This window comes from Paraglaciecola arctica BSs20135 (genome assembly GCF_000314995.1).
In the GTDB taxonomy this organism is placed as follows: Bacteria; Pseudomonadota; Gammaproteobacteria; order Enterobacterales; family Alteromonadaceae; genus Paraglaciecola; species Paraglaciecola arctica.
In genome coordinates, this window is record NZ_BAEO01000018.1 from 1 (window position 1) to 57,671 (window position 57,671).

50 protein-coding genes and 1 tRNA gene (1 of these 51 running past the window's edge) are annotated in these 57,671 nt (G+C 41.6%); 31 read left to right on the top strand and 20 right to left on the bottom strand.

Annotated features, from left to right (window positions below; all coding sequences use genetic code 11):
* Positions 1–193: 193 nt before the first annotated feature.
* A complete protein-coding gene (locus tag GARC_RS07205; protein ID WP_007618358.1) occupies positions 194–1,174 on the bottom strand; it encodes a hypothetical protein in 981 nt (326 codons plus the stop codon).
* Positions 1,175–1,359: 185 nt separating this feature from the next.
* Here GARC_RS07205 and GARC_RS07210 point away from each other — a divergent pair, with 185 nt between their 5' ends.
* Positions 1,360–1,593 carry a ribbon-helix-helix domain-containing protein gene (locus GARC_RS07210; RefSeq protein WP_007618359.1) on the top strand — a complete coding sequence of 78 codons (234 nt, stop codon included), beginning with the start codon at positions 1,360–1,362 and terminating at the stop codon, positions 1,591–1,593.
* On the top strand, positions 1,580–1,843 hold the full coding sequence (locus tag GARC_RS07215) for a type II toxin-antitoxin system RelE family toxin (RefSeq protein ID WP_039989040.1): 264 nt from the start codon (positions 1,580–1,582) through the stop codon (positions 1,841–1,843). Before GARC_RS07210 ends, GARC_RS07215 begins: the two co-directional genes overlap by 14 nt.
* Positions 1,844–2,222: 379 nt before the next feature.
* On the opposite strand, the gene GARC_RS07220 is transcribed toward GARC_RS07215, so the two are convergent.
* From GARC_RS07220 to GARC_RS07255, 8 genes are all read right to left on the bottom strand, one after another.
* The gene (locus GARC_RS07220) at positions 2,223–4,034 is read right to left on the bottom strand and encodes a tetratricopeptide repeat protein (RefSeq protein ID WP_226989076.1); all 1,812 of its coding nucleotides are present in this window, start codon (positions 4,032–4,034) and stop codon (positions 2,223–2,225) included.
* A gap of 154 nt (positions 4,035–4,188) precedes the next feature.
* Positions 4,189–5,094, bottom strand: a complete 906-nt coding sequence (locus GARC_RS07225; protein ID WP_007618361.1) for a hypothetical protein — start codon at positions 5,092–5,094, stop codon at positions 4,189–4,191.
* Between the two features lie 290 nt (positions 5,095–5,384).
* Positions 5,385–7,703, bottom strand: coding sequence for a TonB-dependent receptor (locus GARC_RS07230; protein ID WP_007618362.1), 2,319 nt, complete (start codon positions 7,701–7,703; stop codon positions 5,385–5,387).
* Between the two features lie 14 nt (positions 7,704–7,717).
* Positions 7,718–8,452, bottom strand: coding sequence for a sulfite exporter TauE/SafE family protein (locus tag GARC_RS07235; protein ID WP_007618363.1), 735 nt, complete (start codon positions 8,450–8,452; stop codon positions 7,718–7,720).
* Entirely contained in the window at positions 8,449–9,258 is an 810-nt protein-coding gene (locus GARC_RS07240; protein ID WP_007618364.1) for an SDR family NAD(P)-dependent oxidoreductase, read from the bottom strand. Before GARC_RS07240 ends, GARC_RS07235 begins: the two co-directional genes overlap by 4 nt.
* Positions 9,258–10,190 carry an SDR family oxidoreductase gene (locus GARC_RS07245; protein WP_007618365.1) on the bottom strand — a complete coding sequence of 311 codons (933 nt, stop codon included), beginning with the start codon at positions 10,188–10,190 and terminating at the stop codon, positions 9,258–9,260. The genes GARC_RS07240 and GARC_RS07245 overlap by 1 nt, the downstream gene beginning before the upstream one ends.
* Positions 10,180–11,094, bottom strand: a complete 915-nt coding sequence (locus GARC_RS07250; protein WP_007618366.1) for a bile acid:sodium symporter family protein — start codon at positions 11,092–11,094, stop codon at positions 10,180–10,182. The genes GARC_RS07245 and GARC_RS07250 overlap by 11 nt, the downstream gene beginning before the upstream one ends.
* The gene (locus GARC_RS07255) at positions 11,095–12,390 is read right to left on the bottom strand and encodes a flavin-containing monooxygenase (protein WP_007618368.1); all 1,296 of its coding nucleotides are present in this window, start codon (positions 12,388–12,390) and stop codon (positions 11,095–11,097) included.
* Positions 12,391–12,535: 145 nt separating this feature from the next.
* On the opposite strand from GARC_RS07255, the gene GARC_RS07260 reads away from it, so the two are divergent.
* Entirely contained in the window at positions 12,536–13,513 is a 978-nt protein-coding gene (locus GARC_RS07260) for an AraC family transcriptional regulator (RefSeq protein ID WP_007618370.1), read from the top strand.
* Between the two features lie 106 nt (positions 13,514–13,619).
* Here the strand turns inward: GARC_RS07260 and GARC_RS07265 are convergent, their stop codons facing one another.
* The 4 genes from GARC_RS07265 to GARC_RS07280 all read right to left on the bottom strand — a co-directional run bounded on the left by GARC_RS07265 (position 13,620) and on the right by GARC_RS07280 (position 18,726).
* Positions 13,620–14,819 carry an SMP-30/gluconolactonase/LRE family protein gene (locus tag GARC_RS07265; RefSeq protein ID WP_226989077.1) on the bottom strand — a complete coding sequence of 400 codons (1,200 nt, stop codon included), beginning with the start codon at positions 14,817–14,819 and terminating at the stop codon, positions 13,620–13,622.
* Between the two features lie 332 nt (positions 14,820–15,151).
* A complete protein-coding gene (locus GARC_RS07270; protein ID WP_007618374.1) occupies positions 15,152–16,348 on the bottom strand; it encodes an APC family permease in 1,197 nt (398 codons plus the stop codon).
* A gap of 292 nt (positions 16,349–16,640) precedes the next feature.
* The gene (locus GARC_RS25875) at positions 16,641–17,981 is read right to left on the bottom strand and encodes a sensor histidine kinase (protein WP_007618376.1); all 1,341 of its coding nucleotides are present in this window, start codon (positions 17,979–17,981) and stop codon (positions 16,641–16,643) included.
* Between the two features lie 13 nt (positions 17,982–17,994).
* A complete protein-coding gene (locus tag GARC_RS07280) occupies positions 17,995–18,726 on the bottom strand; it encodes a response regulator transcription factor (protein ID WP_007618378.1) in 732 nt (243 codons plus the stop codon).
* 187 nt (positions 18,727–18,913) lie between these two features.
* Here GARC_RS07280 and GARC_RS07285 point away from each other — a divergent pair, with 187 nt between their 5' ends.
* The 11 genes from GARC_RS07285 (at position 18,914) to GARC_RS07335 (ending at position 29,235) form a co-directional block, all read left to right on the top strand.
* Positions 18,914–19,357, top strand: coding sequence for a Rap1a/Tai family immunity protein (locus tag GARC_RS07285; protein ID WP_007618379.1), 444 nt, complete (start codon positions 18,914–18,916; stop codon positions 19,355–19,357).
* Between the two features lie 91 nt (positions 19,358–19,448).
* On the top strand, positions 19,449–19,922 hold the full coding sequence (locus tag GARC_RS07290) for a Na+/H+ antiporter subunit E (RefSeq protein ID WP_007618380.1): 474 nt from the start codon (positions 19,449–19,451) through the stop codon (positions 19,920–19,922).
* The gene (locus GARC_RS07295) at positions 19,923–20,195 is read left to right on the top strand and encodes a monovalent cation/H+ antiporter complex subunit F (RefSeq protein ID WP_007618381.1); all 273 of its coding nucleotides are present in this window, start codon (positions 19,923–19,925) and stop codon (positions 20,193–20,195) included.
* Complete coding sequence (gene mnhG, locus GARC_RS07300; RefSeq protein WP_226989078.1) at positions 20,192–20,512, top strand: monovalent cation/H(+) antiporter subunit G; 321 nt, start codon at positions 20,192–20,194, stop codon at positions 20,510–20,512. The genes GARC_RS07295 and mnhG overlap by 4 nt, the downstream gene beginning before the upstream one ends.
* A 45-nt stretch (positions 20,513–20,557) precedes the next feature.
* Positions 20,558–21,574, top strand: coding sequence for a Na(+)/H(+) antiporter subunit B (locus GARC_RS07305; protein ID WP_081587518.1), 1,017 nt, complete (start codon positions 20,558–20,560; stop codon positions 21,572–21,574).
* Positions 21,574–21,924: a cation:proton antiporter subunit C gene (locus GARC_RS07310; RefSeq protein WP_039989045.1), complete on the top strand. Its 351-nt coding sequence runs from the start codon at positions 21,574–21,576 to the stop codon at positions 21,922–21,924. Before GARC_RS07305 ends, GARC_RS07310 begins: the two co-directional genes overlap by 1 nt.
* Entirely contained in the window at positions 21,918–23,405 is a 1,488-nt protein-coding gene (locus GARC_RS07315; RefSeq protein ID WP_007618395.1) for a monovalent cation/H+ antiporter subunit D family protein, read from the top strand. The genes GARC_RS07310 and GARC_RS07315 overlap by 7 nt, the downstream gene beginning before the upstream one ends.
* Positions 23,402–24,886: a proton-conducting transporter transmembrane domain-containing protein gene (locus GARC_RS07320; RefSeq protein ID WP_007618397.1), complete on the top strand. Its 1,485-nt coding sequence runs from the start codon at positions 23,402–23,404 to the stop codon at positions 24,884–24,886. Before GARC_RS07315 ends, GARC_RS07320 begins: the two co-directional genes overlap by 4 nt.
* Positions 24,883–25,185, top strand: coding sequence for a hypothetical protein (locus tag GARC_RS07325; protein ID WP_007618398.1), 303 nt, complete (start codon positions 24,883–24,885; stop codon positions 25,183–25,185). Before GARC_RS07320 ends, GARC_RS07325 begins: the two co-directional genes overlap by 4 nt.
* On the top strand, positions 25,172–26,866 hold the full coding sequence (locus GARC_RS07330) for a Na(+)/H(+) antiporter subunit D (protein ID WP_007618400.1): 1,695 nt from the start codon (positions 25,172–25,174) through the stop codon (positions 26,864–26,866). The genes GARC_RS07325 and GARC_RS07330 overlap by 14 nt, the downstream gene beginning before the upstream one ends.
* Before the next feature lie 644 nt (positions 26,867–27,510).
* Positions 27,511–29,235, top strand: a complete 1,725-nt coding sequence (locus tag GARC_RS07335) for a potassium/proton antiporter (protein ID WP_007618407.1) — start codon at positions 27,511–27,513, stop codon at positions 29,233–29,235.
* Between the two features lie 223 nt (positions 29,236–29,458).
* On the opposite strand, the gene GARC_RS07340 is transcribed toward GARC_RS07335, so the two are convergent.
* The 5 genes from GARC_RS07340 to GARC_RS07360 all read right to left on the bottom strand — a co-directional run bounded on the left by GARC_RS07340 (position 29,459) and on the right by GARC_RS07360 (position 36,327).
* The gene (locus GARC_RS07340; protein WP_007618409.1) at positions 29,459–30,184 is read right to left on the bottom strand and encodes a platelet-activating factor acetylhydrolase IB subunit; all 726 of its coding nucleotides are present in this window, start codon (positions 30,182–30,184) and stop codon (positions 29,459–29,461) included.
* 377 nt (positions 30,185–30,561) lie between these two features.
* Positions 30,562–31,380 (bottom strand): hypothetical protein, encoded by an 819-nt coding sequence (locus GARC_RS07345; protein WP_007618411.1) that lies wholly within the window; start codon positions 31,378–31,380, stop codon positions 30,562–30,564.
* A gap of 462 nt (positions 31,381–31,842) precedes the next feature.
* The gene (locus GARC_RS07350; protein WP_039989049.1) at positions 31,843–32,790 is read right to left on the bottom strand and encodes a penicillin-insensitive murein endopeptidase; all 948 of its coding nucleotides are present in this window, start codon (positions 32,788–32,790) and stop codon (positions 31,843–31,845) included.
* 649 nt (positions 32,791–33,439) lie between these two features.
* Positions 33,440–33,516: transfer RNA gene (locus tag GARC_RS07355), tRNA-Ile, on the bottom strand.
* An 81-nt stretch (positions 33,517–33,597) separates the two neighbouring features.
* On the bottom strand, positions 33,598–36,327 hold the full coding sequence (locus GARC_RS07360; protein ID WP_226989079.1) for a choice-of-anchor B family protein: 2,730 nt from the start codon (positions 36,325–36,327) through the stop codon (positions 33,598–33,600).
* Positions 36,328–36,357: 30 nt separating this feature from the next.
* Here GARC_RS07360 and GARC_RS07365 point away from each other — a divergent pair, with 30 nt between their 5' ends.
* The 14 genes from GARC_RS07365 to GARC_RS07430 all read left to right on the top strand — a co-directional run bounded on the left by GARC_RS07365 (position 36,358) and on the right by GARC_RS07430 (position 51,896).
* Positions 36,358–37,239: an MbnP family copper-binding protein gene (locus tag GARC_RS07365; protein ID WP_007618419.1), complete on the top strand. Its 882-nt coding sequence runs from the start codon at positions 36,358–36,360 to the stop codon at positions 37,237–37,239.
* Between the two features lie 2 nt (positions 37,240–37,241).
* Complete coding sequence (locus GARC_RS07370) at positions 37,242–38,357, top strand: methanobactin export MATE transporter MbnM (protein ID WP_007618421.1); 1,116 nt, start codon at positions 37,242–37,244, stop codon at positions 38,355–38,357.
* A gap of 97 nt (positions 38,358–38,454) precedes the next feature.
* Positions 38,455–38,784, top strand: coding sequence for a hypothetical protein (locus GARC_RS07375; protein WP_007618423.1), 330 nt, complete (start codon positions 38,455–38,457; stop codon positions 38,782–38,784).
* A 293-nt stretch (positions 38,785–39,077) separates the two neighbouring features.
* The gene (locus GARC_RS07380) at positions 39,078–39,392 is read left to right on the top strand and encodes a DUF3718 domain-containing protein (protein ID WP_007618425.1); all 315 of its coding nucleotides are present in this window, start codon (positions 39,078–39,080) and stop codon (positions 39,390–39,392) included.
* Between the two features lie 303 nt (positions 39,393–39,695).
* Positions 39,696–42,743, top strand: coding sequence for a TonB-dependent receptor (locus GARC_RS07385; RefSeq protein WP_007618427.1), 3,048 nt, complete (start codon positions 39,696–39,698; stop codon positions 42,741–42,743).
* 434 nt (positions 42,744–43,177) lie between these two features.
* Entirely contained in the window at positions 43,178–43,888 is a 711-nt protein-coding gene (locus GARC_RS07390; protein ID WP_007618429.1) for a LytR/AlgR family response regulator transcription factor, read from the top strand.
* Between the two features lie 27 nt (positions 43,889–43,915).
* On the top strand, positions 43,916–45,061 hold the full coding sequence (locus GARC_RS07395) for a sensor histidine kinase (RefSeq protein ID WP_007618430.1): 1,146 nt from the start codon (positions 43,916–43,918) through the stop codon (positions 45,059–45,061).
* On the top strand, positions 45,058–45,897 hold the full coding sequence (locus GARC_RS07400; RefSeq protein WP_007618431.1) for a LytR/AlgR family response regulator transcription factor: 840 nt from the start codon (positions 45,058–45,060) through the stop codon (positions 45,895–45,897). Before GARC_RS07395 ends, GARC_RS07400 begins: the two co-directional genes overlap by 4 nt.
* A gap of 153 nt (positions 45,898–46,050) precedes the next feature.
* On the top strand, positions 46,051–47,040 hold the full coding sequence (locus GARC_RS07405; RefSeq protein ID WP_007618432.1) for a tetratricopeptide repeat protein: 990 nt from the start codon (positions 46,051–46,053) through the stop codon (positions 47,038–47,040).
* 174 nt (positions 47,041–47,214) lie between these two features.
* Positions 47,215–48,177 (top strand): glutathione synthase, encoded by a 963-nt coding sequence (gene gshB / locus GARC_RS07410; RefSeq protein ID WP_007618433.1) that lies wholly within the window; start codon positions 47,215–47,217, stop codon positions 48,175–48,177.
* Positions 48,178–48,185: 8 nt separating this feature from the next.
* Positions 48,186–48,743, top strand: a complete 558-nt coding sequence (locus GARC_RS07415; protein WP_007618434.1) for a YqgE/AlgH family protein — start codon at positions 48,186–48,188, stop codon at positions 48,741–48,743.
* Positions 48,744–48,753: 10 nt separating this feature from the next.
* Positions 48,754–49,185 carry a Holliday junction resolvase RuvX gene (ruvX, locus tag GARC_RS07420; RefSeq protein WP_007618436.1) on the top strand — a complete coding sequence of 144 codons (432 nt, stop codon included), beginning with the start codon at positions 48,754–48,756 and terminating at the stop codon, positions 49,183–49,185.
* A gap of 270 nt (positions 49,186–49,455) precedes the next feature.
* Positions 49,456–51,120: a hypothetical protein gene (locus tag GARC_RS07425; RefSeq protein ID WP_153810885.1), complete on the top strand. Its 1,665-nt coding sequence runs from the start codon at positions 49,456–49,458 to the stop codon at positions 51,118–51,120.
* Positions 51,120–51,896 carry a hypothetical protein gene (locus GARC_RS07430; protein WP_007618440.1) on the top strand — a complete coding sequence of 259 codons (777 nt, stop codon included), beginning with the start codon at positions 51,120–51,122 and terminating at the stop codon, positions 51,894–51,896. The genes GARC_RS07425 and GARC_RS07430 overlap by 1 nt, the downstream gene beginning before the upstream one ends.
* 45 nt (positions 51,897–51,941) lie before the next feature.
* Here the strand turns inward: GARC_RS07430 and GARC_RS26700 are convergent, their stop codons facing one another.
* Both GARC_RS26700 and GARC_RS07435 read right to left on the bottom strand, forming a co-directional pair.
* Positions 51,942–52,118 (bottom strand): DUF6435 family protein, encoded by a 177-nt coding sequence (locus GARC_RS26700; RefSeq protein WP_007618442.1) that lies wholly within the window; start codon positions 52,116–52,118, stop codon positions 51,942–51,944.
* A 59-nt stretch (positions 52,119–52,177) separates the two neighbouring features.
* The gene (locus tag GARC_RS07435) at positions 52,178–52,819 is read right to left on the bottom strand and encodes a peptidylprolyl isomerase (RefSeq protein ID WP_007618444.1); all 642 of its coding nucleotides are present in this window, start codon (positions 52,817–52,819) and stop codon (positions 52,178–52,180) included.
* 325 nt (positions 52,820–53,144) lie between these two features.
* Here GARC_RS07435 and GARC_RS07440 point away from each other — a divergent pair, with 325 nt between their 5' ends.
* The 3 genes in view from GARC_RS07440 to GARC_RS07450 are tightly spaced (each overlapping or abutting the next) and all read left to right on the top strand, a layout consistent with a single transcriptional unit that may run on beyond the window.
* A complete protein-coding gene (locus GARC_RS07440) occupies positions 53,145–56,834 on the top strand; it encodes an ATP-binding protein (protein WP_007618446.1) in 3,690 nt (1,229 codons plus the stop codon).
* The gene (locus GARC_RS07445; protein ID WP_007618448.1) at positions 56,831–57,454 is read left to right on the top strand and encodes a hypothetical protein; all 624 of its coding nucleotides are present in this window, start codon (positions 56,831–56,833) and stop codon (positions 57,452–57,454) included. Before GARC_RS07440 ends, GARC_RS07445 begins: the two co-directional genes overlap by 4 nt.
* A protein-coding gene (locus tag GARC_RS07450) for a hypothetical protein (protein ID WP_007618450.1) crosses the window boundary here: on the top strand, positions 57,451–57,671 show its beginning. It continues 1,051 nt past the right edge of the window; the window shows 221 of its 1,272 coding nt (coding positions 1–221); it begins with the start codon at positions 57,451–57,453; its stop codon lies beyond the right edge, outside the window. Before GARC_RS07445 ends, GARC_RS07450 begins: the two co-directional genes overlap by 4 nt.

Consider the following 57,671-nt stretch of genomic DNA (forward strand, 5'->3'; position numbering starts at 1 on the left):
AATTTACCAAGCCACCCATAATAAGACTCTGAGCCTAGTCAAAATATTCATTGTCGATTTTCAGCGTGAAAATGACTTGGATTGAGTGGAGGATGAGGATTAGTTTCAGCCTATTTGGTGGGAATAATAGGTATTTAACGGGATTGTGGGCACAACTGTGCCTTATCGGTTCTATGTTGACTGCTTTATTAGGTTATGCGCAGCGTAAAAGTGCTTTTGCTTTACCCATTCCTCGAATGCGTTGATGGCCTGTGTGCGCTTTGAACTGGTTCATCATCATTTCTGCCCCTGCTGCATAGCAAAAGTGTTTTTCAAACTCTGTTGTAAGGGTGAACCATTGGTCGTCTGACAGGCCTAACCTTTTTAATATGGGTTGTTGTTGATGGTCTATATACCCTGCTTTGTCCTCCTTGATTATTCTGCCTGTTATGTCCACCAACTCACAATAGTCTTTGAGTGAGAAAGCGATGCCTTTGGGCATATCCTGTCTAGGGTTGCCGACAAAGGGCATCAACGAAGGTGTTGTGCTAGGTTCTTTTATCGATTCTAAACGTTTTTTAATACTGGTGTGCTTTGAGGTCTCGGGGGTATCCGCTATCTTGGTTCGAATAGGGTTAAGGTCAACATAGGCCATACAGGAAAGTAATGCTGCTTCATCTAATAAGGCTTGTGACTTAAATCGTCCTTCCCAAAATCTTCCGGTACAGTCATCCTCTTTATTGGCTTCTCGGGCAATATGTTCATTCAGGTTACCCATCAACCAGCTAATATCTTGCAAGCGCTTGCGATACTCGATTATGGTGTCATCTAAGGTGAGTTGTTGACTTTGGCTTAACGTGTCACCCCTTACAAATATTTGAGTGAGTAATGTGCCTTTATGTAGACGGTGCCAGCGCTCAACCACCTCATTATCTGTCCAAGCCATCACTTGTTGTACATCCACATGTAACACCACATGCACGTGATTACTCATCACAGCATAAGCACATATATCAATTGAAAACACAGATGATAAAAACAACAGTCGTTGTTCAACCCACCCCCGACGATGTTCATAACTCTGGCCTGAATAACTATCCACACCGCACAAAAAAGAACGCCGTACACAACGGGAAACACAATGATAAAATGGGGTATCCGATAAACAAATTTGACTACTACGTGGCTGAGGCATGACATCAATCCTTTGATTTATTTCCTAATCAAAGCCTAGCTTGTCTTCATATTAAGTCAAATTGTTATGGGTGGCTTGGTAAAAGCTGTTATGGGTGGCTTGGTAAAAGCTTTATGTACTCGACTGTTGTTGATGTTTTGATGCTATAACGTTAAAGTGTTAATGAGTGCAAATTGGAGACATAAATGAGTACACTATCAAAACGTTCAACAGTCTATTTTGAACCCGCAATACACAATGCACTTAAAATTAGAGCTGCATCTAGCGATTCTTCTGTTTCTGAGCTAATAGACGAAGCCGTGCGTTTATTAATGCGAGAGGATCAAGAAGATCTTGCTGCTGTTAGAGCACGAGTCGATGAACCAGAAATAAGTTATGAAACGCTCATTAACAGCCTGGAAGCTGATGGGAAATTATAAGATTACGTTTAAAAAATCGGTTGTAAAAGATTTGAAATCTGTACCTAAATCAGACGTGATTAAAATAATTTCAAAGATTGATAGCCTTGCTGAGGACCCAAGAAGAGTCGGTGCAATCAAGCTCAGCGGCAATGAATTGTACCGAGTACGTCAAGGACTCTATCGCATATTATATAAGATTAAGGACCGAGAATTAGTTGTACTGGTAATAAAAGTAAGTCATAGATCTGATGTTTATAAACGTACATAACAATAACTTGAACCGGATAAAAATACAGAGCAATGTTTACCGCTTAAGTGAGTGTTAATGTCCGCTTTAGGGAGAGTCAATTAAAATCCGAATATCCCCAATGGCGGCTATGGTATAGATTATCAGTTAGCTCTAGCTCATTAACCCAATAACAACTCTTTTTTACCTGCTTTTCCTCTGTGAACTCTGTGTCCTCCGTGGTTCAAATTCTTTTTGCTTTAACTGCTTCCGCTAAAAAAATAGAGAGATTCCGGCTTAAAAAACTACCGGAATGACGGGGGGCGGCACTTCACCGCCTGTCAGATAAAACCTAGACCTTTAAATCTCGCTGAGAGGTCATTTCTTTAATGGAATTGGTATTAAATAGTTGGGATTAAAGTTAGTTGTTTAACATCCGTAAATTGATCTTCGCCATTTGGTTACCTTGGTCTGCTGCTTGTTGATAAAGGCGCTTGGCTTCGGCTAAATCTTGGCTTACGCCTAATCCTCTTTCGTATAACTTGCCTAGGCTATTTTGTGCGTCAGCATCGCCTTGGATGGCAGCTTTTTCAAACCAGTACGCAGCTTGTTGATGATTCTTTACAATACCTTGCCCCAATGAATACAAGTAGGCGAGGTTGTATTGGGCATTCATATGGCCTTGTTCAGCGGCTTTTTGATACCAGTATGCCGCCTGAGAATAGTCCTGATCCACTCCATTGCCTTTTGAATACATAAAACCAAGGGTGGCCTGGGCTTGATTGTGGCCATGTTTAGCCGCTTGCGTATACCAATTGGCCGCTTGGCGCATATTTTGTTCCGTGCCTTGGCCATTTTCATACATTTTACCCAACAGGTATTCAGCTGAAACGTTGCCCAGTTTTGCGGCCTGTTGGTAATAATATAATGCCTCAGGGTAGTTTTGTTGCTGGTAATAATAATCATCAGCTAAGGCTTTGTTTTCTCGTTGTTTTTGTTCGCGCTGTTGTTGCACTCGTAATAAAGCTAATTGCTGTTTGGCTTGTCTTCTATATTTGCCTGCAGGCTTTAGGGTTAGATATTGCTGAAAAGCTTGGCGGGTCTTTTGATTGACTGTTTTTTGCCAGATGTTTTCATCATCTTGAAAGACTTTTATTGCCCCTTCGGCTTGGATGATATGTTGCCCTTGTGGCCACAGTGTCAGGTATTGCTGGTAACTGTTAATGGTATTGATGCTTAGAGCTTGTTGCCACATTTGCTGATCTCTACGGGCTTGTTTTTCTTCATCTGTTTCAGGCTCTTTGGGCGGTGTTACCGCCGCATTTGGTGAAGGTTCTTCAGATGGTTGTAACTGTGGATCCTCCTGCTTTGGACTAGGAAATAGGTCCGCAATAAACTGATTAAGTGTTGTCCATGAGTCAGTTTCTACTTTGGGCATTAAATCAAACTGACGTTTGGTATTATCGTATTCAAACCTTAGTGCCAGCGAGTATTGCTGGTTCATTTTTTCTAACTTTTCCCCCAACTCAGAAGCGCTTAGTTCAGAAATATATTGATATGTACGCTTAGTATTTGGGTTAAATGTTGGGTTTTTATTGGCTGAATCAGCCAGCAATATGTCGGCTACATATCCATCGATGCTTTTTAAATAACGATTGATTTGTTGCAGCTCGGCGCTGTTGAAGTTATTTATGTTTAACTGATAGTGAAAGCGCCTTGGTAAAGCGTCGAGCTTTTCACTCAATACCGCTCCTAGATCCTGAGCCAGTAACGCTAGATTTTGGTTTAACCACAAACCCAAACAATCACCTATGCAGTTTTTGGCTGGGTTGTTGGCCCAATTATCTACTGCAAAAGCATCCTGCTGAGTACCGCTTTGTAAATCTAATAAGCGCCCCGATAAACTGAAATACCACTTTTGTGACGCTGCTTGGCGTTGTTTAAACATATTAAGTTGATACAGCAAGGCCAGATTCACTTCTTTTCCTGAACGTTTGGCTGCTTGTTGAATAGCTTGGTCGGTCAAGGTCGAGCAGTCTTCGAGAATACAATTAGGTAATCCCAAATAATGTAAATTAAGCACATCAAAATCAGCATTACTTAAAGCAATAGTTAGGCCTTGGGAAATAGTGCTGTGCAAGTCTACTAGTGCGGGGAGTTCGACTGGGGTGTTGTAGTTTGTATCTGGCAATACCACAATTTTCCAACGTTCAGTGGCTAAACTTGTTTGCACCCACAGACATAATAGGCCAACTAGGTAGCCTATTCTCAATGTTGTTGTTTTGAGCCTAACAGTGTCTGTCATTATTGTTTTAAGAATGCTCGGGTTGATTTTTATTGTCCGCTAAGTAAGTGGTGGTAAAAAACAATTATTGAATGCAAGAATATTACCAACCTTCGGCAATGTCCCGAGTGGGGTTTTTACCCCTTAGAGTAATCCGTTTTATACTAAAAGTATTACCTTCAAAATTAATGGTGGCACGCATGTTCAACTCTTCTAGCAACTTAAGCATATTTCTACTGAGTTTTGCGGTGCCAATAGTGGAGCGATATAACAATGTGGTACGGGTATGGCGCTGCTGTGTGGGACGATGAGAAATGTAACCAGAGAAAACCAGTAAATATTCCTCAATGCTGGCCACATCTTGTGCACTAAAACCATCAAATTCTAAATAGTAGTCGTTAACCATTGTTGATTTTGCAGTAGTGCTTTGCTCAGCTGGCTCTGCATTTATCAGCCAATTTAATTTTTCAGCCAAAATTAACCCCAGCTCATCTCCCAACACTTTAGCTTCATCACCCATTTCTTCAAGCATACAAGTTTGTCTGCTACAGGCGTAGGGAATGGTCCAACTCCGTGGGCTTTGCACTTCAAAGTTATCTAGAAATTGCCCTGATTTGGCATTTAATAACCGTGCTGCAACTCGAGCGCGGGCCTTTTTTGCATATTCGCTGGTCTGCACAGTCGCATAAGTGCTCAGTACCACAACCACATCGATAGGAGGGCGAGTGATAGAGCGGGCTATATCAAGTAACTCTGCATCAGTGCGACGTACGCGACCTTGTTTAAACGTATCTAAGGTGATGCTAGTTTCGTCATATACATCAACAATGTGATTAAGTTGCTGACTGATACTGGCATGAACACGCTTATTAATTTGACTGTTCCGGGGGACGGAGTCTTTATCTGCGTCTTCTATCATTATTAGCAGGTTAACGCTATCAGCAGCATAGGTGTATGAGAACACTCCAAGGGTGAAAGATAGTACGATAATTTTTGATAGCCAATTCATGCACGGTTCCTTAGTTTTACCCATTAACAAACATTACCTATGGATATGCAAAACTTAGGATAGTTTTTTGGTATGTGAAGTAAAATCCTCAGCCATTTAAACATAATTTATTGAATTGGAGTAATACTGAGTAAAAACCGTCTATTGAATTAGCATGGATCCTGAGTTCTCAATTTTAACAGGTCACTCGCGTCAAATGATCATACTGATGTGTATATTGATTATGAGCTAACTCTAAATTGTATTTATGTTCGCCCCGCCATCCTTGGCAGTTGCGTATAGTCAGTTGATTAGAAGCGATAGGCTGCTTGTAAAGCCACTGTTCGGCCAGGTTCAACCCACATTGCATACATACCAGCAGGCGCGAATGACATGTCTGTACTGTAGCTTGAAGTTACTTGATCTGTCAGGTTTTTACCTACTAAAGCGATTGACCAACCTAGGTTGTAATCACTCAATTCTACCCTTAAGTCAACTTTTCCATATCCTGATTGCTCAGTGAATGGGTTTAAATCGTAATTGGTGTAATAACTTGATTTAAAGTTTGTTTGTAGATTGATATTTAGCTCTAAGTCGCCGCTTAGAACATGCCAATAATCCAATGCTAAATGGCCGCTAAATTCAGGGGCATAGGCACCAGGCTTACCAGAAAAATCACAGGTAACTCCATTGGCTTCAACGTTGTCCGGCAAGAATTGCGCACTCTTAAAGCATTTGGCTCCACTGAATTCATCCCAAGTGAAATCTAAGTAGGCGAGATTCCCCGATAGTGTGAAACCGCCAGGTAAAAGCCAGCGCCCATCCAATTCAATACCTTGGCTACTAGAGCGCCCGCCATTTTCGACATAGAACCCAGCCACGCCATCGAATACCGATGTTTGCATATTTTTAAAGTCCATATTGAACAGAGCAAAGTTTAAATCTAAGGTGCCATCCAACAAGGTTAACTTAGTACCTAGTTCATAACTGGTTACTTCTTCTGCGTCAAACTGCCAGTCTTTTGCTAAGTTGGCTCGCGCATCGTAACCGCCCGATTTAGTGCCCGTTGCCGCAGAAAAATACACCATACCCTGCTTAAAAGTGCGACTGACGGTTAATGATGGGTCAAAAGCGGTTTCGCTAAGCTTACCGTTTACGCTATGTATCTCTAGCCCAAGATTGTTTTTAAGAATATTCAAATAGACATCGGTTGGCAGCATATTCGGCGCACCCATTGCCTGCACTGCACCGGGTACATTAATAATATCAATTTGTTCAACAGGTAAACCACTACTGAGTTCAACCATGCCTAAGTCGCGTTTAGCTTCTTTGTCTTCTTTGGAATAGCGTAGACCTAAGGACGCCAGCCAATGGTCATCTAATTGATAGTCGAGTTTTGTAAAAATGGCTTGGGTGTCGCTGTCTCCGGAATATTGTCTGGGACCCAAGGCATTTAATGGATAGATCCGATATTGTTCATCAAATGCTAAATCGGTAGATTGAACATATACCCCAGCGATAAAGTTAAAGGCACCATCAAATTCTGAACTTAATCGCAATTCTTGACTAATTTGCTCAAAATTCTCATCACTATCTTGTCTGTAGGTCAGTGGCGCAGGACCATGGTCGCCATCATTACTTTGCAGCATACTGTATTCCTGCCAACCCGTGACACTCGATAACGTGAGGTTTTTAAACTGCCAGTCGGCGGTCAGGGTTAGGTAGTCTGCTTGATAGTCACCGTATTCATCTTCGCCCAATGCCGCATTACCTTTATACAAGTCGTCATCAAGCTTATATTGGTTTATGTCTGCAAAATAGGCTGGTAGTGTCAACCCCATTAACACAGGTTCTGCTACGGGCTGGCTTGGTGCTATGCCTACATTTGATTCATCATCGTGCTGATAAGATAAAAATATTTCTAGGGTGTCACTGGGCTGCCAAGCAAAACTGACACGTGCAAAAGTGGCGTCTCTTGCTACTTCGTCACGGTTAGCTAAAGAATTATGAAAATAACCATCGTGATCGAGGACTTTGACAGTCGCCAGTACTTGTAGATTGTCGCTCAGAGGGGCACTAACAGCCGCATCCAAAGTATAGCCATTGTTGAATTCATAATTTGCACTGATATAACCACTTAAGTCTTCGGTTGGGCGACGGGTGGTGACGTTTAAGGCGCCAGCTGTGGTATTTTTACCGAACAAAGTTGATTGTGGACCACGCAACACCTCAAATCTTTCTAGATCAACAAAGGCACTGCGCATTTGGTAAGCCCTACCTCGGTATACACCATCTACATAAGTACCTACGGTTTGTTCAAAACCTTGATTAGGCCCCGAACCCAGCCCGCGCATGGTAATGTTAAATCCCTGACCAGTCTGGCTGATATCGAAGTTGGCGACCTTGTCAGCTAGCTCTTCATTATCACTTATATTTTGTTTGAGTAGTTGCTCACCTGCTATTGCAGTGACTGATATGGGCACATCTTTAATGCTTTGGGTACGTTTTTGAGAGGTCACCATGATGACCTCTAATATTTGTTCTTTATCTTGTACCTGGGCCGCCACTGGAATTGCCAGGGTTGTGATTAATGCTAAAGCAACTGATTGATTTAATGTTGTTTTTTTCATAATGCCTCTGAGTGTTATTGGTCGAATAACTGACTGGCAGTTTTGAGCAATAACAAACCACCAACCAATAAAAGAACTGAAAAGACAACGCGAGTAAACTGCTGTTGACTCACTTTGTGGTGTAGAAAATTTCCAAGTAAAGCGCCGACAAAAACAACAGGTACTAACATTGCAATGTGTGCTGCCTGTTGTTGTAACTTGCCAGATATCGCAAACCATATTGTCAGAGCACCATTGAGGGACAGCCATACGCTGATTAATGTGGCTCGGAATTGAGTTTTATCTAGGCCGCTCTTTGCGCAGGCATATACCAACAAGGGGCCGCCCGATGCAAATAAACCATGGGTAATCCCAGCAAAAAAAATCAACATCCTGCGTAACAGCGAACCATGGTTTGTAGCTTGAATTTGCGCTAACGAACGCACCGCAAACCAACAAATAAGTAACGCCAATATTCCTTTGCTATAAAGTTCAGGCAACTGTCCTGTCAGCAAAACACCAATCAAGGTTCCCAGCGCCATAAATGGCAGTATCTGAGTAAACAAAAAACCACGAGCAATATGACTGCGTAGCTGCCATACCAAAGGAGCGGTCATCAGAATGTTTAATGGAACTAACCATTGCACCAGAGTCGGAATGTCCATGACTAAAGCGCCGATAGACAGTGCCACTACAATACTGCCAAATCCGGTCATTGCTTCGATGGTAAAGGCGATAAATACACCTATCGCAACTACGAAAAATGTCATTGTTTGGTCTGCAGTTCACTGGAAAATTTATTGCGCATTAACCGCAAGTAAAGATCCGGAAACAACCGATACAAAATACTGGATAAATTAGTGAAAACATCCGGGAATAAGCGCGCTTTATTTTGTTTGATCGCACTAATAATTAAATTTGCCATCCACATACTGGTGCGCATTTTTCCCACCATCGAACGCTTGTGCGCAGCTTTATGTCCGCGGCCATCTAGTGCATTTTGTTCTATAGGGGTATCCAAAAAACTTGGATATACCATCAATATCGATACACCTTCTGCATGGACTTCGGCACGTAAAGTCTCAAAATACTGGTGTAATGCTGATTTTGCAGCGCAATAACCGGCGCGTGCTAAAACTGGCATCCAGCCAGCCATCGAACCAATGTTAACGATCTTACCGTTGGCTTTGCATAATAATGGCAACAGTCCTTGGGTTAATTGCACCGGTGCAAGATAGTCGACATGCATGATTTTACGAATAACATGGTGTTCAGTTTGTTTGGCAAGTGAACGGTGAGTGATCCCTGCATTGTTGATAAGTAAGTCGACTTGCGAAAGTTTGCTATTGAGTGTTTGGAGCAGAGTACTAATAGCGTCGCAGTCTGCTAAATCACAACTAAAGTGTAATGCTCCATCTAAGCTAAGAGTCTGCTCATATAGACGCTCCTCGTTAACATCAATCAATACTAGTTGGTGGCTTAGGTGAAGCTGGCGCGCAAGATCCAACCCCAGCCCTGAAGCGGCACCAGTAATAACGGCTATTGGTTTTGAATTGTTAGCTACGGATTGAGTCATTAGAGCTGCTCGTGATTGTGGGTAAGGTAAAAATCAAAGACTTCTCGACTAGATTTGGCTGGGATATAACCAAAGTCTTCTTTAAGTGCTCGATTATCCAATACTGGACGATAGCGTAAAAAATCAAGCTGCTTTGCGCTGTAGTTAGTTAGGCCAAAGGTATGCCCAATTGTGAGTGCCAGCTTAAGTAGCCAGGGGGATAACTGAAGTAATGGTTTATTTAATGCGTCAGCAATATCAGCTAGGGTCATAGCACCATCGCCAGCAAGATTAAATTGGCCAGTTTTACTTTCACAAACGCCTTGGCGGATAATATCGACCACATCTTCATCCCAAATAAACACAAAGGGTGAAGTTGAGCCTTTTACAGCCAAAATTCGCTTTTGATTAAACAAATTAGTGATTTGATTTTGGGTGGTTTCCCCCAACACTGTCCCAGGACGTAACACCAACTGTTGCAATGCCGGATGACTGCTACGGTATTGTGCCAACATTTCTTCAACTAAACGTTTGTGGTAACTGTAGGCAAAACTATCATTGCCTCGTAGGGGGTCTTGTTCGGTTAGCCAAGCAGGATTGTCGGCATGATAACCATAAGCTGCGCCGCTGCTCGTAACCGTAAAATGTGTCACACCGCCAGCTACGGAAGCATCCAGAACATTGCGAGTACCATTAACATCAATGTCATAATCTCTTTGATGATCGTCGCTAGCTTGCATCACACTAGCCAGATGTATTACATGGGTGATTTGATGGGTGTTTATCAACTCACCTATGGCTTTGTCTCGTATATCCATCTGCTGATAATGGTAGTGCGATGGATTGGCCGAGCGAATGTCCACGCCAACAATATGATGCTGCTCAGCGAGACGATTAATCAAGCGCTGGCCAATGTAGCCCTCACTTCCCGTAATTAAAATATTAAGACTCATATAAAACCTGCTTTTTGTTTTTGCATTGACGAGCGTCACGACGGTCAAGATATTGCCAAGTTAAGCTCAGTCCCATGCCAGAAATTAGATGCCAGATCCCCCACGCAGCGGCGATGATTGCCATAGCGGTTTGATCTGCGAAAAAAGTAAAGATGATCCCAAGTCCGAGGCCTGAGTTTTGTAAGCCGACTTCTAGGGTTATTGCTCGTCTGTCTGCTTTTTTTAGGCCTAAGGCTCGCGCTGAGCCCCAACCAACGGCCAGAGCCATTGCGTTGTGGATAATCACGGCAAGAACAAAGATGCTGGCGCCACTAATAAAACGTTGCCAGTTCATGGTCAGGGAAATTGTAACGAAACTGAACAAAGCAATAAGTGAAGCCACTCGGAAAAAGGGCTCACTACGACTCGCAAAACGTGGAAAATAATTAGCACACAAAAGCCCCGCAGCCAGCGGAAGTGCTAATACCAGCAGTATTATTGTCAGCATATCGGTGGTAGAAACCGAGATAGATTGCAGTAGTTCTTGAGTATGTGGATTGAGATCGGCGTAAAACATAAAATTAAAGGGGGTTAGAACACAAGCCAACACACTGGCAACCCCTGTCATGCTTACAGACATAGCAGTATTGCCATTAGATAAGTACGTCATCAGATTAGAAAAGCTACCGCCGGGGCAGCAGCTAACTAAGATTAGTCCAAGGGCAACCTCACTCGGCATGGGGATTAACCAGGTTAATCCGCAAGTCATGGCCGGCAATAAGATAAATTGCGCTGCTAGACCAACCGCCGGACCTTTAGGTTGACTAATGACCCTTTTAAAATCAGCGGTAGTTAGGCTAAGTGCAATGCCAAACATCATCATGGCCAGCACTGCATTAAGCACAAACAGAGTTAAAGCAGACATCTAAACACCGTGGTTCAATTGACGCATTTCGCTGGCAATAGCTTCAAGATATGTTGCTTTGTGCACATAATAGGCCATGCGTTCGAGTTCTAAATAGTGCATGCCACCGTCAACCCGAATGCCAGACTTTGTTTTGACCTTATTAAAAAACAGTTCTGCTGCTTTAGGATTATCCTGTTGTAGTCGAATAACCTTAGCCACTAATTGCGCTTGATTATCCCGTCCTTGCCAACCTAATCCTGAAGCTTCTACCATGCCCATCACGAACAGATTGTTATGCAAAGGATTGAATACGTTTAGGTACAACTGGGGCGCATCTTTATGCCAGTTGAGATGCTGTTTTTCGATAAATGGGTAATGCAACTTATAACCGGTTGCTTGCAAAATTAAGTCATATTCTCCTTGTTCGCCATTTGAAAACATTGCCCCGTCTGGAGTTAATGTCTCAATGTTTGGTCGAACGGTAATATCGCCATGCCCTATATGGTGTAGAAACAAAGAATTGACTACCGGATGTGATTCATACATTCGGTAATCAGGATCTGGCAAACCGTAACAACTAGGCTTACCAGAAATAAGCTTCACCAACAGGCCATCGAGCGCTTGCTTTAAACGGTTTGGTAAACGAATTTTTCCACCAAGGGTATCGGTTGGTCGTCCGGCAATAAACTTAGGTAAAAAATAATAACCTCTTCGCACAACCATATCGACGGACTTGGCACGATGTACTGCGTCAACCGCAATATCACATCCGCTATTGCCACAACCGACAATAAGTACCCGTTTGTCGGCGAAAACATCGGCACTGCGGTATTCACTGCTGTGCATCATTTGCCCCGAAAACTGACCTTTAAAGGTGACTTCATTAGGATGGTGAAGTGTTCCATTTGCAAGCAACAAACCACTAGCGAGTAATTCATGGGTTTGGTCATTTTGACGATAAACTATGCGCCAGTTATTTCCTTCACACTCCACTTTTTCTACCCAGCAGCCAAAGCGGTAATGACTGTTGAGATCAAAATGATTGGCATACTCCTGAAAATATTTTTTTAGCTGATCATGACGAGGATAAGTCGCCACACTTTCAGCCATTGGAAAATCATCAAACTCAGTCATTTTTTTTGAAGATATGAGATGGGCAGAGTCATACATTGTGCTAGTTGGGCTATCGATATCCCATAATCCGCCCACGTCACTATTGGCCTCCAGACCAATTACCTCAATGCCTTGCTCTTTGAGCCGGCGAACCGTACACAACCCCATAGGGCCTGCACCGATGACTACATATGGATTCATTTTTAACTACTCATTAAAGAATATGCGAACGATGTTAACAATTTGATTACAATAGAGCTCAGGTAAGACAGGACAACTTACTGGTTAATTTGGGACAGGGTGATAAAAGTCAGTTAAGCTAATAATAAATATGTGGAGATTGATAATGGACGCCAGCGTTACTCAAAACTTTACCCGCGCGATCATGCGACACTTAGAACAATTGGGTATTCAACTAAATCCGCAGCTTAAACAGCAAATCAACAAGTATGATGACGCGTCACGTTTGCCTATGGTATTGCAAGATGCATTATGGCAGAGCCTAGAAGACCAAAATGACAGTAGCCTTGGTCTTAATATTGGTTTGGCTATTCTGCCACAAAGTCTTGATACTATGGGGTTTTTACTTCTTAGTAGTCCTTCGTTAGGCGAAGCCGTTAACAGCTTGGTTGATTACTCTTCTTTGGTTGGTGAAGGGGGAGCTTTCAGCAAATCTCACAGCAAACAAGGCTGGAAACTTTGCTATGAAGCCAAGTTTACTGTTGCTGCATCACTTCGTATTGAAGCTATTCTGGCCAGTAGTGTCGCCAGCGCACGCTGGATATCGGGAAAAAATATCGCTCCAGTAGCCGTGTATTTGAAACATTCAAGACAAGCTGATTTAGCTTTGTACGATCGCGTATTTATGGGGGCTCAGATATATTTTGGGCATACTAAAAACGCTATTGTGTATACCGATGAAGACTGGAATTTTAAACAGCGGGAAGTCAACCCTGCCGTTCACACCCAAATGCTCGAACTTGCAAAACAACAGTTATCCCAGTTGCAGCCAAAAAACTTTCCTGCCAAGGTAATAGCATTGTTGACCCGACAACCATGGTTATCAAAAGCACAAGTAGCAAGCACCTTGGCCATTAGCGAACGCACGTTATCAAGAAAGTTATTGGCAGAAAATTTGAATTTTCAGTCAATTGTCCATGATATCAAAAAACAATATGCACTTGAGCAAGTTGTCAAAGCCAGCACGACTCAAGCAGGCTTGGCTGAATATCTTGGTTATCATGACGAAAGTGCTTTTGCCAAAGCTTTTAAACGCTGGACCGGCATGGGATTTCGCCAATATCGACTACATTATTGCAGCTAGTTTAACTGCAATGGTGGGGGCATCGCTCTAATTTTCTAAAACAACAGCTCGTCAAATGTTAACCACTACTAGGCTGCAGTTAATTAGCCTTAAGCACATCGATAATTTAGTAAGGGAAACCTTGAACATTAAGTCTAGTGCTATAAATACCTGCGCTTAAACAAGCGGCGTCGCCACATTGGCGTACCTTGCTACCGTCTAATGGATCCGTCAAACCTGTCACATATAAGGTACGGCCATCTTCGCCGCCAAAGGCAATGTTTGTGACTATGTGGATCCCAGGCACGGTTAATACTCCTATTTCATCATAGTTCTTATTTAAGACCACTACTAACTGATCGTCATTTCTAGTAGCTGATTTACGAGTGGTTGTGACATAAATATTGCCACTGCAATCCTTGCCTAAGCCATCAATAGGGGTATTCAGAATTTGTTTCGGTTTGGAGACTCGTCCCGACTTTAATTCAAATGCCCACAGCCCAGCAATGCCGCCAACGATCAATTGTTTTTGATCCAGTGACAAGGTTATACCATTTGGTTTATCCCGAAGAGCCGGAACTAACTCGGTCACTAGTGTTGGGTTAACCTTACCATCGGCACTAACGCGATAAATACGTTGACCAGGAACTTGAGAACCTGGTTCACCGCCTCCTTGAGTTAGAGTCACGTCAATATTAGAGGGAGTATTCCAGTTAGGGTCTGTGAAAAATATGGAGTTGTCATCAGCAATCGTTAGGTCGTTTGGTGAGTTAAAACGTTTATCTTCATAATGACTAACAATTGGCGTGATTTTTTTACTTTGCCAATCGATATAAACAATTGACCCGTCAAGCTGTCGGGTTGCAACTAAATTGTCTTTAGAATCGATCGCCAGTCCATTAGTACCAGCTAAGGTATCATCTAGCCACACTTGAGGCTTAGTGCCAGGAACCCAGCGCCAGATGGTACTCTGGTTAGATAAAATAAAACCCCGTTCGTTGGGTTGATGAGATCCTAAGTTTGAATAATACAATGCACCATCATGCCAAAGTGGACCTTCAACATTGTTTGTTCCTTGGTACACCAATGGGATATTTTGCTCTCGGGTTAAACTCACATCGCTCAGATCAAGTTGAACCTGATCTGAATTTGTTGAGCAATATTTAACATTGGCTGTATCAACTTGCTCGTCGTGAGCTGCCGCGACGAAATTGATCATAAACGAGGTGAATAAAAGTGAGAGCGGGAGTTTTTGACGGCTTAAAGCAATAACCTTAATTTTTGTTATTATTGAGCTTCTAATATTTCCTAACGTGGATGTTCCCATCAATTATTCCTTGTCTATTTTGTAAATTAAGATGTTATTTTGAAAAACTATCCTAAGCATCTGGTCATTATTTTGTTTAGTGAGTCAATCTACATTAAGTCATTTGTCATTTTCACGGCTATTTAATCTACATTGACTTAAAGACAAATACTACAGAGTCACGTTATGAATTTTTGTTATTCCCTTATTTATATTAAGAATTCAAAGCGGCAAAGTTTGCTATGTTTCAACTTCAAATTATTTATCTAGGTATTCAATGTAATCCACCCAAATATTTAGATCTATTTCACAATATTTACAGTGGATAATTTCTAAGTTATTACTATAAATTTCTATTCCACTGAAGTCCCAAAAAGCGCTATTGCTAGACCCAGAAGACCAAGAGCTGCGAACCCTGTTCCTTTATACGTGATGCCACTTTCTGAGTAACTTCCCTTTGCTGCTATAAACGCTTGAAGAGCATAATAAAGCGCAAAGGCACGTGATGCGTAACTTATTATCTCAAATATGCTCATCGCCCAAGTTAAGACTAATCCAATACTAACTAAGATGGCATAACCGGTTCTTGGGGTAATCCATCCTTTAGTCAGTTCCGCGATAAGGCCACCGGACCCGCCTGTGTCCGCAACCGCGGCACTGAACTGAGCACTTATTGCGGCAACAATCAAAAGCAACGGCAAAATTGGCGCAACTACCGCCATAAGGTCGATAATCGCGGTTTCACTTAACACTAAATTTTCAGGAATAAAAACGTAGCTTAGAAAAGCAATGTATATCATATAGATAGCTGTTGAGATCCATTGCGCCCATTGCATCGAGCGGATCCTCGTAAGGGGTTGGTATTCGTCTCCAAGATACCGAGATGTCTCAAATCCTTGTACTGTCACTAGCAAACCAGCGACCAGCGCAATTGCTTGCCAACCCGACACAGTGGCAGATCCTCTCACGAGTTCATGTGCGACAGCTTTGTCGATAAAGAACCATCCAAGTCCAAACAAAAGACCTGCAATGATTGAAAGTTTCACTCCGACTGTTATCTGTTCCATACGCTCCAGCGCTTGAAATCCTTTGGTCCACCCCACTATCAGTACTAAAACAAAGACGCCACTTGTCACTAGTTGCGCATGGAATGCATCGTTTAGCGACGTAAGACTGACAGCAAAGGATCCAAGTAGATTCAGATAATAAGCTACCGAAATAATGTATGCGAAGGCCAACGCCCAAGAAGAGAGTGTTTCAAGTTTCTCCTCGAAAACACTCCTTAAACCGCTATATGCAGCAAGCCTTACGATATTGAAGCGGATCGCCGCACCAAACAGGTAAGCAAAAATACATAGGGCAACCATAATTAGCGGCGCATATTGTCCGAACGACGCTACCAGAATTGGACCAAGTACTAAAAATCCACTACCAATAATTGAGGCTAAGGGGGTAATGGCCGCGCGCCAAAGCAAGGCATTGGCTACTTTGGGATAAAGTAACAACGCAGCAGTGGCAAGAGCCACCAGAATAATTAGGTAATTAAGCATTAAATGTATTAGCTTTTTGTCTTTTGCACACTTGTATAATGGAGTACAGGCAGGAAATGAAAAACAACATGGTGAGCGAATAATTTTTTTGAGGGGAGCAGTGCGGGAAGAGTAAGCGCTATAACTGACCTATGCAACTGGCGTTTGTTTTTAGTCTGTTTAGGACAGGTGAATTGCATGCTCTAATCGCCTATTCAAAGAATAGTCTCTATCACCAGATGGTATTGGGAGTGAATATAGTCGCTAACCGTTTGCGGTTTCATTATTAAAATCGATATATTTAACCTGGACTCTAGCTATTTAAGGGTAATTGTATTTCGACTTTCAGACCACCAGAGTGATGATTAGTGAGGGTTAATGTCCCGCCGTGTGATTTGACAATGGCTTCAGCAATACTCAGCCCTAAACCTATGCCCCCTGTATCGCCATTACGTGACTGTTCAAGTCGATAAAATGGCCGCAACACCGATTCTAACTGTTCTTGTGGTATACCTGTGCCGTTATCTATTATTGCTATTGAAGCGTAATCATTATTCGTTGAGATACTCACTTGTGCGGCATCTGCATATTTTATGGCGTTATCAATAATGTTCTGTAAACAACGGCGGATTTCAGTAGGGCGGCAGGTTAGGTTTGTCGAACTACCGTCATATTGATAACTGACTGGCAGGCCTTCATCGGCTAAATCCGAGCATAAACTTTCTACCAAAGCGTTAATGTTAACACTACGCATGGCTTCATTTGGATTCTGACCTCGTAAAAAGTCGAGTACTGACTGGATCATCTGCCGCATATCAGTGACTACTTTAAGCATGCCGATACGTTCATGTTCGTTTTCTAACAAATCACTTCTTAGCTGTAAGCGGGTCACTGCCGAACGTAAATCATGGGAAATGGCCGCCAACATTTCACTCTGGCTATTGAGCAGGTTGGCTAAACGTTCTTGCATAGTATTAAATGCCTTGGCCGCCATTGATATTTCTTTGGCGCCGCTTTCATCTAAGGGAGGATTGTTAATATCCATGCCTATGTGGTTCGCGGCATTGGCCAGCTTTTCAATAGGTGCTACGGTTTTTTGGATCAAATACCATGCAAGTATTAAGGCCACAACACCTTCAAGTAATATGTAGAAAATGACAGAATCCTGCAACAAAGACTGACTCTCTGGCAACACAGAATGAAAAGTGATCTTTTGCTCGTTGGCAAAGTTAATCTGGATAAGAACATCAAATCCTTGACGTAAAGTGGTACGCCTATCCAGTAGAGGAGTATTTTTAAAACTTCGAACACAGACTTGTGCATCAATATCTTGTAGTTTTGAAAATGCCTTGTCGAGCTTTGTGGAAATTTTTTCAGTAAAGTCATTTTGTTGGCAAGCGACTTCACTGATTGCAATAATATCTGGAAACAACGATAGAAACTGGGTTTCTGCGGCGGCTAAAATTTGCTGACGATCTTGCTGTGGAAAACTATAAGCTAAATCCACAATACCAATCACTCTATCAGCTAAATCTGTGGCTTCAGTGGACAAAACAACGTTGTCTCGGTTATGTTCGAAAATAATTAATGTGATCATTTGCGACAAAATAAACACAGTACATAAAATTAAAGTGGTACGGATTTTAAGACTCATTGACCGCCCATACTCACAATGTTTCTACATCACAAGTGAAGAGATATCCTGTTCCCCATGAAGTTTTTATAATCTCTGGTTTTTTGCCATCATCGCCTAATTTACGTCGTAGGCGGCTGACATGTGAGTCGATACTGCGATCAAAAGGGGTGCTATTTCTACCTTTGGTTAAATCCAATAATCTATCCCGTGATAACGGGATCCGCGGATTTTGTACAAAAGTTAATAATAATTGTGTCTCGCTGGTAGATAGTGGCGTACTTGTTCCTGTGGCATCGAAAATTTCCATTTGGCTAGGTTTGAAACTCATACCGGCGAATCGATACACGCCTTTTCCAGTTTGCACATGACCTGATTTGACTCGTCGCAGTACCGCTTTAATCCGCGCAATCAGCTCACGTCGCCCAAAGGGTTTTACAATATAATCATCAGCACCGAGCTCTAATCCGACGACTCGGTCAATTTCTTCATCTTTAGCGGTAAGCATGATAACGGGTGGCATATTTTGATCGGCGCAGAGTTGTCGACAAAGTTCAAAACCATCGGTGCCTGGCAACATGACATCAAGCAAAATTATATCGGGCTTTTTCTTGCTCATTATTTGCCACATATCTTCACCGTCAACTGCACTGCTGGCTGAGTAACCTTCGGCTTCCAGTAATTGCGAAACCAGTTCACGAATGTCCTGATTGTCATCAACAATCAATACGCTAGGTGATATCGATGGACTTGTTGGATTGATCATGTAGTGCCGGGATCCTTTGTGTTGTTATCTTTGAGCAGGCTGCAAGCTTTAACATACAACACAACCATTCAAAAACATATGCGCTGAACGCGTTGCGACACTTTTTTACACTTTTGACAATCTTTTGCAATGGTAACAATGCAAGAATTCGTGCACACACTTAGTTTTTAAAATTAAGGAGAAGATCATGTTGAAAACCATATTAGTGCAAATTTCACTGGTTATTATGTTGATGGCGGGCAGCCCTTTTTATGCCCAAGCCATAGAAAAAATGAGTGCGGCTGATTTACAAGCTGTTTGCCAAGCGTTTGATAATAACAGTGAGTCTATGACAATCGATAAGGATCAATCACTTTGTGCAATGTATCTCAAAGGTTATCTGGCTGGAGAGAAACTATACCGCGCCGAGAAAATACCTGCAGCGACCTTTCGACAAAAAGCATTAGAGTCTCGTGCTGGTGGATTATTAGAAAAATATCAATTAGCGGACGATGTTAGTTATTGCATTCCTAAGTCCTCAACCATTAAAGATATTGCCTTACTCATTAACAAGCAGAAACCTGCTAGCGATTCTTCAGCAGAAAGCTTGATAAAAAATGTATTAAAACAGAACTTTCAATGCAGCGAATAATGATAATAGCTATTCATCACTCAATGATTGTCCACCATTTATCCGCGGCATTAAAATTATTGCTTCAATCGAAAAATAGGGTGGGGATGTTATGAACAAACACACTATTAGTCTGTTTTGTATTCTTGCGGTTTTATGGTTGTTCAACTCAGGAATATATACGCCGCTACTATTAATACTGGGGTTAGTGTCTATTGGCTTTGTTATATGGCTTTCGTTACGTATGGGCATAATTGATGACGAATCCCAACCTTTACAGCTAAGCCGTAAATTACCCGCTTATTACTTTTGGCTTATCAAAAAAATTATCCAAAGCAATATTGATGTAGTGGTACTCGTCTGGCGTGGCAATGGCGCTATTAGCCCTTGTGTGGCGACCTTACCTATTGGACAACAAAGTGAAATAGCTAAAGTTATATATGCTAATTCGATCACCCTTACCCCCGGTACAGTGGCGATGAATATTGAAAATAATTCGGTGTTAATTCATTCATTAACGACTCACAGCATGGAAGAACTGAGAGAGGGTGACATGGCTCGTCAAGTCAGCCGGTTGGAGATGTAAATGTTAATTATGTTAGCGGTTGTATTGTTAACTGTGATGGTGATGGCATTAGCCAGAGCTTTGCTGGGACCCAGCATCTATGATCGCATTTTAGCGGTTAATTTGTTTGGCACTAAAACAGTGTTGTTAATTGCTGTTATGGGGTTTTTATTTGGTCGTCCTGATTTTCTTGATATTGCGCTGGTGTATGCGCTGATTAACTTTATTAGCATCATAGGTGTGTTGCGTTATTTCGAATATAGCGACAGCAAACGCATCGAAGGAGAGCCATGATGGAATTGCTTCTTGATTTGATATCGGCTGTCTGTTTTATTTTAGGAGCATTGCTCATATTGTCAGGTGGTGTTGGCATTCTGCGCTTTCCCGACTTTTTCACCCGTATGCATGCTGCAGGGATCACAGAAACCTTGGCAACCAGTCTGATCCTGATTGGATTAATGTTGATTGCCGGTTGGGGATTGGTGCTGTTCAAATTAGTGCTGATATTGTTATTTATTCTGCTCACTAGTCCTACAGCCAGCCATGCTTTGGCTAAGTCTGCGCTGCACGGAAAACTCAAACCTATTCTTCACAACGAGCATTCAAAATAGTTGCTCAGACGATAGTCTTTTTTAGCGATTTTAAGGAGAGATGAGATCTTACAGGTTTTCGATATTATATTGCTACTGCTCTTGGTTGTGACTGCCATTGCCATTGCGCGTACTACTGATCTCTTTGCTGCGGTGATGCTAAGTGGTATCTACGGATTAGTGTCAGCCAGTTTTTTTGTGGCGCTGGATGCCGTTGATGTTGCCTTTACTGAAGCTGCTGTAGGGGCGGGGATTTTTCCACTATTGATGCTGGTGGTGCTTGGCGTCACGGGACGTTATGAGAAAACCGCTTTAAAACCCCAAAAAGCTGCGCTTATGAAAAAAGTGGCTGTGGTTATTACTATGGTGATAACTGGAGGTTTATTGATATTAGGTACTATGGATATGCCGGCTTTTGGAGATCCCGAGGCTCCGGCGCAGCAACACGTCAATATTCGCTACATTGAGCAATCTCCAGAGGAGATTGGCATACCTAATATGGTTACTTCAGTTTTAGCCAGCTATCGTGGCTATGACACACTTGGGGAAGTCCTCGTTATATTTACTGCTGCTATGGGTGTCTTGGCTTTGTTTTCTAGCCAACTTTTTGTGACACGTAAATTATCAGTCAAGATTAAAAAAGACGATATGCATGATCACAACGTACTGCGGATTGTCAGCAAGATCTTGATCCCATTAATTTTATTGTTTGCTTTTTATGTGCAGTTTCATGGTGAGTATGGCCCTGGAGGTGGTTTCCAAGCGGGAGTTATCTTTGCGGCAGGGATTATTCTCTACACCATGCTGTATGGATTAGATAAGGCCAGACAAGTGATTAAACCCGGTGTTTTGCGAGTGCTTTGTGCCTTGGGTGTCTTTATCTATGGATGTACAGGTGTGGTTAGCATGTTGTCAGGGGGCAATTTCCTTGATTATTCGGTACTGGCTAGTGATCCGATTATCGGTCAACACCTTGGGATCTTGGTTATTGAATTGGGAGTTGGTATCACAATCGCCGCTGGGATGATTTTGATTTTCTTTGCCTTTTCTCATCAGGCTGAGTCTCAGCTAGGGGAGGAATAATGTTTTTTGACTTATACAATTATTGGATAGTCTTCGTTTTAATGATGATCGGTTTATATATGGTTATAAACCAAAGCAACCTGATTAAAAAATTGATTGGGCTGAATATTTTTCAAACATCGGTATTCATATTTTATATCAGTGTAGGCAAGGTAAACGGAGGTAGTGCACCGATTTTCTCGAGTACAGAAACCCTTTATTCTAATCCATTACCCCATGTACTTATCCTGACGGCTATTGTGGTCGGTATCGCCACCATGGCGCTAGCGTTGGCGCTGGTAGTCAGGATCAAAAAGGCTTACGGCACAGTGGAAGATTCTGAATTACAGGAGAAGGATCCCAAGTGTTAGATCATTTACCTATTTTACAAGTGATTGTGCCCTTGTTGGCTGCACCTGCTTGTCTGTTATTAAATAAACCCAGGATATCTTGGTTGTTTGCTTGTTTTGCAGCTGTGATTTCACTGCTAATCAGTGCCGCATTGCTGAATCAAGTGCAACATAGTGGTGTTATCAGTTACATGCTCGGTGGCTGGGAAGCCCCTTGGGGAATTGAATATCGTATTGATTTACTGTCAGCCTATGTATTACTGATAGTCAGCGCAATCGGCACTATTGTTTTGCTGGCCGCGAATACGGGTATCCGTAATGAAATTGATGAAGACAAACAAAGTCTATTTTATGTGCTGTATTTACTTTGTATGGCGGGTTTATTAGGTATTGTTGCTACAGGCGACATATTTAATGTGTTTGTGTTTTTAGAAATATCTTCACTGGCTACTTATGCATTAGTGGCTTTTGGCCGTGATCGCCGCGCGCTGCTGACGGCTTACCAATATTTAATTGTTGGTACTATAGGTGCCACCTTTTTGTTGATGGGTATAGGTTTGTTATATAGCTTAACCGGTACCTTAAATATGCAAGATATTGCTAATCGCCTGCCATTGGTTAGTGAAACCAGCACGGCTTATACCGCCTTTGTGTTTATGATTGTGGGTGTTGCGTTAAAGCTTGCTTTGTTTCCGCTGCATCTATGGCTACCCAATACTTATACTTATGCCCCTTCGATCGTTACCGCTTTTTTAGCGGCGACCGCTACAAAAGTCGCGATATATCTGTTGATCCGTTTGCATTTCTCAATCTTCGGAGATGATTTTGGTGGCGGTGTGATCCAGACCGTTTTTATCGCCCTTGGGCTGCTGAGTGTGTTTGTTGCTTCTACAGTTGCTATTAAGCAGCCGAACATAAAACGTTTATTTGCTTATTCCAGTGTCGCGCAAATTGGTTACATGATCATTGGTATCGGCATTGGTACTAGCCTTGGATTACAAGGAACCTTATTACATTTGTTTAATCATGCGTTGATGAAAGGGGCTTTGTTTCTAGCGCTGGCTGCTGTTGTTTACCGTATTGGAAGTACAGATCGCGCTTGTTTTAATGGCTTAGCTAAACATATGCCTTGGACTATGGCTGCGGTTGTTATTGCAGGCTTAAGTCTAATTGGTGTTCCTCTTACTGTCGGTTTTATCAGTAAATGGTATTTGGTACTCGCTAGTTTACAAAGTGGGCTTTGGCCGGTGGCATTACTGATAGTAATAGGCTCATTGTTGGCGGTTTATTATGTATGGACATTGGTAGAGAGTGCCTATTTTGGCAAAGCAGATCCCTCATTAAATTCAGCGTCCTCGCCACCCATCAAAGAAGCACCCTTAGGTCTACTGATCCCCTTGTGGATATTGGTATTAGCCAATGTGTATTTTGGAATAGACACACGACTTCCCCTAGAAGCCAGTGCTCAAGCGGCTAATATGCTGATGGGAGCAGGCCAATGAATTTATCTGCCGAAATGTTGATCCAGCTTATTATTCTATTACCTCTAGCGGCAGCTGCTGGGGTATTGGTAATGCATCGCCATCCTAATATCAGAGAGGCAATATCTTTAACCATAGCGGTTAGTGTTTTTATATTAGTTTACACCTTGTACCAGCAAATCATCAGCGGTCAAACGGCGATGGTGACTTGGACAACTATCCTACCTGGGCTCAGTATCAGTTTTAAAACCGAAGCATTAAGTGTGTTATTTGCGCTTATCGCTAGTTTCTTATGGATTGTCACTACCTTATATGCCATCGGTTATATGCGTAGCCACGAAGAACAAAATCAAACCCGATTCTATACGTTTTTTGCTATATCTATAGCGGCTGTAATGGCCATCGCATTTTCTGAAAACTTGTTCACTCTGTTTATCTTTTATGAAGTGCTGACACTGGCGACTTATCCGCTGGTCACTCACGCGGGCACTGAAAAAGCGCAGCAGGGTGGTAGAACTTATCTGCGGATATTACTCGGTACTTCTATTGTATTTTTCCTACCGGCGCTAATTGGCACTTGGGCGATTGCCGGTAATTTGTCCTTTACAGTTGGTGGCGTATTTGCTGATGACACCCCGTCATTATGGCTGGCTGTTTTGTTGGTGATGTTCGTTTTTGGTATTGGTAAGGCGGCCATGATGCCTTTCCATCGTTGGTTACCAGCAGCTATGGTGGCACCAACACCGGTTAGTGCATTGTTACATGCGGTAGCCGTAGTGAAGGCTGGTGTATTTACGTTAATGAAAACAGTGGTGTTTATATTTGGAATGGATAATGTGGGAGAGCTAATTACTACAGACTTCCTACTATATCTGGCCGCCTTTACGATTTTAGCCTCTTCTTTAATTGCGATGCGCCAAGACAATCTAAAAGCCCGCTTGGCGTATTCAACCATTAGTCAGCTCGCTTATATTAGTTTGGGCGTATTGCTGGCAACCGAGGCCGGTTTAATCGGCAGTAGTATGCATATTGCTATGCACGCTTTTGGCAAGATCACTTTGTTCTTTTGTGCCGGTGCTATTTTGGTGGTCAGCCATAAAACTGAAATCAGTCAAATGGCGGGACTAGGCCGTAAAATGCCGATTACTATGATTGCGTTTTTTATTGCTTCTTTAAGTATTATTGGCTTGCCGCCTACTGGCGGAAGTTGGAGCAAATATTATTTATTACTCGGCACTTTAGAAACCGAACATTGGGTATTAATGGCGGTATTGATGATTAGTTCATTACTCAATATTGCTTACTTGTTGCCTATTCCAATTCGTGGGTTTTTCCCTGGGAAACAGGCGACGTCTCAAGCTGGTGATGCACCCGAAAAAATCCAAGAAGCACCGCTGCCTGCGCTTATTGCAATAATCATTACCACTTTGGGTTGTCTCGTGTTGTTCTTTTACCCACAACCCTTGTTTGAGCTGGCGAAGATGGTTGGAGTCGCATCATGAAAACAGAAAAACAGTATTTATTTGATAACCCCAAAAACATAAAAAGAGTGCTGCACGGCTTGTATATCTGTTGTGCATTGTTGGTCGTTCTCGATTTTGTAATAAACCGTAAGGTTTATCATAGCTGGGAAAACCTCTGGGCCTTTTACCCTATCTACGGTTTTGTTGGCTGTGTGGTATTAGTATTTGTTGCCAGATGGATGCGGGTATTACTGATGCGCGACGAAGATTATTACGATCCGCCAGAATCAACAGAAGTGTCAGAATCATCCGAAGGAGATAAACATGTTCGGGACTGAAATGGCTCCTTTTGTGATATTTTTTGTAGCTGCATTGCTTGCTGCCGTAACTCATGGTTGGCTGCGCGGAGCAATTATGCTTGCCGCTCCTATTCTGGGTGCCATTAACTTATGGATGACGTCAGAAGGCAGTTATTGGGGAGTATCTCTACTCGACTTTGAACTGAATATATTGCGTGTTGATAGGTTGGCCATATTGTTTGGTTATCTATTCCATCTCGCTGCATTTATTGCCATTGTGTATTCATTACACTTACGCGATCGCATGCAACAAACCGCCAGTATGTTGTACGCAGGGAGTGCTTTAGGGGCAGTTTTTGCTGGTGATTTGTTAACGCTCTTTGTGTTTTGGGAATTACTGGCGATCACCTCGGTATTTCTGATTTGGGCAAGGCGTACTACTCAATCTTATCACGCAGGTATGCGGTATTTATTGTTTCAAGTGATATCAGGTTTGCTGTTGCTAGGAGGCATTATTGCCTACGCTCATTTTTCTGGCTCGATCGTTTTTGACGAAATCGGTTTATCAGGTTTACATGGTTGGTTAATATTTATTGCTTTGGGCATTAAATGCGGCTTTCCATTTTTGCATAATTGGCTAACTGATGGATACCCAGAAGCCACTCCCACAGGTACGGTTTTTCTTAGCGCCTTTACCACTAAAGTGGCGATTTATGCCTTAGCTCGTGGTTACCCTGGTACCGAATTGCTGGTGTATATCGGTGCGGCTATGACTTGTTTCCCAATATTCTTTGCCGTTATCGAAAATGACTTACGTCGCGTGTTGGCCTACAGCCTAATCAATCAGCTCGGTTTTATGGTGGTGGGTATTGGTATTGGTACCGCGCTGGCGATTAATGGTGCCGTGGCCCACGCCTTTAACGATGTTATTTTTAAAGGCTTGTTGTTTATGTCTATGGGCGCAGTTCTGCATGTTACCGGTAAAATTAACGGTTCTGAACTGGGGGGGTTGTACAAGACCATGCCCAAAACCACTATTTTGTGCATCATTGGCGCAGCATCGATTTCGGCCTTCCCGCTGTTTAGTGGTTTTGTGAGTAAATCGATGATCATGAGTGCTGCTTTGAATAATGATCATACATGGGTGTGGTTAATGTTGCTGTTCGCCTCGGCAGGGGTGTTCCATCATGCAGGGATTAAAATTCCCTACTTTGCTTTCTTTGCCCATGACTCTGGTATACGTGCCAAAGAGCCGCCGCTTAATATGTTATTAGCCATGACAATTGCGGCAACCTTGTGTATTACCATAGGTATTTTCCCTGATTTATTGTATCAATTATTACCATACGATATGGATTACAACCCTTACGATGCCACACACGTGTTAGCACAAACTCAATTGCTATTTTTCTCGGCTCTGGCATTTGTATGGCTAAATTTATACAAAATGTATCCGCCAGAATTAAAATCTGTGAATCTGGAAGTGGATTGGTTATACCGTCGTTTAATACCACGGACACTGCAACGGTTAGCGGATGTTAAAGATGTTTGTGTACAACAAATGAGTAGAGTGAGTGCGCGTCATCTGCCGCAATTGACAAATTACTTATCGAAATATTATGCCCCTCAGGGAATATTAGCTAAAACATCCTCTACTGGCACAGCTGTTATGTGGATAATGTTAATGCTGCTAGCTTATCTGTTGATCAGCTTATATTAACCTGAACTTGGAGTCATAAAGTCCAACATCTTGGTTGAACTTGTTCTCATTAGCTCGATATTGAGAACAAGTTCGTTTTGATAAACGCGATAGTATCAGCACTCAAAACATTCATTGTCCTAGTTAATCAATAATAACTTTCTAACAAACTTTTTTGTCTAAATTACTTTTAAGAATGCGCTACTGAGTAGCCTGAGCTCAGGTTACGATAATACCAAGGGTCTTATTACAGTGGCGGGGAAATCATGATTTTGGTATATTCTAGTAAAAGTAGCTATTTTTATGGAAGTCTATTTAACCTGAACTTGGGTTAAAACGTGCCGCTGCCTCTGAAGTAACTATAAAATATACTGCCTAAAAAACGTGTAAAGGGATTAAATCCTATGTTGCACACAACTTCTCTAATATCTGTTTTTCCCGCGTATTATAATAACCCTAATAGGTGTTTGTTTTTATTCTGGATGAAGTGATTACGATTGATATTATTTTCTAGATAGTTGCATCATAAAGGATGCTAGAAATATAGGAGTTTTATACTAGCTAGCAAATTACTAATTAAATGAATAACTTATGGACCAGTATAAAAAGGGCACCAATGAGTAGGATGTAAACTATTAGATATTTTATATGGAGGACAAATATTAATGGCGATTGATCTCACTAGTCAATTTATTTTTGCAGGTTCAGTACTGGCACTGTTATGTATTTTTGCCAGTATCCTGTCTCGGCGTTTTGGCGCTCCTTTGTTACTTGTATTTCTTATTCTTGGCATGTTGGCTGGAGAAGATGGTCCAGGAGGACTTATTTTTAATGACTTTTCCCTAGCCTTTCTTTTGGGAAATTTAGCCTTAGCTATCATCATATTTGATGGTGGATTAGGCACTCGTAAAAGTACTTTTAGAGTCAGTCTTAAACCAGCATTGTCGTTAGCTACAGTGGGAGTGTTTGTTACAGCTACTATCACAGGGGTGTTCGCTCATTGGTTATTGGACTTATCTTGGCAAGAAGGGTTACTGATTGGTGCAATTGTCGGATCTACCGATGCTGCCGCAGTGTTTGGTCTTTTACGAACCGCAGGGTTGAACCTCAAAGAACGAGCCGGTGCAACATTGGAAATCGAGTCCGGTAGTAATGATCCTATGGCTATATTCCTTACCATTGCCATGGTTCATCTTCTTGTACAAGACAGCAGCAACCCAGGCTGGTCTTTTTTAGCTGAGTTTGTGCAACAAATTGGACTGGGCAGTATCATCGGTCTTGCTGGTGGTTATCTACTTACTCAATTGTTAAAACGACTTAATTTACCTAGTGCTCTTTATCCATTGCTTGCCTTAGCTGGTGGTTTAAGTGTATTTGGATTGGCTAATCTTTTAGGGGGCAGTGGTTTTCTTGCTATTTATTTAGTGGGGGTGTGGGTTGGCAATGCACCATTACCTTATGGCAACGACATTCATCGCTTTCACGATGGAATAGCTTGGTTAAGTCAAATAGGGATGTTTTTAATGCTGGGATTATTGATCACCCCCAGCCACTTGCCTCCCATCATCCTTCCGGCCTTTGCTATTGCGGCTGTGCTTATTTTTGTAGCTAGACCTGTTGCGGTATTGTTATCGCTGTTGCCTTTTCGTTTCCCTTGGCGGGAACAGGTTTTTGTAGGCTGGTGCGGCCTACGGGGAGCGGTGCCGATCATTCTTGCATTATTCCCATCACTTGCCGGAATGGAACATACCGCTATCTATTTTGAGCTGGTTTTCTTTGTGGTCTTGGTATCGTTATTACTGCAAGGCTGGACTATTGCACCTATGGCAAGATGGTTAGGCATCGATCTCCCTCCTATTCCCCATGATCCAACCCATTTGTCATTAACGGTTTCAACTGAGCAACAAAAGGAACTGCTCATTTATGAAATGGCTGAAAATACCCCAGTACTCGGAATGAATCAGCAGCAATTACCCACTATGCAGGGGGCACAGGTTGTGGGGATCATTCGTCAAGGTGTGTTGGTTGAAGAGACCTCTGAACAAATATTGAGGCTTAATGATCAACTGCTGATATTGGCGTTGTCTGACACCACAACGTCCCTCAATAACTCCTATGCTTCGCCACGAACAGCGACTAATCAAGAAATGCAGTCATATTTAGGGACATTTGTCATCAATCCGGATACAAGGTTACAAGACTTATCTTGGGCTTATGGTTTTGAAGTCAGAGAAGACTTACTAGACACTACTATTGCTGATTACATTGAAAATAAGTTTTATGGTAAACCAGTGGTAGGTGACCGAGTGCAGTTTGGTGCGGTAAAATTTGTGGTTAGAGAGCTAGTAAAAGGAAAAATTACCGTTGTAGGTTTAAAACTAAGTTCTTGAGTGGATGACTTATGTTAGTAATGCATAAGTCATCGATGCATCCGAGGCATGGGTAAAGCAAAAACGCTGCTAGGCTACGCATAACCTTAATAAGGTACCGTTGTGCCCACAGCCCCGTTCCTCAATCAATCCAAGCCATTTGCATACATAAAATAGATATTGAAGATTTTGAGCGAGACTCAAAATCTTATTATGGGTGGCTTGTTAAAAACTGCTTCTTATTTTAATCATTCTCTGCCATTAAGGCGGTAATTTTTGGCTCTATTGCCTCAGCCCAAACCTGATATTGGTCTTTATTGGGGTGCAGTAAATCTTTCATTACAGATTTACTTAAATTACCTTTTTCATCCAGAAATATGTGATTAATGTCTAAATAGTGAACACGTGCGCCATCATCAAAATCTTTAATAATAAGATTAATTTCATCATTTATTTTACGTAACGGATCATCAACCGTGGCGCCACGAGGAAATATTGCCAATAACAAAACTTTGGTGTTTGGCAACTTAGTCTCTAGGGACTCAATAATTTTTTTAATACCGAGCGCTGTATCTTTTGGAGCATCTTGCCTTTGCCCAGTGTTATTTGTACCTATCATTAATACCAATAATTTAGGATCAATATTTGCAACTTCACCATTTTGTAAACGCCATAAGACGTTTTCAGTTCTGTCAGCACTAAAACCTAAGTTTAGTGCATTGCGCTTAGCATAATATTGTTGCCAAACCTGTGGAGCTTTAGTTTCCCAATAGTGTGTAATTGAATCGCCTAAAAAAACCAAGTCAACTTTTCCCATTTGCTCTTTTAATAGTAATTTTTCCTCATGGCGAGGCATCCACCATTCTGTTGCCGCTTTATTGGTAGGTACAATAGACGCAGGTTCATTTGCCGATACCGATGATGCACAACAAGCAAACATCAGCGCAAAAATTAAAACGATATTTTTCATAATATTTCCTATTTTTTGTTAAGTCTAATCTGAATAATCTGTGTTTAACCAGTAAAACTTTGTATTATAATGGAAAAAGAAAGCCAGAGTAGACTGCGATGGGCACAATACAGTCACAAGCCTTTCGAATTTACATAGACCGAATTTACATAGACAGCCATCGCAACGCGCCAAAATAAATACCACCCTGAAAGTTCAAGACACACCAATATTAAACTACATATTCACGACCTCATTAAAGGTGAGTATTACATGGACATATATGGACGCTCCAATTACATGGACAGCCATCGTAATTTCTTTGGTTTCTAAGTAAAAAGTGCCTACTGATTTAGGGGAAGATCAGTTTTTGTATTTGTTTGCGATCGAGTCGAAATTTAAGCTTGTTTATAAAAGGCGGTATGATCTGCTTGAGTTTCCAATATATGCTGGAAGCGGCCGTTAATAGCAAACGCCGTAAAAGCTAACACCGGCTCACAGGTTTGGCCTGGTTTCCCCAAATTAACCTGCTCACCATGGTTGACCATCAATGCACCCAGTAAATCCCGACTATTCTGCTCGATACGGGTATTGATGTAATTGGCAATTTTAAAAGAAAGTGGCCCTTCCAAGTTTAATACTGACAAGTTGAGTTTTTCTTCAAGGCCTAATTGATCTGGTTGCATGGTAGACCCCAGAGTCGACTCGCGCACTTCCACATGGTCTGGATTATATTCTTCGCCACTTGGAATGATCGCATAAAGATCGTAATCACCATGCACATATCTTGGCATTAGCAACCCCATCTCTACCAATGCGATACAACCAAAATGCTGATGCTTGCGATTGGTTTGCACGATATAGGGTGTTGGACAACCTCGAGGCTGAATTTTATCATCGAAACCATTCTGCGGTTCAGTAATGAGGTGCTTTGACTTATTCCATTCCTTAAGCGCAGCTCCTAAGCGGTCTGCGGTAAAGGCACCAGGCTGCAAAATAGGTGAACAAACTAAACCTGCTGTTTTATGGCTGATATCAAGGTTGGCTGTCTTGGCCTTCATGTCGCCGCGCTTACCTGTATAACCTGTTTTACCGATCCAACTTACTGAAAGATTACCTGTTTTACGCACTAGTATGTGGCAGTGAAAGGTTTTTGCGGCTTCAATGAAAGCGCCGATGTGGATGGGATGGACAAATTCGGACGCAATTAGACTCATTATATTTATCCTTAATCATAACGTGATTGCAGTATGTTCATACTAAGTGCAGATAACACTATCCCTTTTTTTAAAAGGGGGGGATTCAAAAACGCTAATATTCAACACTTGTAGCCGTCGATTTTTCAAGCGGTTCGCTGATCGTCTCATATTTTATGAGGGCACCGAGTATAGGTAAAATAAAACGTCATTCTTCGTAACATTTAGAATATACCTTAGCTCATATTTTTAATTTCACACCTTTCTCATACCAATGAAGATGCGAAATACAGATATTTCCCGCAAATTACTCAACTGTATTCACATAATTCAGAATTTAAAACATGCGCCTCCCGCTGTTGTGTAAACCGGTTTTGAATATTGCTTTTGATTATATGATGAACTGCTTTTATTCAAACAGCCACATCTGAGGCGGCAACCTTCTCAGAAATGGCTGTGTCCGGCCGCGCGACGATCAATCGTTTATGCGATCTCACCGTCTGTGCGTGCTGGTGGCTGGATGCGGACGTGGAAATGGTCTTTGTGGTTGGCCCAAGGGCGGACTTTGCGTATCCGGTGTAATTTATCAGGCGCTGTGGCTGCGGTGTCGTCGTCAAAGCCTATGACTTGAACCACTGATTGAGCCACCAATGATTCCAACTGCGCCCGCGCTGCTGTTCGGTTGAAATGTTGCTGGCGCGCTGAACGTCCGGCTAGGTAACGCCAGGGCACGTTAGTCGCGGTTGCTCCATTGGACGAATCGAGCAAAGGCAGGCGCATATCGACATCCAACCCGGTCTCATGGCTGCCGTGATAATCCGCGCGGCCGCCCTGTGCTGGGGCGCAATCGCGTACCCACATGGGCGGCATCGGGTCCCGGTGCATCGAGATACGGTCCCAGGCGAGGGGAGTGAAAGGGCCGGGGTTCGGATTCCGATCGTTCCACGGAACTGGCGGACGCAGATCCGGTGGGAAATATGTGTCCCGAACACGCCGGATATAATCACGCCCGGCGGCGTTCAGCATATCGACAATCCAACTGGTGCCCCAACCACCATTGTGCAGCAAATAAGGCGTGCCCCCCGCCGCAGCTTCGGTCAACGGTGCGGTCATCTCGGTCGTGCTCCACCCGATCTCGCGGTGGCCCATGATCTGAATCCATCTCGGCGCATTGACGGCGGCCAGCCATCTATGGGTGCCACGACCCACAGAGATCCGTCCGCTGTGATTGCGGTCAACGAACTTGGTTTCCCCAGTTGTGATGGCCTGAAACAGCTTGATCGCGCGCACGAAGTGTCTGGCAGTGCCGCCGCCCGTTCCCCCAATCCATGAAAAGCCAAGTTGGCGAAGTCTGTCGCGGACAATGCCAATATCCGCTTCATGGTTGTCGCCACCTGGGCCGACAGATCCGGAAAGTACAATTCGAGACATGTAACACCTCTGTAATATGTAAGACGCTGACTGGTATGAGATCTGAGGATGTTCAGATAATGACACTAATGCACCTAAGATTCCCATTGAATCGAATGTAAATCCCCAGACCTCTAGAGCCGGTTAACGAAATTTCAGCCACCTTGATTACTAATTAATTGTTTTAGAACCCGTCGGCGAAACGTCGCTTTCAACACTGTAAACTAAAAATAATAGGTCAGAGTATAGAGTATAGGAAAAATAAAACGCCATTTTCCATCTTGCTTTTATTCAAACAGACTTATCTGAAGCGGTGCTCTACTTTGTGAGGGCAATAATTCGATGACTTCATCATTTTTTGTATTCTGGTGACTAAGTATCTTTTTATATCTTGGGCTGAACGTCCGGAGATCGCTCATAGGCGATCATTCCAGTTTTCAGGTTTGCAGTTGTGCAAATACTGCTCAAAATTACCACCAGAGCTCTACAGTTGCTTTATCAACCAAAATTTCATTGTCCGAGTGTGTTAGTGATGGGCAGAAGTGAAGATCACGTAGTGGCTGACTGAGTACAAAATTAGCTAAAAGTGGTTTTTCAGAAGAGTTTTTGTGAGACCCGAAATCTATAAATCGGTGGGTGTGAGGTAATTCGATGATTTGCAAGAGGAAAATGGTGGCCCGACCCTGACTCGAACAGGGGACCTGCCGATTATGAGTCGGATGCTCTAACCAACTGAGCTATCGGGCCACTTTCTATTTTAAATACGCTTATTGCCTAAGTAGGCTGAAAGCGACGCGCAGTATAAGCAGTTTTTTTTTCATTGTCATCTTACTTGTTAGGGTATTGTGTTTGTTTGCTGATTTTTTCAACAGTTTTTCTACGTATTCCAAGCCAAAGTAGACTTAAGAGTATTAATTCACTAACACTTCCACCCCCTGAACTGCTTGTAGGAGTGCTGGTAGTGGAGGCTATTACGGTGATGATGATATTAGCAGAGCTGGTCAAACCAAAATCATCTGTGGTTGTAAGTGAAAATTCTAATGTTGCAGCAGTACTCGGTGCTGTAAAGCTGGCTTGTGGACTATTGGCATTGTTGATTGTGACATTGCTGCCAGATACTTGTTGCCAAAGGTAGCTGAGAGGTTGGTCTTCGGGGTCGGAACCACTGCCTGCAAGTGTGACGTTTTGCCTAGTATTGACTTCAGAGTTATCACCGGCTTTTGCTGTCGGGGCTTGGTTTGACTCATCGTCTCGGATCACTATCTTTAACGTTGTCTGATTACCTAATACGTTTGCTTGATTTGCACTAAGTGTTAACAGCAGTGATTCTGGTACTTCAGTTTCGTTGTCGTTGATTAGGGTTATATCGATGTATTGGTCAGCACTATCGCCGTCTAACCATTCAAGGGTGCCGCTGGCGGTATTGGCATCTGAGCCTATTATTGCGGTGCCTGAGCTTAATACATAACCCACACTCACAATGCCATCACTGCCGCCTTGACGTGTTACTGCTATCTGCAATGTTCCATCGGTTTCTTTTACTGTTACTTCATCGTTGGCAAATACGATTTGACCTTGGTGTAGCGCATCGATGATTTGTACAGTGACCATGCTGGGATTCACTAAAGTTGCACCATTTTTAGGATCAAATAATCGTATAAATAGACTTTCGGTGATTTCATCTAAGGTGTCGTTACTTGTTTGTAGCACGATGTTTTGTGGCTCAGTATCGTTAGTTGTCCACTGTAATTCACCACTTATTAACACAAAGTCTTCTAGGTTGGCTGAACCCGGTAATATTTCGTAACCAACAGTAGTGGCTCCATTTCCAGTTTTAGTGACGGCAATACTGACACTTTGTCCTTCATCAACATTAAGTTGTTTGGCTTCAAAGGCGATTTTTGCCGTATCGTTTTCTAATGTTTGGTCCTGAATGATGTATAAGCCACTGTTGATATCACTTACCAGAATATTGCCGCTAGGTAAAAATGGATAGATCCCCCATGCGCCATTAAATCCTGCGTTATCAGATATGGGATAAGTATCGAAAAAACCCACTTCAATCGGGTCGCTTGGGTCAGTGATATCGAGTACGGTCACGCCGCGTTCGTAGTTGGACATATAATAACGATTGCCGCGCACAAAACCGTTGTGATCTATGGCTCGAGTAGGGCCCGTCCAAGTGCCTACTAAGCTTGGGGAACTCAAACTACTGATATTAAAAATATTTAAGGTGGTATTGATATTATGTTTTTGCTCATCAAGTTCGTCATGCACAATGACAAATTGTTTATCTTCGCTCCACCAACCCGAATGGGTGTATTCAGCATTAGGGTAAGTTCTTGAGCCTAACTCAATGGCCTGATTTTTATCAGTGTGATCCCACACTCTAAGTTTGTCTTCGTTAAAATCTAAAAAGACTAAGCAGGCGTTATCTTTGGCTTGAACACAATCTGTTTGGGCCCGCGCATCATTTATTATTAGTGATGCTGCATCGTGAGTGTAGTCGTTTCGAGTTGCAGATGAATTGCTGTAGGTCGAGCCTAAAGTTTCAGGATCTGACAATGCATAGGAACGAAACGCTCCACCAAAGTTGTTGGAACCTAAGATATGCACCGCTGGTTCTTGGTTGGCCAAAGCGATATTTAGCCCATAGTCTACATTACTGATGTATATATTATGGGCGCTACTGTCTGTCTTCTGGCGCTTAACAACCGAAATCCCATTGTCCAAATCGTTTAAGTCGATGATAGTTAAACCTTCATCGGCCTCAGTGGTGGAATAAGCATAGGCATGCCATCTTAGGGTAGATGTATCAAAGTATTGATACACTTTTATATCTCTCCAAGAAGAAGATAATCCAGTGATACTACCGACTATTTCGGGCGAAGTTGCTGTTGTAACATCAACCACTGCTACACCATTTATAAGGCCGATAATGGCGTATTCTTTTTCGGTGTTTAAATCTACATGGCCCCATATATCGTTCGCGGCAGAAGGATTGTTGGGAAAATCAGCTAAGGGAATATGTGCCAATAACGACATGTTATTGCAGTCAAAACCAGCTGCGCTACCGTTAATACAGGTGTTATTAACTTGTTTTTGTTGCATTAATTGTAGTTTAGAAACGTTGAGGCCTTTGCCTTGTAAACTTAACTTCGCTAAACCTTTTGTATCACGTATTACATGAAAGCCTTGTTGGCTTAGTTGCTGGGCATATTCGGCTGGTACGCCAGAAATCGAGGTTATATAAGTATCGGGATTTTGCCCTTGGTATTGTTCAACTTGATTAAAACCACCTAAAACGGGGACAATTTGACCGGTGAAATACAATAAGTCTTGTTCAGACTCAATAACATATTGTCCTTGTGCCACTAAAATAGAATCACCTTTATTAGCATTTTGAGCGGCGTAAGTCACTGTTTTACAAGGGCGAAATCTATTATTGCAACTACCTGTATTTTCTCCGTTAGGTGCCACAAAACGTGCTTTATCATGTTCTGCATGTGCCTGAACGCCTTGACTGTACCCTATGGCCAGTATCATTATGATGCTCATTAAACACCGCATGAAATTTACCTATTCTATATGAAGCTTGTTAACACCTTACCTTTTAGACCTGATATATCAATTTTTTTGTTCCCTAATGGGTTAAAAAAGATATTAGCACTTTTTTTTATTAGCGGCTTTATTGCGTTCAACAGTAGCTGTTCTAGATTAGATGAAGCAGAAAATATTGCCCTGGAGATATGGCACAATGGTAGCCCATTAGATTGCAATGCCTTTGAGAGTCATCAGCAAATTTGGTCTATTCAACAATTAGCTTTTTTTATGAGCAATGTTACATTGTCAGGTGAAAGTCCCGCTTATCAGCCGCAATTGAGCTCAACCCCTTGGCAAACAGAAAATGTAGTGTTGATCCAACCTTATTTGGCTGACTGTGATACACCATCAGAAGATGAGGGTGAAACAACTCACAACAATCAAGCTAGCTCAGAATCACTTAAAACCAATAACTATCTGCAATTTGCGACACCAGTTGATCTCGATTCCGCGGAACAGCTTTCTTTTAGCCTTGCTGTACCTTTTGCGCTAAATCATCAAAACCCATTATTACAAGCTTCACCATTAAATCTGCCAAGTATGTTTTGGTCGTGGCGTTCTGGGCACAAGTTTTTTCGATTGGATATGCAAGGCCCCAGCAAAAATTGGGTGTTTCATTTAGGCAGCGTTGGATGCAGTGCTGTGTCGACCATGCGTTCTCCACAAGAGGAGTGTGTGCAACCGAATAGGGTTAGTTTTCAGTTAGATAAAAAACATAATGGAGCCAAGCTTGTTATGCATCTAGACAGGCTTATGGCCAATACATCAATGCAAAACAGCGGATCTTGTTTGTTTCATTCAGATCAACAGAGCTGCACTATTTTGATGTCTAACTTAAAAAATCAAGATGTATTTGAGTGGCACTAAGAATGTCTGCTATTGGGTTTGTTAAGGTTGTTTGTTGTCTCTTTCTGAGCTGTTTTTTATTAGCTTGTAATCCACCTACAGCTAATCAAAATGAATATGATTGGAAGTTACCTAAGGGGTTTCCAAGTCCTTTAGTACCTCAAGACAACCCTATGTCAGTTGCCAAAGTCGCTTTGGGTAAAAAACTGTTTTTTGATGTGAAGCTGTCTTTTAATCAAACCACCTCTTGCGCTACTTGCCATCAACCGCAATTTGCTTTTTCTGAACCTAAAAAAACGGCAGTAGGCTCAACTGGTCAAAAGCATAGGCGTAATACTCAATCCTTAGTCAACATCGCGTACAACAGTAATCTGACATGGGCCCATTCAGGATTAAATCAGATAGAGCAGCAAATTCTTATTCCTATGTTTTCTGAAGATCCTATCGAGTTAGACATTACCGGGCATGAAAATGTGGTATTGCAACGATTTGAAAACAAAAGTTATCTAAAACTGTTTGAAAATGCCTTTGATGATAGTCAAGTCAACTTTGATAAAATAGTTAAAGCACTGGCCAGCTATGTTAGAAGTTTAACTAGTTTTGCTTCCGCATTTGATGAGTATGCTTATCAAGGTAATGATGATGCTATGACAGATGCCGCGAAAAGAGGTATGGAATTGTTTTTCTCGGAAAAATTTGAGTGTTTTCATTGTCATGGAGGATTCAATTTTACTCAGTCTAGTCAACATGAAAATCAAAGGTTAGATTTACGACCTTTTCATAACACCGGTTTGTACAATGTTGATGAGAAAGGTGCTTATCCTATTTTCGACCAAGGATTGATTGAAGTCACCTTGCAACCAAATGATATGGGTAAGTTCAGAGCTCCCACTTTGCGTAATGTAGAGGTGAGCGCACCTTACATGCATGATGGCAGTTTGGCCACGTTAGATGATGTGGTTGAGTTTTATGCTGCTGGAGGCAGAGGACATGGCGCAGCCAACCCCTTGAAAAGTCCATTTTTAGCTGGTTTTGAGCTAGAATTACAACAAAAACAAGATCTCATTGCGTTTTTACAAAGCTTGACCGACCAGCAGTTTTTAAATTCTAATCTAAATTATCAGCTTGAAACTCCCTGATTGCACCAAAACTAAGGAGTGCAAGGGCAAAAGAACTTTGCTATCGTCTTAGAAACTTAGACTAAATATATTTAGCGCATTTTTATTGGAGAACAAAATGACCGAGAAGCCCTTTTTAGTAAGTGGTCGCAATACACTAATTCATAAAATACGGAAATTAGATTTACTTGTTATTAACGGTGAAGATCATCCTCCTCTTGTTGTTACCCATAAGGGCATTAAAGAATATTCGGGGAAAGTGCCAGAAAATAAACGTGAAGCAAAAAACCAAGACATGGAATTGGTTGATCTCACTAGTATTGACGTTTTTGGTGAAGAAAAAACTTTGTTATTTGTGCAAACCATTAATGGTAAAGAATATAAAGTGGATTACAGCAAACATGGCACTCCATTGTTTATTAAAATTCATCAGGAAAACGCCTTTTAATATTAGCCACTAGATTATTGTAAATAGCCCTGTTATCAGGGCTTTTTTATATGTGTACCCTTACCCAGCCTAATTTTTGTACTCAATCTTCATCATTGAATGTAACAAAATAACTCCCAATACGATTAACCAATGATTAATAACGATAGTTTATCGCTGCAGATTGTTGCTTGGTCGCTTAGTCGCGTTTAGCCGTGTTTAGCCTTTTTTACCGCTACTTAAATCATCTTACCCTCTACATTAACCATGAACTTGGCATCATGCAGAATTTAACAAACACAAGGTGAGACATCATGAAAAAAATCATTATCGGCAGCATAATTACCGCAGGCATCCTATTAACTGGCAGCGCACAAGCCAAATACATCGATAAAAACACCGAGGCCAATTTAGTTAAAATATGTGAGGCTATTAAAAGTAATAGTAGGATCAGACTTAATCTTGCTATCGAAGATAGCGGCATCACAGCTAAAGCAGTTAGCAAAGGATTAGTCTGTAACGGTTATGACCCTGTAACCTTCGCTATAATAAACAAAGCACAAAATACGGCTAAGTTTATGGCGCGTAAAGGTAATGTGGATTATGAAGCATTATTAGCTAAGTTATAGATAAGTAATATGATTTTCTAAAGTGAGTGTATTTAAACTTAATCGTTTTCAGTATGTTTTTGTTTAGAACACTCACTGTATTGCTAATAATTAGTACTACATATTTGCATAATAATTTTGTTCACTTAGTTTTATAAATCCAAAAATCCGTCCCTAATTAATTCAGCCTTAGACACACTGTGCGTAGTGTTCGTCCCTAAGATAGCTTCCCAATTGAACTTTTTGTTAGCGTCCAATAATCGCCATGCTGCATCCGCAGTAAGTCGATTATTTATAACTAAAAATACTAATCAGGGAGTTTTCATGAGAAAAATCACATTTAGAAAAAGTATAACGGCTTTAGCCGTTGCTGCGACACTAAGCTTCACATCCAATAGTTTTGCGGCAGGTGGTGCAGAGTCGGACCTTTTAGGCTCTGTGCAAGTTAATGGAGTCAGTACAAGTGGTTACACTGTTGTAGCAAAAGACCCTACAACAGGATTTACGAGACAAGTTAGTACCAGAGATGATGGTTCGTACCGACTCACCAAATTGCCTACAGGGACATACGAAATCATTATTATGAATGGAGACACAGTTGTGGGGCGAGATGTAACAACTGTTTCGCTTGGTGCAAACTCTATAGCTAACTTTGATATTGCAGAAAACAGTAATACTGAAGTTATTGAAGTAACAGGTGCGCGATTCGCAAATGTTGATGTGAGTTCTACTGACTCTGGTTTATTAATAACAGAAGCAGACTTCGATGCCCTACCAGTATTACGGAACTTGACATCTGTAGCTCTATTGGCCCCAGGCGTTGTTTTAGGGGAGAGTAATTTTAGCTTGCAAGGTGGTAGTGGTTTAGCATCATTTGGTGGTTCTTCCGTTGCTGAAAATGCATGCTTTATCAATGGGCTAGAAGTGACGAATACCCGCCAAGGTTTAGGTTGTGGCTCAGTTCCTTTTGAATTTTATAAAGATTTTCAAGTGAAAACTGGCGGGTACTCAGCTGAGTTTGGTCGTGCAACTGGCGGTATCATTAATGCTATTACTAAAAGCGGTAGTAACGAATGGGAATTTTCAGCTGTTAGCAACTGGAATCCAAGCTCGTTAACCGCCGATAGTAAAGGTATTTCAAGAGGTAAAGGTGGAACTGGCGACGTATTCCGAGATACAACGAATGATGAATTTGATAACTGGGATCTAACGTTAACGGCTTCAGGCGCGATAATCGAGGATACACTTTTTATCTATGCGTTGGTTAACCCAAGAAGCTCCGATAGAGACTTCTCCTATTATACGGGGTCTAGGCAACAATACGCACCTGATGATGAATATAGAAAAATTTCTTCAGATGGTAGTGATAATTTATTCTGGGGAGCTAAAGTTGATTGGTTTATCACAGAAGATCATCGTTTAAGTCTTTGGGGATACTCTGATCGAAACGATGGTATTGATGCTCACTACAACTATGATCCTAACACTGGTGTTATTGGTAATTTGACTGGAACCAACGTCCGTAATCGCGGTGGTGAAACTGTCAGTGTAAGCTACGTTGGTAACATCACTGATGATTTAACGATAACAGCGCTTTGGGGAAATGTCGCAGCTGAGTACACGACTACACCAGACAACATAGTATGTCCTAGTGTCAGTGATACGCGGGATTTACCAGCAGCACAACGAGCGCAAGGTTGTGGTCCAGGCACCGCTTTTGGTGCTAACAATGATGATAATACTCAGTATCGTTTAGACGTTGAATATTTACTTGGCGACCATAAAATCCGTGTGGGTTATGATTATCAGGAGCGGGATTCATTTCGGGAGTCTTTGCCGGCTGGGGGGCATAGTTATACCTATACTACACTTGCACCTGGCGGCGCCATCCAAGGCAATAACGGTAACCTTTACACTAATGCTAGTAATACCGATCAAGACATCGTTTTTGACCGTATTTTTGCTGGCGGTGGAGGCTTCGGTTCAGAGCTTGAAGCATTCTATATAGAAGATCAGTGGCAGATTACTGACAACTTGTTATTGAGTGCTGGGTTGCGATGGGATGACTTTTTAAGTGTGGGAACTTCAGGGATTACTTTCCAGGAGTTTTCAGCAGATGTTGCTCCTCGCCTAGGTTTTAGCTGGGATATTAATGGTGACGGAGAATCCAAGTTATACGCAACCATAGGTAGATACTACTTACCACCTGCTAATAATACTAACTTCCGTTTAGCATCTGGAGTGAATGACAACACTACTTATTATACGTTTGCAGGGATAGATAGTGCTAATGGCGCGCCAACCGGTATTCTGCCTGTTAATGGTACAGTTGCTAATTCTAATGTTAACAACAGTACTAGTGTTTTCCCAAGCAAGAGCGTATATCAAGAACCAGATGCCGATCCATTCCATAAAAATGAAATCATCATTGGTTATGAACGATCTATTAGTGAAGATTTAGCATTAGCTATCCGTGGTACATATCGTGAAGTAGGTGAAGCGCTAGATGACTATTGTGGTGCAAGAAGCCATCCGTTGTTCTGTACGGGTCTAAACCCTGGTAAACCTGCTAGGTTTGCAGTTGATGCAGACTTAGATGGCTTTATCGACTTGGACGCAAATGGTGAGCCATTATATGTATCGGCAACTGCTGAAGACATAGCCTTACCTGAAGCAAACAACGAATATTTAGCCGTGAATACCGAAATAAGATACCGTAAAGACAACCTAAATCTAAACTTTTCATACACTTGGTCACGTAGTACTGGGAATTTTGAAGGTGCAGTTAAGTCGGATATCGCTCAGGCTGATGCTGGTATAACTCAGGACTTTGATTTCCCAGCATTGCACGATGGCGCTCAAGGTTATCAACCGAATGATCGTCGTCATGTCTTCAAGTTGTTTGGTAGCTACACCATATCTGATAATTGGTCTGTTGGATTGAACTCAACCTTGTCAAGCGGCCGCCCGCTTAATACTTTTGGTGCCGGTTATATTTCGGATGATCCTAATTTGTATGGTAGTTACGGAGATACCTTCTATCAATTCCAAAGTTGTAACATTACACCTCCAGAAGACGAAGCTTGCCCTGTATCAGAAAAAGTCTACAACTTTACACCTAGAGGTTCTGCTGGCAGAACGTCTTGGCAATTTAAAGTTGATTTATCGAGTAGCTACAACTTTGAAGTTAATGGCATCGCTATGCGCGCATCTGTTGATGTGTTCAATATTTTTGATGACCAGTCAGTAACGTCACAAAATGAGCATTTTGAAGGAAGAAATGCTGAAGGAACAGAAAACCAATGGTTTGGCGCTGCTTATTTCTGGCAAGCTCCGCGTTCAGTTAGACTAGGATTTGAAGCTAGATTCTAAGGTACTTAATGGGCAATCCTTAGTTTGTCCGTTTATTGCTCTAATGGAATTATGTCTAAATGTTTCCTAATGAATAAATGGTGGCGTTCATCCCATCATCTGAACGCTTCATCACATTTGGATTTTAAATCAAACAGATGGAATTACACTATAAGTGTCGGAGTGATAACCCGATGAATATATGTTTTTACTCGATTTAAAAACATGTATTACTTCCTAGATCAAGTAAGGGCTGACGCTACAAAGCGCAGCCCTTTCTTTTTGCTTGATCCTTTAATGGGATTGGTATAATTGTTGGGAAATTAATCTATAAAAAATACTTTGTTACAGCTTACCTCCATTTATCCCAGATCCCCGCACTTGGTCTCAGAAACGTACTCAGTTTATCTCGTAGCTTGTATATTTTATCCCACAGCCATTCGGGAATTATACGTATGCACCATTGCATAGTTATAGATGATGAAAGTTTAGCTAGGGAAAGAATATCTAGCTTTGTAGATGCACAGGAAAACTGGCAGGTAGATGCCCAATCAGGTGAGTATAAAGAGGCAGAAAGTTTACTTTTAAAACACCGGCCTGAGGTGTGTTTTATGGATATTAATATTATAGGTGGCAGCGGTATTGAGTTGGCGAGAAAACTTGCTAGAAGTATCGATTGCCATTGGGTGTTTACAACGGCGTCCAGTGAATATGCACTTCAAGCATTTGATCTTGAGGCGACCGACTATTTGCTAAAGCCATTTGAAAATAGTCGATTGGCGAATGTTTTACATAAAGTCGAAACGTTAAGAAAACAAACTATCAAACAATGTAAAAACATATTAGCAGTGAAATCAGTGGGGGCGGTAGAGTTTGTTAATGTTCAGGATATTATTTGGATAAAAGGTTCCGCCAACTACGTAGAACTGCATTGTGCAAATCGTATGTTATTGCATAGAGAAACGCTTTCTAAACTAGAAATGCAGCTCAACCCAGAGAAGTTTATTCGTGTGCACCGTTCGGCTATGGTAAATGTTGATAAAATCAATTCCTTGAGCAGTGAGTTGGGCCGCTTTTCGTTGCTACATTTAAACAACGGTGACGAAGTTAAAATTGGACAGGGACACAAAGCTTCTCTTTTCGAGTTCTTAGGTTTGGATGCCTAGTTTATGATTACTAAGTTGATTGAATAAGTGAATGGCACAGCAGAAAAATTTATCGCCAACAAAGACAAACCACCATTTTGGCTTTTGCATAGTTTAGGGTGGATGACCTATGTGTTTATTTTCACAGTAGATAATGTTTTTTTCTATCGTGAATTTAATAAACTTGGGTTTGAAGTGTTTTTTCCTTTGGTATTATCGGGCATCTTCGCAGCGTTACTGACGTGGCCCTTAAGATATATCTACCGGCAATGTTGGGGGCTACCCTCTGGTTGGTTAATTGTTGCCATCATGCTTTGTAGTCTCATCGTCTCAGGTATTTGGACACCAGCAAAAAACCTCGCCATGTGGTACTTCTACGAAGATTTTGATGTTTTACCCCTTATCATCGGTAATCCTTCGGACGACTTTAGATGGTATATGTTGTTTATGTCAGTTAGTTATGCGTTTTTTATGATTTTTGTTTGGAGTACTTTGTACTTTGGTATCAACTATCACTTTCGTTTGATTAACGAAAAAAAGCTGCATATAGAAGCTGTGCGTTTATCTCATATTTCACAAATTAAAATGTTGCGGTATCAGATTAACCCACATTTTTTATTTAATACTCTGAATGCGATCTCAACCTTGGTTTTAAGAGGGAGCAAAGATAAAGCCAATGGAATGTTAATTAGGTTATCTACTTTTTTGCGTTTTTCCTTAGACAATGATCCTGAAAAAAAGATCCGTCTATACGAGGAACTGAAGGCTCTGATGTTGTATTTGGAAATAGAAAAAACACGTTTCGACGACAGGCTTACAGTAAAGTTTGAAATTGAACCACAAACAGAAGCTTTGCTTGTTCCTAGTTTGTTATTGCAGCCTTTGGTTGAAAATTCGATCAAATTTGCTATCGCGCAGATGTCTAGCGGTGGTGTAATTAAGGTAACAGCTAAGTGTCAAAATGGGACTTTACAAATGGAAGTGGCTGACAACGGACCCGTTCAAGATAATGCATATTTAGATGCAGCATCTGACGTCAAAGGGCAAACTGCATCTAGCCACACAGGAGTTGGAGTACAGAACATTATTGATAGACTGAACGTTTTATATCCTGACAGTCATAGTTTCAACATTAGCCGTGGACTAACCGCTGGGTATCATGTGAAAATTTCTATACCCATGGAGTACTCATGAGCCGTCAATTGACAGCGATTATTGTAGATGATGAACCTTTAGCTAGAGAAGGGCTTATGCTCAGGTTGAATGGTGATACTAGGTTTGATGTAATTGCACAATGTCCGTCTGCTTTTCATGCGCTGCAAGTGATTGAGGAATTTCAGCCCGATATTGCTTTTGTGGATATCGAAATGCCAGGGTTAAGCGGACTTGAATTGGCCGAACAGTTGTCAAAAAATACAACCCCAGTTCCTAAAGTAGTATTCGTCACCGCATTTAAAGAATTTGCTCTAAACGCCTTCGAATTTCAGGCCTTTGATTATTTACTTAAGCCTTTTTCAGATGACAGATTAGCTAGTTGTTTAAGTAATCTCGTGGATTCTTTTTTTGCTAGTGATGTTGTTCTTCAACACCTTAAGCTGGATGAGTTACTGAGCCGTAAAACAGGTAATTCAATTGATGGTTTTATACATAATTTAGAAGTTTCAAGTGGTGGCTCAATGAGCGAACTACAGCGAACTGTATCCATGAAAAGTGGTTCGGAGTGGATAAGAGTAAAACTCGATGACATTTCTTGGATTGAAGCCGCAGGTGATTACATGTGTGTACATACGCTAGAAGGCACCCACATAATACGTAAAACCCTAAAACAATTTGAACTAGAACTCGATACTAATCTGTTTCCAAGGGTTAATCGTTCCGCTATGATCAATATGAGCAAATTGACAAGACTGACACCAAATTCAAATGGTGAATACATAGCGAAGTTGACTTCCGGTGACAGTGTTAAGGTCAGCCGAAAATACAAATTTAAACTTGAAGAACTAAGAAAAAGCGAGGGCTTTAGCGATTAACCTTGGATGAAAAATCACGTCCATCACAATAACTTTAAGGTCAACCCATATTATTTCTCTGTCGCCAGCGTGAAATATTAATTGAACTGAACCACTAAGCTAGCGTCAGAAACTCTGAATTATTATTCTGCTTACCTAAAATTAAGGAAAACAATGCCAACAAATGTCACAGCAAAGTTAGTGTGTGCAGCTTATTTAAGCCTTTCAACTCTAACATTCGCCAGCACGCTATCGCCGCTGGAAAATGCAATTTCAATATTAAAGGCTGGGCAAACAAAACAGGCAATTGAGTTGTTTGAGAAACAACAAAATGACCCAAAAGCCATGGTTTATTTGGCGGAAATCTATATGGATATAGATTTAGATGAAGCTGAAGAATGGATTGAAAAAGCCATTGAAGTTAAATCTGATGATGCAGAAATTCATTATGTGCGTGGTGCCATAATGGGGCGACAGGCATCTGGCTCTATTTTTTCAGCTTTAAGTTACGCTGGAAAATCAGTGGATAGTTTTACTAAAGCAGTAGAGCTTGAACCAGACTCCATCAAATATCGAAAAGGGCTCATGCAATTCCACACCAGTGCTCCTAGTATTGCTGGTGGCGACCTTGATATAGCCAAAGTCCAAGTAGAAAAAATCAAACTACTGGATCCAAAAGCAGGCTTAGAAGCTGAGATTAATTACGAATTATCCCAAGATAATGATGCATTGGCCGAAGATCTTTTACGGCAAGCCAAACAAACTTATAAAGATATTCCTGAGTTTTTCTTTCAATCAGGTATGTATCAACAACAACAAGAAAATTTTCAAGCGGCGTTTCAAGAATTCACTCTAGCGATCAGTAAAAATGCTGATACTGAAGAAAGTGTTGCAGCAAAATACTTGGCAATGTATCAACTAGGTAAAACTTCTGTTTTAGGTGAAACTAATATTGAGGCTGGTATAAAAGCATTGCAGCAGTATATCAGTGAAGCACCAGACCTAGATGGTATGTCACCTAAACCTTGGGCAGAATTTCGTTTAGCTAATCTAATGGCACTCAATGCGCAAAAGTCAGAAGCCAAAGCGATTTATTTACGTTTGGCAAAAACAGATAACGAAGAGTTATCTAAACAAGCAAAAAAAGCCGCGAAGAAAATTTAATCCCAAAAATTAACCTGCGCACGGGCAGTGCGCGGGTATAGTTTCAAACTTTCTTACTTTGATCCAAATACATGCTTGATTTATGCAACAATTACCTCAAAATCAAGTTCATCTATATTTACCAATCTTTTAATCGTTCATCTAACGTTTTAACAACAGCTCTAAGGAACAATTTTGACCATTAAACTAGGTATAGTGATGGATCCTATTCAGGCCATCAATATCAAAAAAGACACCAGTTTTGCTATGCTGCTCGATGCGCAAAAGCGTGGCTATGAATTGTTCTATATGGAAATGGGCGACCTGTATTTGCAAAATGGTAAACCTATGGCGCGCATGGCGAGTTTGGCAGTTGAGTCAAATGCTGACAAATGGTTTTCCTTAGGAGCTGAATTTCAGCAAAGCCTAGCCGAGTTAGATGTGATCTTAATGCGTAAAGATCCGCCAGTAGACAATGAGTTTATCTATGCCACTCATATGTTTGAACTGGCTGAACAAGCGGGAACTTTGGTGGTGAACCGAGCGCAAAGTTTACGAGATTTTAACGAAAAATTATTTACTTCTTGGTTCCCTGATTTAGTTGCAGATACCTTAGTTACAAGAGATTCCAAATTAATCAGAGAGTTTCATCAAACTCACCAAGACATTATTTGTAAACCCTTGGATGGTATGGGGGGCACCTCAATTTTTAGGGTTAAAGAAGACGGTAATAACTTAGGGGTGATCATTGAAACACTGACCGAGTTAGGCACACGTTATGCGATGTTTCAGAAGTTTTTACCCGAAATCAAAGACGGCGATAAACGTATCCTGATTGTTGATGGACAAGTGGTGCCTTATGCCTTAGCAAGGTTACCCACTAAAGGTGAAAATCGAGGTAATTTGGCTGCGGGTGGCACAGGTAGACCACAACCCTTGTCAGAGTCTGATTTAAAAATTGCCGAAACTATTGCGCCATTGCTAGTGGAAAAAGGTCTGATGTTTGTTGGTTTAGATGTAATTGGTGATAGAGTCACAGAGATCAATGTTACTAGCCCAACTTGCGTACGGGAAATTGAAGCGGCTTATGACGTGAATATTACCGGAATGTTATTCGACGCTATTGAAAAGCGTCTTGCCGCTGGCATAGGAGCCTAATTTTTAAGATGCAAAGTTTGCAGAATTATTTACTCATCGCTTCCCCAAGCATGGACGATCCGTATTTCGCCCGAACTGTCACCTATATTTGTGAACATAACGAGCATGGTGCCATGGGGCTGATAATTAACCAACCTGTTGGCATGAAACTAAAAGAGCTGGTTGAACAGGTTGACGATAAGGCCGAAGTCATTGACGAAAAAGCCGAAGATATTATTTTGGCGGGTGGTCCTGTCAGTCAAGACCGTGGTTTTATTTTACACACCACACAACCCGGTTGGGCATCAAGTTTAACCATGACCCCTGAGGTGATGGTAACCACTTCTAAAGACATTATATCTTCTTTAGGCAATAAAGATGCGCCAGATAAATCTTTGATTATGCTTGGTTACGCCGGCTGGACAGCCGGACAACTCGAAGAAGAAATTCAAACCAGTTCGTGGTTAATGGTCGAAGCCGATACTGAAATTTTATTCGACACACCTATCCATAAAAAATGGGAAACTGCAGTGCAGCGCTTAGGCATAGATGTTTGGCAGCTTGGACCTGATATAGGTCACGCTTGATGGATCATTTATGACAAAATCAGGCCAACGTACCATTTTAGCCTTTGATTTCGGTACCAAAAGCATTGGTGTAGCAGTAGGGCAGGAGATAACTGGCACTGCTTCTCCACTCAATGCACTTAAGGCTGTAGATGGCATTCCTAATTGGGATCTTGTTGCAAAGTTGTTTGCCGAATGGTCACCACAATTAGCTGTGGTCGGTTTACCACTGAATATGGATGGCACAAATCAACAAGTGACATTTTCAGCGAAAAAATTCGCTAACCGACTCAATGCCAAATATAAAGTCGCTATAGAAACCTGTGATGAACGACTCACAACAGTTGATGCAAAAGCCCGTTTATTTGAACTGGGTGGCTATAAAAAACTGGATAAACAAAAAATAGACAGTGTATCGGCCTGCCTTATATTTGAGAGTTGGATTGAAAGCAGCTACGAGTGAATAGCAACGAGTCGGTCAACGAGCGATACGAGCTTAAATAATTTGAACTACGGATTGAAAAATTAAAGAGAAAATAATTCACCACAGAGTTCACAGAGAGCACAGAGAAAAGCCAAAAAGATTATTTTTTAATTCAAGCGTTTTAAAGTATTGTTTCTCTGTGTAGCGCAGCGCTCCGTGTACTCTGTGGTTAACAATTCCTTATATTTTCTTGGGTTGAAATAAAAAATGAAGGCTGTTTTATTTGTCATTTTAGGGTGTTTCTGTGTTTTGAGCTTGCAATCTAGGGCGGCTGCAAATGACACCGAAGCCTATTATCTTTGTGCCCACAAATCCGAGGTGAACACCAGTTGGACCTTTGGTACTGCGCCGGCTTATTGTGATATCGAGCCTTTTGGTGATCCTGACTTTGTACGTGACTATCTAGACGAGATTGTATTTGATGCAGCTGAGCCTGTGTCTACTGAGCGTGCACGTTACATGAACGAAATGAACGCTGTGATAACCGCTTCCGCCAAGTATTACTTATCAATTCGTAAACCCAATGCCATATCTGCTGAGGTCAACGCTTGGGTATATGCCATTCAAGCCGTAGCCAATCAAGAAACCTTTTGGAGTCATTACCGAGATGCTGTGATTGATGGACGGCTGAAGATGATGCGAGGAGACTCTGGCCATGGTCACGGCATGATGCAAATCGATGACCGCTGGCACTTTGCACAAATCAATGAAGGTAAAGGTTGGCAAATTTTTGAGAACATGGTGTACGCCATGGAAATATTTTATGCCGAATGGCAAAACGCCGCGTCAGCTAGTTGTGTGAGCAGCAGCAACAATTGGCTAGAAAGAACCCGCTCTGCGTACTCTGCTTACAATGGTGGACCAAGTAAATTGTGTCGCTGGCACGACAACATCGCATGGCAAGATGAAGGTTTTGCCGACAAGTATGCGGCGCAGTCGTGGCTAAACTATATTGCCGATCAGCATAAAACCTCAGTCATTGATGTGGAATGTTTAATGGAGGGTGTGGAGTTTTGTCTGCCTCAATATTCGCCTCCTGAGTATTCGTTACAAAATCCCGAAAATCTATGGCAATACAATTTTGTGAAACTCACCAGCGAGCAAACTTGTGTATTTGAAGGAGGGCAGTTTCACTGTGTTGAACAGCCCCAAGATGCAAGTTGTTTAAGTGCCAAATTCGATCGCATTTTTCAAGCCCAAGTGGTTATTTTAGATGAACAGCAAAGTCAGGCTTATGGGCAAACGCTGTACGAAAAACATCAGTGTTTAGGCTTTTTGGAAAACAGTTTTGTGGTTGGCCAAAGTATTCAAGCTGAAGACGTGATTAATATCCGCGAAACCGCAGGAGGCACAGATACAGGTGCAAATACCGTGGTTGGCAAGGCCTATCAAATTTTAGATATAGTGGCAGGCACACCTGCCGATCAAAGCCGTTATTACCGTATTCGTTATGATGGTAGCAATGAAGGTTATATTTACGCAGGTGGAATTTGGGACTTTGCCGATTGGGCATCACCCCTAAATCATCAATATTTGCCGGTTGGCGATCGTTATATTGCGATGCAAGGAGACAAGGTTTATGTATCTCATGCTGACGATCTATCGATTACCGATATAGTGGGTGAGGGGGCGACAAGTTTAGGTAAATTGTCTATTGGCTCTGAGGCCGAGGTATTGGACACAGTGGTAACAGGTAACGACAATCAAGTGTATTATCAAATTAGCGCTAATGGATTAACTGGGTATCTATATGCGGGTAAATTATTACCTGAGTCTAGCCTTGCAGATTGGACTTCTTTTACTGCGCCAACTCCCAGCACACCCACAGTGCCCAGTGAACCAGCAACAAGTTCGGGTGGGACCTTATACTATTTATGGTTGTCAGTGTTGTTGTTATTTAGGCGTAAGATATAATGTATAAGATTGTAATTGTAGGGCTAGTCCTTATCGGTGTGGGCGCGTTTATTTGGCAGCAACAACAAACTGAACAACACGCAGATGTTAATACGCCTGCTCAAGCTGTTGTGGCACAACAAGCCGAGACTACTGAAGAGGGAAATGCCAACCCTGATCCCATGGTCACTCAGCCCCAGAAACCGCCTGTTGAACCTGCGTTTTATCAAGCGCGAGAAAACATAATGGCGAACTTGGAAACAGCACGCACTTGCCAGCAAACAGGATCATGCAAAGCGAATGAACAAGATCCTCGAGCGGCCATGTTTGAGCAAGAAAAACGCCTAGTGGATAGTTTGCAATCCTTGCAAGATTTATATGCTGAATATCAGCAACAAGACCCCGTTCTTGACCAAACCATTAATGAATTTATTAGCAGCCCTTTAGGACGAGTACAATTTAAAGCATTACAAATGATGCAACAACAGCCACCAAATATAGGCAATGCAAATAGCCTAATAACCACTCTGGACAATAGTTACGACAGTAAAGTGGTGCAGTTAGCATTACAGGAATTACTGCGTTATCCGTCTTTGTCTGAGCAGGTAGATGCTTTGCTGATGAAAACCCTGCAAACCGGTAGTGTTTATGTTTCCAGAACCGTTGCCAAAGAGATCACTCCTTATCTCAATGCCAGTAACCTTGATGCCTACCAAGCTTTAGCTAAGACACTTCCGACTCAGGCGGCTAAAACCAAGTTGCTGCAATCTGCGATTGACGAATACCGGCAACACTGAGTTTTTTCTATTCGTTATTTGCTCTGTAAACATGCACTTTGAATGCTATTTATCTACCGCTTTGAGTTGTTGTATTTCTTTCCATAATTCTTCCGCTTCGGCGGTAAGCATTGAGTAGGTTTTAATGTCGCCCTTACGTTGGGCCAACATTGCCTCTGTGGATTTTTGGTCGTAGGTTTTACGTAATTTTTTGGCTGGATCTGCTTTTAAAAAACCAAACATGTTATTCTCGATAAGTGTTTATATGCTGTAATTGATTACTGTTTTAATGACCAATTCGATCAGTTTTTTGTGAGTAGAATATTGGATATAGTCACAGGTTGCGCCAACATTTGGCCTTTAACGTAGCTGTCTTCTACTTCTAAAGCATCACGAATGAGATGTATCTTTCTAACTATGTGCATTCCTTTAGTCACTCGACCAAAAGCCGCAAAACCTTGACCATCTGGGTTACGTAAACCACCAAAATCTAAAGAGGGTTGCGCACCAATACAAATAAAAAACTCAGAGGTGGCGGTATCGGGTGCACCGCGCGCCATGGATAACACCCCGTCTAGATGTGCAATGCCTGTTTGTTTAGTTGTTTCAAGCGGAATGGCTGCAAAGTCTTTAAATTCAGTATTAGCACCGCCTTGAATGACCTCAATTTTTGGGGAGCCATTATCATTGTCTAATCGAACCACCCGATAGAATCGACCATTATTGAAAGCTCCCGCTTCGATATAGCGAATAAAGTTACTGACAGACACTGGCGCTTGTTCTGAATAAAGCTCTATTTCGATATTACCTAAATCAGTGCTAATGATGGCTTGTTGAACAGAGTGCGAGCCTTGCTTCTTTTCAATGGCTTGTATGTTTAACGACAACAAACTGAACCCAATAAGTATCGCGATATTACTGATCTTGACTAAAAACTGTGACATGTGAATGTTAATCCTTCTTACAAATAAAAATGGCTTGGCTCAATATTTATGAGGAGTAGACAAATAATAGCTAATGCCAATGATAGTACGTATCTTTTTACGAATGTTAAATAAAGTAAATGTTGTCAAATATAGCGGTTTTTGTAGTACGTGCAGGTAAGGTGTTGGTTGAATATTGAACTACTATGGCTCACTCATTTAGGTTAAAAACAAAATCTGCAAAAAAGCTAATAGAAATGTTGCTTTGTGGTGTTACAGAACCCTCTTTATAGAGTATATTTAGCCCTCGAAAATCTAAATTCCCTTCCTCCTAAAAAGGACAGTTATGCCTGGGTTACACCGCATTATTCTGATTAATTGTCACCTCCCTGGTTTTGTTGAACTTGATGTATCGGGACACAGTAATATCTGTGGAACCAATGCTTCGGGTAAAACCACTTTGCAACGCTTGATCCCGGTTTTTTACGGTGAATTACCCAGTAAAGTGGTACCTAAAACTCGTAAGAAGTTTGATGATTTTTATTTGCCCCATGCAAATAGTTATCTGATTTATGAGTATCAAAGGGAAGACGGGCAGGATTGCCAAGTGGTGTTAACCCGCAAAGGTAGTGATGGCGTACAGTACCGTTTTGTGGAAGCACCTTATCATCAAGAACAAATTTTGGTGGATACCGAGCAAGGTAACGTACAAGCTATGTTACCTGAACAATGGATTAAACAACTTAGACAGTTGGGTATAGAATTTTCTCATAAAATTCAAGCCACTAGTGAGTTTCGTAGCATCATTCAGAATGATGTCAGTGTAGGTCGTGGGGCCGGGCGTGAAAGTACTAAGCTTAGGCAGTTAGCCAGTCGTTATAGTTTGGTTGCAAGCCAACATCGCATTCGACATATGGAAAAATTGGTCAGTGCGGTACATGCCAAAGAAGGCAAAATGGATACCTTGCGTACTATGCTGGCGGCTATTTTTGAAGAAGATGGCTTAGTTCAGCCTACTACCACAGTCAAAAATACTAAGGCCCGTGAGTGGATCACCCAGATGCGTCAGACTATGCGTTTGCAGACTATGCAGAACGACTATCAAAAAATTCAGGCGCAAACTGAATCACTCAATACCATTGAAAATCAATTGTTGCAGCTCAAACCTATTTTAGAAAAAGACTTACAGTCGCTGACAACACAAAAGGCCGATGCTCAAGAACAGCGCAGTAAGATTAAAAATCAGCAAGGTACTGAAAAAGAATCGTTTGAACAAGCAGAAGGCGTATTGAATAGCCGCGTCAGTGAAACCGCTGAAAACCTAAAAGCCAAGTCGTCACGTTTAGATCATATCCAGCAGCAGTATGAAAAATATCAGGACTCCGATCTTGATCAATTACAAAAAGATATGGACTCCTTGCCCCTAAAACGCGAAGAGTACGAACAAAAGTTAGAACAATACAACTTGCTGATAGAGCAACATAAAGACTTACAGAGTCAGCTTGATCAGCAAAAGTTTAAGTTGTCTGAATCTTTAGAGCGTCTGTCCCGTAAAAATCAGGCTCAAGTCAAAACTATTAGTCAGCAAAAAGAGCTTGCACGAAGTACCCACAGCGAAAAAGAAGTGGATTTGCGCGGCCAGTTTGAGCAGCGTAAAGAACATCAGGCTAAAGAGTTTGATGAACAACTACTTGATATTGAACGCAGCATAGTTCGCCAAGAGCACCAAGCCAAACAAGCTTCAGCCACAGATCAAGAAATAGAAAACGGTGCACTAGCCGACAAACGTTTGGAGCTTGCCCAGCGAGCTTGGCAACAAAGTTCTGCTGCTAAGAAACAAGGCGAAAGTAGCTATCAAGAGCTTCGAAACAAACGCGATGAAGCTGACAAAGTATTACACCAGGCCAGGCAAGCTGCGCGGCAAGCCAAGGAACGTTTGCAACAACTTCATAAGCAACTTTCACCTGAACAAGATAGCTTAAGACAGTTCCTACGTGACAATAAACCCGGCTGGGAACAGAGCATAGGTAAGTTAATCAATGAGCCCTTGCTGAATAAAAAAGACTTATCACCACATATACTGACCGATATCAGTGATGAAGCTGCGAATAGCTTTTTAGGTGTGAAATTAAATTTAGCCGCTATTGAAGCTCCTGATTACGCCCAAGACGAAACCGCCTTAACCTTGTCTTTAGAGCAAGCCAAAAAACATTTAGCGGCTGCTGAAAAACACCAAAAACAAGCAGAGTCTGAATTAGATGAATGTCATCGTGAGGCTGAGTTACAACGAGAAATTGTAGCTGAAAAAAATCGAGCATTTGAACAAGCCGAACAAGAAATTGGTTATGCGCAAAGTGCCAAACAGCGTTTTGCCGATGAACTTAAAGCTGTGTTAGAAAAGCGTAAGCAGCAAGCTAAACAAGCTTTGCAACAGTATCTAGATGAAAAACAGCAAATTTTGTCGCAAAAACAAAGCGCTATTGATGTATTAAGGTCTGATTTTGAAGAACAACTGTTGGAATTTAAGACCGGTTGGCAAGGTGAACTTGCTGTTTTAGATGAACAAGTTGAAGAGTTAGATCGTCAAGTTGACTATAAACGTCAACAAAACCGCGAACAGATTAAACAGCTCGAAGATGCCTTTAATCAAGAATTGGCCAACAAAGACATAGATCCTAATACCCTGCGCGAACTTAAACAACAAATCGAAGCGTTAAAAAATCATCTTCAAGCCGTGACCGCTAGACGTGATGAGCTAAACGAATATAAAACCTTTATGCAAACCGATTGGTTGAAACAACGCCCAGAATTACTGGAACAGGAGGCCGAGTTAAAAGCGCTCGCACAGCAGTTGGATCAGCAGCAAAGTACTCTGCGAAGTCATTATCAAGCTAAACGTGCTGAATTATCGAAAGTGTTGTTAGCGGTAGAAAAAAGTTTATCTGGTTTTAGTTCTTTGATCACAGAAATTGAGCCTATGGTGCGCCAGCTCAGTAATATCGTATTTTCCTTTAAAGCAACAGAGCAGCAAAATGTTAACTTAGGCGATCAAGCTGAGCGCATTAACCGCTGTACCGAAGCGCTGGAAAGTCGTAGCCGTGGCGAGAAAAAACTCAAAGAAGCCTTGACCGAATTTGAAGCCACTTTAGGTAAAGATGCAGGTAAAGACTTTTTAGATACTATGATACAAGCCTTTAGTGTATTAGACGAAGACGCCAATATACGAGAACGCCTGCCCATTTTGCAGCGCTTATTGAGTATTTTAGAGTCTCGTCAGCGCCAAATTGTGGAGCAGGGTGAAACCATAGGTGGTGACTTAAATAAATTCTTTACTGTTTTTAGTGATATTAACCGCAAAATCGCCCAGCAAAGTAAACGCCTGACCGACGAAGTATCTGATGATTTAGTTTTGGACGGCATAGCCCGCTCCGAAGTAAAGATCATTTCTACTGTAGATGAATTGAATTTTTGGGCACCGTTAAAACGTTTTGCTCAGCAATACAATAAGTGGAACACCTCTGACGACTTTCTACCTAGCGAAGCGTATTTAGATAACCTCGCTGATGTGGTTGAGGTATTGCCTAATGATGCCAATTACAGCATCGAATCATTATTACGTTTAGAGTTACACCTTAATGAAGGTGGTTCAGACTTAGTGATTAAAAACGATAGACAATTACTTGAGTCCTCTAGTCACGGTATGGCTTATCTTATTTTGTGTAAGTTTTTATTGGCCTTTACTCGTTTGTTGCGTAACCAAGCGAATATTCATGTGCATTGGCCAATTGATGAAATTGGCACCTTGGCGTATCACAATGTAGAAAAACTCTTTAAGGCTTGTGATACCAATCAGATCCACATCTTGGGGGCATTCCCCAATCCAGAATCAGATGTGTTGATGTTGTTTAAACATAGATATTTAATTGATAAACAAAAACAACATCTAGAAAAAATTGAGCCTAAACTCAGCCGTATTGCCGAGCGTTTGCAACAGAATAAAACCTCAAGCATTGAATCATCACAGGTGAACCCATGATAGAAAATGGTCCATTATTAGAACGCTTATTAGAAGGCGAATACATTTGTTCAGTGACAGACGAACATAGTTTTCATAAGTTGCAAAATGACGAGCTGGTGGATGACTTAAATCACTTCTTAAGGCCGTTAAATAGACGGGTGGCCAAAAACGATGATGGTTCGGTATATTTTTTAGCCTATTGTGATTTGACTCCAAACGCTCGTCAGCACCTTAGCCATCAATTTACCAGTACAGTGCAATCCTTATTACCTATGTTGGAGTGGATGCAATTGGTACAAGAAGCACTAGGTCGCGATGGTGCACTTAGTTTAGGTGACACTATTAAGTTGCAAGACTTTGAGTCCAAAGTGGTAGATAACCAGTCTCTTATTCAGCGTTTAGCCCATCTTGCCAACGACAAGGTGTTTAAATCTACCAGTGACAAACCTGATATGCAGATCAAACAAGTCTTTAAGCGCATTAAAGAGTTGGGGTATTTACATCAGCCTCATAAAGACCGATTGTTTTATATTGTCACCGGTAAGGTTGAACAACTCATTGAGTTAGTGCGTTTTATTAAAGACGAAGAAAACCTACCCATTGACGACGAGCTTCCTGAACAAGAGGTGATGTTTTGAGTCAAGCACCAAAACAAAAAAGCACAGCCCAAAGCAATCCACTGTTTGCATTAGGCAAAGAGCGTTTAGAGTTAATAGGCAAACATGCTGATGCATTAATGCAAGGGTATTTGGATGGGCATATCAATGAGTCCGCCTTTTCACAACAAGCATTGCAAAAGCTTCTCGATAGCCGAGTGTTGGATTATCCAGATGAGCAGACGTTAAGTTTGCGGCC

Bases quoted from the DNA above. Each gene is read 5' to 3' on its own strand.
- GARC_RS07205 (WP_007618358.1), bottom strand. From the start codon at position 1,174: ATGCCTCAGCCACGTAGTAGTCAAATTTGTTTATCGGATACCCCATTT.
- GARC_RS07210 (WP_007618359.1), top strand. From the start codon at position 1,360: ATGAGTACACTATCAAAACGTTCAACAGTCTATTTTGAACCCGCAATA.
- GARC_RS07215 (WP_039989040.1), top strand. From the start codon at position 1,580: ATGGGAAATTATAAGATTACGTTTAAAAAATCGGTTGTAAAAGATTTG.
- GARC_RS07225 (WP_007618361.1), bottom strand. From the start codon at position 5,094: ATGAATTGGCTATCAAAAATTATCGTACTATCTTTCACCCTTGGAGTG.
- GARC_RS07230 (WP_007618362.1), bottom strand. From the start codon at position 7,703: ATGAAAAAAACAACATTAAATCAATCAGTTGCTTTAGCATTAATCACA.
- GARC_RS07235 (WP_007618363.1), bottom strand. From the start codon at position 8,452: ATGACATTTTTCGTAGTTGCGATAGGTGTATTTATCGCCTTTACCATC.
- GARC_RS07240 (WP_007618364.1), bottom strand. From the start codon at position 9,258: ATGACTCAATCCGTAGCTAACAATTCAAAACCAATAGCCGTTATTACT.
- GARC_RS07245 (WP_007618365.1), bottom strand. From the start codon at position 10,190: ATGAGTCTTAATATTTTAATTACGGGAAGTGAGGGCTACATTGGCCAG.
- GARC_RS07250 (WP_007618366.1), bottom strand. From the start codon at position 11,094: ATGTCTGCTTTAACTCTGTTTGTGCTTAATGCAGTGCTGGCCATGATG.
- GARC_RS07255 (WP_007618368.1), bottom strand. From the start codon at position 12,390: ATGAATCCATATGTAGTCATCGGTGCAGGCCCTATGGGGTTGTGTACG.
- GARC_RS07260 (WP_007618370.1), top strand. From the start codon at position 12,536: ATGGACGCCAGCGTTACTCAAAACTTTACCCGCGCGATCATGCGACAC.
- GARC_RS07265 (WP_226989077.1), bottom strand. From the start codon at position 14,819: ATGGGAACATCCACGTTAGGAAATATTAGAAGCTCAATAATAACAAAA.
- GARC_RS07270 (WP_007618374.1), bottom strand. From the start codon at position 16,348: ATGCTTAATTACCTAATTATTCTGGTGGCTCTTGCCACTGCTGCGTTG.
- GARC_RS25875 (WP_007618376.1), bottom strand. From the start codon at position 17,981: ATGAGTCTTAAAATCCGTACCACTTTAATTTTATGTACTGTGTTTATT.
- GARC_RS07280 (WP_007618378.1), bottom strand. From the start codon at position 18,726: ATGATCAATCCAACAAGTCCATCGATATCACCTAGCGTATTGATTGTT.
- GARC_RS07285 (WP_007618379.1), top strand. From the start codon at position 18,914: ATGTTGAAAACCATATTAGTGCAAATTTCACTGGTTATTATGTTGATG.
- GARC_RS07290 (WP_007618380.1), top strand. From the start codon at position 19,449: ATGAACAAACACACTATTAGTCTGTTTTGTATTCTTGCGGTTTTATGG.
- GARC_RS07295 (WP_007618381.1), top strand. From the start codon at position 19,923: ATGTTAATTATGTTAGCGGTTGTATTGTTAACTGTGATGGTGATGGCA.
- mnhG (WP_226989078.1), top strand. From the start codon at position 20,192: ATGATGGAATTGCTTCTTGATTTGATATCGGCTGTCTGTTTTATTTTA.
- GARC_RS07310 (WP_039989045.1), top strand. From the start codon at position 21,574: ATGTTTTTTGACTTATACAATTATTGGATAGTCTTCGTTTTAATGATG.
- GARC_RS07320 (WP_007618397.1), top strand. From the start codon at position 23,402: ATGAATTTATCTGCCGAAATGTTGATCCAGCTTATTATTCTATTACCT.
- GARC_RS07325 (WP_007618398.1), top strand. From the start codon at position 24,883: ATGAAAACAGAAAAACAGTATTTATTTGATAACCCCAAAAACATAAAA.
- GARC_RS07330 (WP_007618400.1), top strand. From the start codon at position 25,172: ATGTTCGGGACTGAAATGGCTCCTTTTGTGATATTTTTTGTAGCTGCA.
- GARC_RS07335 (WP_007618407.1), top strand. From the start codon at position 27,511: ATGGCGATTGATCTCACTAGTCAATTTATTTTTGCAGGTTCAGTACTG.
- GARC_RS07340 (WP_007618409.1), bottom strand. From the start codon at position 30,184: ATGAAAAATATCGTTTTAATTTTTGCGCTGATGTTTGCTTGTTGTGCA.
- GARC_RS07345 (WP_007618411.1), bottom strand. From the start codon at position 31,380: ATGAGTCTAATTGCGTCCGAATTTGTCCATCCCATCCACATCGGCGCT.
- GARC_RS07350 (WP_039989049.1), bottom strand. From the start codon at position 32,790: ATGTCTCGAATTGTACTTTCCGGATCTGTCGGCCCAGGTGGCGACAAC.
- GARC_RS07360 (WP_226989079.1), bottom strand. From the start codon at position 36,327: ATGAGCATCATAATGATACTGGCCATAGGGTACAGTCAAGGCGTTCAG.
- GARC_RS07365 (WP_007618419.1), top strand. From the start codon at position 36,358: ATGAAGCTTGTTAACACCTTACCTTTTAGACCTGATATATCAATTTTT.
- GARC_RS07370 (WP_007618421.1), top strand. From the start codon at position 37,242: ATGTCTGCTATTGGGTTTGTTAAGGTTGTTTGTTGTCTCTTTCTGAGC.
- GARC_RS07375 (WP_007618423.1), top strand. From the start codon at position 38,455: ATGACCGAGAAGCCCTTTTTAGTAAGTGGTCGCAATACACTAATTCAT.
- GARC_RS07380 (WP_007618425.1), top strand. From the start codon at position 39,078: ATGAAAAAAATCATTATCGGCAGCATAATTACCGCAGGCATCCTATTA.
- GARC_RS07385 (WP_007618427.1), top strand. From the start codon at position 39,696: ATGAGAAAAATCACATTTAGAAAAAGTATAACGGCTTTAGCCGTTGCT.
- GARC_RS07390 (WP_007618429.1), top strand. From the start codon at position 43,178: ATGCACCATTGCATAGTTATAGATGATGAAAGTTTAGCTAGGGAAAGA.
- GARC_RS07400 (WP_007618431.1), top strand. From the start codon at position 45,058: ATGAGCCGTCAATTGACAGCGATTATTGTAGATGATGAACCTTTAGCT.
- GARC_RS07405 (WP_007618432.1), top strand. From the start codon at position 46,051: ATGCCAACAAATGTCACAGCAAAGTTAGTGTGTGCAGCTTATTTAAGC.
- GARC_RS07415 (WP_007618434.1), top strand. From the start codon at position 48,186: ATGCAAAGTTTGCAGAATTATTTACTCATCGCTTCCCCAAGCATGGAC.
- ruvX (WP_007618436.1), top strand. From the start codon at position 48,754: ATGACAAAATCAGGCCAACGTACCATTTTAGCCTTTGATTTCGGTACC.
- GARC_RS07430 (WP_007618440.1), top strand. From the start codon at position 51,120: ATGTATAAGATTGTAATTGTAGGGCTAGTCCTTATCGGTGTGGGCGCG.
- GARC_RS26700 (WP_007618442.1), bottom strand. From the start codon at position 52,118: ATGTTTGGTTTTTTAAAAGCAGATCCAGCCAAAAAATTACGTAAAACC.
- GARC_RS07435 (WP_007618444.1), bottom strand. From the start codon at position 52,819: ATGTCACAGTTTTTAGTCAAGATCAGTAATATCGCGATACTTATTGGG.
- GARC_RS07440 (WP_007618446.1), top strand. From the start codon at position 53,145: ATGCCTGGGTTACACCGCATTATTCTGATTAATTGTCACCTCCCTGGT.
- GARC_RS07445 (WP_007618448.1), top strand. From the start codon at position 56,831: ATGATAGAAAATGGTCCATTATTAGAACGCTTATTAGAAGGCGAATAC.